The following is a 54,359-nucleotide window of genomic DNA, read 5'->3' on the forward strand; positions in this document are numbered from 1 at the left end:
TCGACATCGGCCGGCGTAAGCTTTGCCCGGTTCAACGCCGCCGTCATGCAACGGAAAGCGCCATCGCCATCTTCAGCCGGTGCGGTGATGTGATAGGCATCGCCGGTCAGGCCGTAGCCGGTCACCTCGGCATAGATCTTGGCGCCGCGCGCCTTGGCATGCTCAAGCTCCTCCAGCACGAGGACGCCGGCGCCCTCGCCCATAACGAAGCCGTCACGGTCGCGGTCATAGGGCCGCGAGGCCGTTTGCGGGGTATCGTTGCGCTCGGTCGACAGCGCCCGGCATGCGGCGAAGCCGGCGAGCGACAGCCGGGTCACCGGCGATTCGGCGCCGCCAGCCAGCATGATGTCGGCATCGCCGAAGATGATCAGCCGGGCGGCGTCGCCAATGGCGTGCGCGCCGGTCGAGCAAGCGGTGACGACAGCGTGGTTGGGGCCTTTCAACCCGTGCCGGATCGAAACCTGGCCCGACACGAGATTGATGATGTTTCCGGGAATGAAGAACGGGCTGATGCGACGCGGGCCGCGTTCCTTGAGGATGATCGCGTTCTCGGCGATGCCCTCAAGACCGCCGATACCGGAGCCGATCAGCACACCGGTGGCGCAACGCTCCTCCTCGGTTGATGGCTGCCAGCCGGAATCCTTCAGCGCTTCATCGGCGGCCGCGATCCCGTACAGGATGAAGTCGCCGATCTTGCGGAGTTCCTTCGGCTCAAGAATGGCTTCGGGATTGAGCGTGCCGTTGGAGCCGTCGCCGCGCGGAATGACGTGGGCGATCTTGCAGGCAAGATCGTCCACCTCGAACTCGGTGACGCGCTTGGCAGCGCTGCGGCCGGTCAGCAGTTCCTTCCAGCCGTGCTCGAAGCCCATACCGAACGGCGAAACCAGGCCAAGGCCCGTGACGACGACACGCCTCATCGCAGGTCCTCCCCGGTGACGACTGCGAAAAGCGTCAGGCCGAAGCCTTGTCGATGTACTTCACCGCATCGCCGACCGTCAGGATGGTCTCGGCCGCGTCATCGGGGATCTCGACGCCGAATTCTTCTTCAAACGCCATGACGAGTTCAACCGTGTCGAGGCTGTCAGCGCCCAGATCATCGATGAAGCTCGCCTGCTCCGTCACTTTGTCGGCATCGACGCCAAGGTGCTCGATGACGATCTTCTTGACGCGCTCTGCGGTGTCACTCATTTGGGGCATCCTCGTCTATTGTTTGTCTGTCTTCGTTAGCGGGCGGAATGCCGCTAATCAAGCTGAAAGATGGTCCTGCCGGAAACGCAACGGCCACGGACCGGTTTTTGCCCGAACCGCCGGGTTGCGGGCCGCATTACACGAAAAATAGCCGAGGTCCAAGCCGAAATGGTGGGTTTTCACAGCCCGTCGGCGTTGCTGTCGGACCTCGCTCAGATCATCGCCATACCGCCATTCACATGTATGGTCTGCCCGGTTACGTAGGCGGCCTCGTTCGAAGCCAGATAAGCAACGGCGGACGCCACTTCGGCACTGGTGCCCATGCGCTTGGTGGGGATCGCCGCCATGATCGCCTCTTTCTGCTTGTCATTGAGCTTGTCGGTCATCGCCGATTCGATGAAGCCCGGCGCGACGCAGTTGACGGTGATGTTGCGGGTGGCGATCTCCTGCGCCAGCGATTTGGACAAGCCGATCATGCCGGCCTTGGAGGCGCAGTAATTCGCCTGGCCGGGATTGCCGGTCACCCCGACCACCGAAGTGATGTTGATGATGCGGCCATGGCGGCGGCGCATCATTGGGTGAGTGAGTTCACGGGTCAGCCGGAAAACGGCGGTGAGATTGACCTCCATCACCGTATCCCAGTCGGCGTCCGACATGCGCACGAACAGGCCGTCCTTGGTGATGCCGGCATTGTTGACCAGGATGTCCACGCCTTCGAGATCGGCCTCCGCCTTCTGGCCGAGTGCCTTGACCTCGTCACGGTTCGACAGGTTGGCCGGGAACAGCTTGACCCGGTCGCCCAATTCGGAGGCCAGCGTCTCCAGTTTCTCAACGCGCGTGCCGTGCAGGCCGACGGTCGCGCCTTGCGCATGCAACACCCTGGCGATCGCCTCGCCGATGCCCCCCGATGCGCCGGTGACAAGCGCCTTGCGGCCGGTCAGTTCGAACATCTCTTGTCCTCTTCTCAAATCGTACGGACGGTTATCAATAGACATCACCCCGATGGCCAATCGTTACCACCAGAATGACCAGACGCTTGTCCTTTACATCGCAGATTACGCGGTAATCCGATATCTCCAAAAACTCGTCAAAGAAGATGTCGGCGGCGAAGAATTCAAGTCACAGCGCAGCCACAGCCGCCTCGACCTCGGCTGCGGAACCCACGGAGGCGGTGGCGATGTCGCGGTTGATGCGACGAGCCAGTCCTGAAAGCACCTTGCCGGCACCGATCTCGTAAAGCGTGGTGACGCCGTTGGCGCCGAACCACTCCACCGTTTCGCGCCAGCGGACGCGACCGGTCACCTGCTCGACCAGCCGCCCGGCGATCCCGTCGGGATCGGTCGACGGCTGCACCGATACGTTGGACACCACGGGAACGATTGGCGCGGTCTTTGTCACGCCGGCAAGTGCCTCGCGCATGACATTGGCGGCCGGCGTCATCAGCGCGGAATGGAAGGGCGCCGAAACCTGCAGCATCAGCGCCCGTTTGGCGCCTTTTTCGGTGCACAGTTTCGCTGCCAGTTCAACCGCCGCCTTCGCCCCTGATATGACCAGTTGGCCGCCGCCATTGTCGTTCGCCACCTGGCAGACGGCCCCCTTGCCGGCCCCAAGAGCGGCCTCAGCACAGGCGGCTTCGACATCGGCCTGCTCCAACCCGATGATCGCCGCCATGGCGCCCTCGCCGGCCGGCACCGCTGCCTGCATGGCGTTGCCGCGGATGCGCAGCAGGCGGGCGGCATCGGCAACGGAAACGAAGCCGGCGGCGGCGAGTGCCGAATATTCGCCCAGCGAATGGCCGGCGACATAAGCGACCTTGTCCTTCAGCGAGAAGCCGCGCGATTCCAGCGCCTTGATGGCGGCAAGCGACACCGCCATCAGCGCCGGCTGCGCGTTGGCCGTCAGCGTCAGCGTCTCTTCGGGACCTTCCCAGATCAGCTTCGACAGGTTTTCGCCGAGCGCGTCATCGACTTCCTGGAAAATCCTGCGTGCCTCGGGAAAGGCATCGGCAAGATCCTTGCCCATGCCGACAGCCTGGCTACCCTGTCCCGGAAAGGTGAATGCAACGGCCATGCGAGGGCTCCCCTGACTGGTTTTGCTTGCCTGATACTACGAATTTTCCCTGCCTGTGACGCAAGGCAGGCCGCCAAGTCAAGCCACTTCAGCCCATGCCAATGGGCCTATCCCCGCGCGAGTGCCTGTTCCGAAAGGCTTTTTGGCGATCACACCTGATGAAAACCGCTCACGAATCGTTCGCTGGCTCTTCTTATTTCCGCCACAGGCGCTAGCTTTGCGTGACAATTATATGACAATCGAATGACGTGGGTTGTCTTTGGGCGGGAAGTTGAAGTGGCAAAGAGTTTCAAACGTGCCGGCAACGCGGCGCCGCAGTTCCTGGAAGACGATCCGTCCACCGGCTATCTGCCGGGCCGTAGATGGCCTGTTGTCCGCTACGGGCTGATCAGCCTGGCGATCTCGGCCGTCTTGGTGTTCGCCATCGAACTGATCGTGCGCGGTGATGTCGCCGGCACCGTTTCCTTCTTCCTGCAGCCGTTCAAGCCGGGCTGGACAACCATCGTCGTCTTCGCGCTGGTCCTGATCGGTCTCGACGCGGTGCTCGGCCGCAGCCATCAGAGCCTGATGATCGTCGCGCCGCTGACCTTGTCGCTGGCCTTTGTCGGCCACCAGAAGTCGCATTATCTCGGCGATCCGCTCTACCCGACGGATTTCCTCTACGCCCGCCAGATCTTCGCCCTGCTGCCGCTCTTGGTGCGCGAGCGGCCAATGACAGCGCTGGCCATGGTCGCGGGCATCGTCGCCGGCCTGTCCCTGCTCGTCTACGGCTGGCGGCTATGGCGCCGCAAGGTTCCGGCCCTCAGCCGCAAGGGCCGCCTTGCCCGGCTGACGCTGGCGGTGCCGCTGCTCGCCTTCTTCGTCTCGATCATGGATTACGCCACCTTCTCGTGGACCAGGGACCGGCTGCAGATCATCCCGATCATGTGGGACCAGAAGGAAAACTACGCCTCCAACGGCTTCGCGCTCGCCTTCGCGCTCAACGTGCCGATGGCGCATGTCTCGGCACCGCCGGGCTATTCCGACAAGGCGATCGCGGCGATCGAGCGGCCCGAGGTGACCGCCTCGGTGCCGGCCCAGAAGCCGGACATCATCATCGTCATGAGCGAATCCTTCTGGGATCCAACCAAGCTGCCCGGAGTCACCATCACTCCCGATCCGATGCCCAATGTGCGGGCGCTCCGCTCGGGCTCGATGTTCTCGCCCGAATTCGGCGGCATGACCGCCAACATCGAGTTCGAAGCGCTGACCGGCTTTTCCAATGCTTTCCTGCCGGCCGGCAGCATCCCCTACCAGCAATATGTCCGGACCCCGACGCCGTCGATGGCGACCTTCCTGAAGAGCGAAGGCTATAGGGCACGCGCCATCCATCCAGGCACGAACTGGTTCTGGAACCGCGGCGCGGTCTATGCCGATTTCGGTTTCAACGACTTCAAATCGGAAGAGACGCTGCCGCCCATGGAAAAGCGCGGACCGCTGGCATCCGACGCGGCGATGACCGACGAGATTATTCGCGAAGCGGACGCCAGCGAGGACCCGGTGTTCTTCTTCGCCGTCAGTCTGCAGAACCACGGCCCCTATGAACCGAACCGTTATTCGAATCCGACCCATTCGGTGCAAGCGCCGATCAGCCAGTGGGCGCGCGACTCGCTGCTCTCCTACGCCGAAGGTTCAGCCGACGCGGACCGCGGCCTTGAACGGCTGATCGAATGGGCCAAGAGGCGCGAGCGGCCCACGATTGTCGCCTTTTTCGGTGACCACCTGCCGCCGCTCGGACCGGTCTATGTCGAGACCGGCTTCCTGAAGGACAACGTCGCGCCGCGCAAGGAACCGACGCCGGAAGCCGCCCTCGAACATCACGCGACACCGCTGATCATCTGGTCGAACCGCTCCGGCCCGGTCGAGAATCTGGGCACGGTCAGCCCCGCGTTCCTGCCCTATCATATCCTCACCGCCGCCGGCATCACCCACCCTTACTACACCGGTTTCCTGGGCGAGATGCGGGAGCGCTATCGCGTCGTCGACCGCAACCTGCTGCTCACGCCGGCCGGGGCGGCCACGCCAGACTGGTCGCGTCAGAAAGAGATTGACCCGGCGATCCGCGACTTCCGGCTGATCCAGTACGACATGATGTTCGGCAAGCGCCATGCCGCGCCCGACTTCTTCCCCGAAACGGTCGACAAGATCGTCGCCCATACGAGTTGAGCCGATCGGCGGGCGCTTAATTTCCCCTGCCGCCCGCCTTCGGAGCAGCCGCTCAGTTCGTCAATTGCAGCTTCGAAAATTTGTTGGCGATCTGCAGAAACACGTTCGGCAGCTTGGCCGGATCATTGATGGCATAATAGTCGCTGGGATTCGAGGCGGAGGCGCTGTAATGGGTGCGGTTGGCGACCGTTGACGGCATGGCTCAACCCTGTGCGACCTGACATTGCGGTTAAGGGCCGGTTGCCGGGAAAATCGCCGGCCTTGCCGGGCGCTGCCACGTGGGTTCCTGCGGCCTGCGACATCAGGGATGCCGCTTGGCCTTGCTTTATCAGCGGATTGCTTTATAGACGCCGCCAATCTGCCGGTCCCAGCTGGGGGCTGAACGGAGGGCCGGAGGTTTTTTCGAGAACCTTCGTGTGAAGCCAGAAGCGTTTCCGCCTCCCGTGTCTCCGCTCTCGACCGTCTCGTCATGCTCCTTTCTTCCCCGCGCCTTTCGAGGCACATGCGGGTCAGAGAAGTTGCAGAGGCTTTTGCCGCCGGGAACCGGGAGAGAAACGAAGAAAGGCACCAAGACATAATGGCTCTTTACGAACATGTGTTTCTTGCCCGGCAGGACCTCTCGCAGCAGCAGGTCGATGCGCTTGTCGAACAGTACAAGGGCGTCATCTCAGCGAATGGCGGGTCTGTCGGCCGGGTCGAGAACTGGGGACTGAAGTCCCTCACCTACCGGGTCAACAAGAACCGGAAGGCATACTACACGCTGATGGACCTCACCTGCCCGCCGGCAGCGCTCAACGAGATGGAGCGCCAGATGGGTCTGTCCGAGGACGTGCTGCGCTTCCTGACCATCAAGGTCGAGGCGCATGAGGAAGGCCCTTCGGCCATGATGCAGAAGCGCGAAGAGCGCTCCGAGCGCGGTGGCTTCGGCGATCGCGACCGTGGCGATCGGCCGGCCCGCAGCTTCGGCGACCGCGGCGATCGTGGCCCGCGTTCGTTCGGCGATCGCGAAGGCGGCGACCGTGGTCCGCGCCGTCCGCGCGAAGGTTTTGAAGGGGGTGCAGAATAATGGTCGACATCAACCAGATCCCGACCCGGCGCCCTTTCCATCGCCGCCGCAAGACCTGCCCGTTCTCCGGCGCCAACGCCCCGAAGATCGACTACAAGGACGTGCGTCTCTTGCAGCGCTACATTTCCGAGCGCGGCAAGATCGTGCCGTCGCGCATCACCGCCGTCAGCCAGAAGAAGCAGCGCGAGCTCGCCAAGGCGATCAAGCGCGCCCGTTTCCTCGGCCTGCTGCCCTACGTGGTTCGCTAATTCTTCCGAACGGGCGGTTCGCCGCCCGTTCCTGTCACCGGCCATGACGGGCATGACCGGTTAGCGTCAAATCCCGAGTTGAGGTCAAAACCTCTAACTGCCGCGACAGGCAGGACAGCGACACCGGCGGCAACGCCCTTTTGCTTCCTGACCTGTTCCAAAGAATTCGGCGTCGGCCTTGTGGACGGACGCCCAACCAAAAGGAACATAATCATGGACGTCATCCTTCTCGAACGCGTCTCCCGCCTCGGCCAGATGGGTGATACCGTCAAGGTCAAGGACGGTTTTGCCCGCAACTTCCTGCTGCCGCAGGGCAAGGCGTTGCGCGCCAACGAAGCCAATAAGAAGAAGTTCGAAGGCCAGCGCGCCCAGCTCGAAGCCCGCAACCTCGAGCGCAAGTCGGAAGCCGCAGAGGTTGCCGAAAAGCTGGACGGCAAGAGCTTCATCGCCGTTCGCTCGGCCGGTGAGACCGGTCAGCTCTACGGTTCGGTGTCGACGCGCGATATCGCCGACCTGCTGACCGCGGAAGGCTTCACGGTCAACCGCAACCAGATCCAGCTCAACCAGCCAATCAAGACCATCGGCGTCACCAATGTGGCGATCGCGCTGCATCCGGAAGTCGAAGTCACCATCACGCTCAACATCGCCCGCACGGCTGACGAAGCCGAGCGCCAGGCCAAGGGCGAGACGCTGACCACCGCCGAAGCCATTTATGGCGACGACATCAACGACAATGCGCGGCCGGAAAACTTCTTCGATCCGAATGCCGAGTTCGAAGGCGGCGAAGAAAACGCCTGATCACATACGCTCCGAGCGCCGGACCGGCGCTCCGATCGTGCTGTCGATTTCCAGTCATTTCTGGACCAATGCCCGGGCCTCTCGCCCGGGCATTTTTGTGCCAAAAGGAACTTTTCGAAACCCTATATATTGATGCAGAGTAGGACAGCCTGTCTGACCGTGAGGGGACACCGGACCATGAATATTCTGTTGAAGCGCGTTCTCGACCGCCTGGTGCGCACGGGCAGCCTCAAGGTAACCGGGCCGAAGGGCACGACGTTCATCTTCGGCGACGGCAGCGGCGAGCCGGTGCACATGCACATCAAGACCAGGCATGCCGAGCGCGCCATCACCTTCGATCCGATGCTGGCGGTGCCTGAATCCTACATGGACGGCGAGCTGGACATTCTCGAAGGCGGCGTTCTCGGACTGATGCGCATTGCCTTCCAGAACATGGGCAGCGGCGGCATCGACGCGACGTGGTCGAAAGCCATCGAGGGCCTGCGCCACGCCTTCCGCCGCCTGCAGCAGATCAACACCACCTCGCGCTCGCGCCGCAACGTGCAGCGCCACTACGATCTGTCGGGCGAGCTTTACCGGCTCTTCCTCGATGAGGACATGCAGTATTCCTGTGCCTATTTCGAGCAGCCGGACATGACGCTCGACGAGGCGCAGGCCGCCAAGAAACGTCACATCGCCGCCAAGCTCAGGCTGAAGGCCGGCCAGACAGTGCTCGACATCGGCTCCGGCTGGGGCGGGCTCGGCCTCTATCTGGCCAAGGCCTTCGATGTCGACGTGCAAGGCGTGACGCTGTCGACGGAACAGCATGGCGTCGCCACCGACCGGGCTCATGCGCAAGGGCTGGAAAACCACGTCCATTTCGAACTGAAGGACTATCGCGAGCTCAACGAACGCTTCGACCGCATTGTCTCGGTCGGCATGTTCGAGCATGTCGGGGTCAACCATTACCGCACCTTCTTCGACAAGGCGGCAACATTGCTGAAGCCTGATGGCGTCATGCTTTTGCACACGATCGGCCGCTCCGGCGTGCCGTGGGCGACCAGCGCCTTCATCCGCAAGTATATTTTCCCGGGCGGCTACATCCCGGCAATGTCCGAGGTGCTGCCGGCGATCGAGAAGTCCGGCCTCGTGGTCACCGACGTCGAAATCCTGCGGCTCCATTATGCCGACACGCTGAAGCATTGGGGCCAGCGCTTCGCAGCCAACCGCGACAAGGCAAAGGCGATCTATGACGAACGCTTCTGCCGCATGTGGGAGTTCTATCTGGCCGCCTCGGAAGCTGCCTTCCGTTGGCAGGACTTGGTGATTTTCCAGTTCCAGATCGCCAAGAAGAACGACACGCTGCCGATGACGCGCGACTATATGGCCAAATGCGAGAAGGCGCTGGAGTTGCGCGACATGGGCCGCCGCGAGGCGGCTCCTGTCGAGAAGTCCGCCAAGCCCGCCCGCCGACGCAAGGTGGCGGAATAGGGACAGCGCTGACGGGACGCATTATTGGCGCTTGCCATTATAGGCTCCTGCCCCGAAAAAGGCCTCGTGATCGTCGCGAGGCCTTTTTTCATGACCTATCTCCTCTACACAGCCGCGGCGCTTGCCGAGATCGCCGGCTGCTTTTCGGTGTGGGCGTGGTGGCGGCTGGAGAAATCGCCGCTCTGGCTGCTGCCTGGCTTTGCCTCTCTGATTGTGTTCGCCTGGCTTCTGGCGTTGGTCGACACCAATGCAGCCGGCCGCGCCTATGCCGCGTATGGCGGTATCTACATCGCTGCCTCGCTCGCCTGGTTGTGGCTGGCCGATGGCGTGCGGCCCGATCGCTGGGACCTTGCCGGCGCGGCGCTCTGCATGGCCGGCGCCTCGATTATCCTGCTTGCACCCAGGGGGGCATAGGCCATGGAGCTGCCGGCCGCTCTTCGACAGGGCGTCGATCGCCTTTTGGAAAAGGTGGCGCTGCCGGACCTGAAGCAGGCGGCGAAAACCCTGTCCGACCGCTACCGCGCCGAATTGCGCGACGGTCGGCTGCATATGGCGCAGGACATGGCGGTCAAGGCCTATCTGGCGACGCGCATGCCGGCGACCTACGCCGCGGTCCGCGCCAGCCTCGATGCGCTCGCCGAAGCCCGGCCGGATTTCACACCCGCGACCTTGCTCGACGTCGGCGCCGGCCCCGGCACCGTGCTTTGGGCCACCAGCGATCTCTGGCCTGACCTGGAACTGGCCACGCTGCTTGAGGCGAGTGCCGCGGTGCGCAAGGTCGGTGAGACGCTTGCCGCCAATGCGATCACGGCCCAGACCGTCTGGCGGGCCGGCGATGTCACGACCGACATTGCCGACCTCCAGTCCGCCGACCTCGTCACATGTGCCTATGTGCTGGACGAGATCGCGCCGACGTCCCTGCCCAAAATGGTCGACCGGCTATGGCAACTCACCAAGGACACGCTGTTGATCGTCGAGCCGGGCACGCCGGCGGGCTGGCTGCGCATTCTAGCTGTACGCGCACAATTGATCGCGGCCGGCGCGCATGTGCTGGCGCCCTGTCCGCACGAGGCGCCCTGCCCGCTCAACCCGCCGGACTGGTGCCACTTTTCCCGCCGCGTCGCCCGCTCGCGCCTGCACCGCCTGGCCAAAGAGGCGGAAGTACCGTGGGAAGATGAGAAATTCATCTATGTAGCCGCTTCGCGCCAGCCGGCTGCCTTCCGCGCCGCGCGGGTCGTCGCGCCGCCGAAATCCGGTTCCGGCAAGGTCGTGCTCAAGCTTTGCGAGGCAAATGGCAGCGCCGGCGAAAGGCTCTTCACCAAGCGCGACGGTGACGCGTTCAAGGTGGCGCGGCGGGCGGATTGGGGCGATGCACTGGCATGAGGATGAAAGAGACACGACAGCCTCGCAATCCGGTGTCGCCAGCGCTCACCTTCCTGTTTTGTTCTCCTGCGAAAAACGCTAAGTTGCCAACTCTCGATTCGAGTCAATTGCGATTCTTTCCACGGAAAAATTTTGGCTGTGAATCGCGAGTACCAAAGCCGCTTCTTCACGGGCTGTTGCAGATAAGTCAGCACTGACTTGTCCAGTTCTGATATCGACAGACGGGGATCGAAATCGGGGACATCATGGCAGAGGCAGCACGAAAATTCGGCGTGGCGGAGCAACCGCTCTATCGCGAATCGCCCAACAACATCGAGGCCGAGCAGGCGCTGCTTGGCGCTATACTTGTCAATAACGATGCCTTCTACCGGGTGTCCGACTTCCTGAAGTCCGGCCATTTCTACGAACCCCTGCACCGCAAGATCTTCGATGTCGCGGCCGAACTGATCCGCATGGGTAAGGCGGCGACGCCGATCACGCTGAAGACCTTCCTGCCCGCCGACGAAAAGGTCGGCGACATGACGGTGGCGCAGTATGTGGTGCGGCTGGCGGTGGAAGCCGTCACCGTCGTAAACGCCACCGACTACGGCCGCGCCATTTATGATCTGGCGACGCGCCGGGCGTTGATCACCGTCGGCGAGGACATGGTCAACATCGCTTATGACGCCCCTGTCGACATGTCGCCTTCCGAACAGATCGAGGACGCGGAGCGCCGCCTGTTCGAGCTGGCCGAGACCGGGCGCTATGACGGCGGCTTCGAGAGCTTCACCGACGCGGTCAAGACCGCGGTCGACATGGCCAACGCCGCCTATATGCGTGACGGCGGTCTGTCGGGCCTCGCCACCGGCATGCGCGATCTCGACCGCCGCATGGGCGGCCTGCAGTCGTCCGATCTGATCATCATCGCCGGCCGTCCGGGCATGGGCAAGACATCGCTCGCCACCAACATCGCCTTCAACATTGCCGAGATGTATGAGCCGGCGCAGCAGGCCGATGGCTCATTCAAGGCGGCCAATGGCGGCGTGGTCGGTTTTTTCTCGCTCGAAATGTCGTCCGAACAGCTCGCAACCCGCATCATTTCCGAACAGACGGAAATTTCGTCCTCCAAGATCCGCCGTGGCGAAATCAGCGAAATGGACTTCGAAAAGCTGGTCGCCTGTTCGCAGACCATGCAGAAGATCCCGCTGTTCATCGACCAGACCGGCGGTATTTCCATTGCCCAGTTGTCTGCCCGCGCGCGTCGTCTGAAGCGCCAGCGCGGCCTGGACCTGATCGTCATCGACTATATTCAGCTGATGCAGGGCTCATCCGCCAAGTCTTCGCAGAACCGCGTGCAGGAAATCACCGAGATCACCACGGGCCTGAAGGCGCTGGCCAAGGAACTGGCCGTGCCGATCATCGCGCTGTCGCAGCTGTCGCGTCAGGTCGAAAGCCGCGACGACAAGCGTCCGCAGCTCTCCGACCTGCGCGAATCCGGTTCGATCGAGCAGGACGCCGACGTCGTCATCTTCGTCTATCGCGAGGAATATTACCTCAAGAACCGCGAGCCGAAGCTCGGCACCGAGGAATACGTCAAGTGGGAAAACGAGATGAACGAGATGCGCGGCAAGGCCGAGGTGATCGTGGCCAAGCAGCGCCATGGGCCGACGGGCTCTGTCACGCTTGCCTTCCACGGCGAATTCACCCGCTTCTCCGATCTCGCGGAAGAGCACCATATCGCGGAAAGGTTTGAGTAGCCTCTTGCCAGCGATCTCACCAATAGCAACGGGTCTCTGCGCTCTGCGCCGCCCTCTGTCCTGCCGGACATCTCCCCCGCACGGGGGGAGATTGGCTGTCGCGTGCGGCGCCCGCCAGAGGGCGGGAAGGTAAAGCGTGGTCAAATCCCGCGTCCAGTTCATCTGCCAGAATTGCGGTTCGGTGCATCAGCGCTGGGCCGGCAAATGCGATGCCTGCGGCGAGTGGAACACGCTGGTCGAGGAAGGCACATCTGGCGGCATCGGCTCGGGTCCTGCCAACACGCGCAACGCCCGCAAGGGCCGCGCGGTGGTGCTGACCACACTTTCAGGCGATATCGAGGACGCGCCGCGCATCATCTCGGGTATCGGCGAACTCGACCGCGCCACCGGTGGCGGTTTCGTTCGGGGCTCTGCACTTCTGGTCGGCGGCGATCCCGGTATCGGCAAATCGACACTGCTCACCCAGGCCGCGGCCGCACTTGCCTCCAAGGGCCATCGCATCGTCTATGTCTCGGGCGAAGAGGCAGTTGCCCAGATAAGGCTGCGTGCGCAGAGGCTCGGCGTCGCCTCGGCGCCGGTGGAACTCGCGGCCGAAACCAATGTCGAGGATATCCTTGCCACGATCGCCGACGGCAAGCGGCCCGATCTGGTCATCCTCGATTCGATCCAGACACTGTGGACCGACTTGGCCGATTCGGCGCCAGGCACCGTCACACAAGTGCGCGCCGCGGCGCAGGCGATGATCCGCTACGCGAAATCCACGGGTGCCGCGATCGTGCTGGTCGGCCATGTCACCAAGGAAGGCCAGATCGCCGGTCCGCGCGTGGTCGAGCACATGGTCGACGGCGTGCTCTATTTCGAGGGCGAAGGCGGCCACCACTTCCGTATCCTGCGCACGGTGAAGAACCGCTTCGGACCGACCGACGAGATCGGGGTCTTCGAAATGTCGGACAAAGGTCTGCGCGAGGTCTCCAATCCATCCGAGCTTTTCCTTGGCGAACGGCACGCGAAATCACCGGGAGCAGCGGTTTTCGCCGGCATGGAAGGCACCAGGCCGGTTCTGGTCGAAATCCAGGCGCTGGTCGCGGCCTCCTCGCTCGGCACGCCGCGCCGGGCGGTGGTCGGCTGGGACGGCGCGCGGCTGTCGATGATCCTGGCAGTGCTGGAGGCGCATTGCGGTGTGCGTTTCGGGCAGCATGACGTTTACCTCAACGTCGCCGGCGGCTACCGCATCAGCGAGCCGGCGGCCGATCTCGCGGTCGCAGCCGCACTGGTTTCCTCGCTCACTGGTCTTGCCCTCCCCGCCGATTGCGTCTATTTCGGCGAAATCAGCCTTTCGGGCGCGGTGAGGCCGGTTGCGCATGCGCAGCAGCGTCTCAAGGAAGCCGAAAAACTGGGTTTTGGTAGCGCGGTTCTGCCCTTGGGCAGCGAGGAACTTGCTGGGGGGATTGGGGCCGGCGCTTTCCAGCCCACCGAGCTTGCCGACCTCGTGGCGCGCATAGCCGGCTCACGGCGCAGCCGTGCCGACGATGAAGAATGACGCGGCTCGTCGAGTCGTGAACAAGAGATCGGAGTGGGGCCAAAGACATGCCGATTACGCTGCTTGACGGAATTCTCGTCGGCTTCACCCTGGTCTCGGCGATGCTCGCCATGGTTCGCGGCTTTTCGCGCGAGGTGCTTTCGGTCGTCTCCTGGGCGGCGGCGGCGGCGGCGGCCTTCTTCTTCTACAAACCGGTCCTGCCCTACCTGAAGCCCTATATCGACAATGAGAAGATCGCCATGGCGGCGGCCGCAGGCGTGGTCTTCATCATCGCGCTGATCGTCGTCTCGGTCATCACCATGAAGCTTGCCGACTGGATCATCGATTCGCGCATCGGCGCCCTCGACCGCACGCTCGGCTTCCTTTACGGCGCCGCGCGCGGCGTCCTGGTCGTCGCTGTCGCGCTGCTGTTCTTCAACTGGCTGGCCGGCGCCAAGGCCCCGGCCTGGGTCACGGAAGCCAAGTCGCGGCCGCTGCTTGAACAGATCGGCGCCAAGCTCGAGAGCCTGCTTCCAGAGGACCCGGAAAACGCCATCCTCAAGAAGCTCAATCCGAATCAGCCGGCCACCGAGACGCCCGTCGCGCCCGACGCACCGGCGGCGGATGCACCAGCCGGTGGCGACGACGCCAATGCGCCGGCGCCTGACGACAACGACGCCGGTCCTGCCGACAACACCGCCAAGCCGGCGCCAGCGCCGGCGAACTGAGGTCCGAACGGGGCGTCTGGCGATCGATCCATGTGAACGATCGCATGCAGTGCGTTGCTTTCGACGTGCGACCGCCTTATATGGCGATTTTAGCGGAGCTTAAGATGGCAGACGCAGACGACGTGCTTTCCGCCGAGGCTGACGATCATTTCCATGACGAGTGCGGCGTGTTCGGCATCTTTGGCCGGCAGGACGCGGCGGCCATCGTCACACTCGGTCTGCATGCGCTGCAGCATCGAGGTCAGGAAGCGGCCGGCATCGTCTCCTATGACGGCACCCAGTTCCATGTCGAACGCCATGTCGGCCTGATCGGCGACACCTTCACCAAGCAGCGCGTCATCGACAGCCTGCAAGGCAACCGCGCCATCGGCCACACGCGCTACGCGACCACCGGCGGCGCCGGCATGCGCAACATCCAACCCTTCTTCGCCGAATTGGCCGATGGCGGCTTTGCCGTCGCCCATAACGGCAACCTCACCAACGCCATGACGGTGCAGCGCGCGCTGCAGAAGCAAGGCGCGATCTTCTCCTCCACCTCCGACACCGAGACGCTTTTGCATCTGGTCGCGACCAGCAAGGAGCGCGACCTCAATTCGCGCTTCATCGACGCGGTGCGCCAGGTCGAGGGCGCCTTCTCGCTGGTGGCGATGACGGCCAAGAAGATGATCGGCTGCCGCGATCCGCTCGGCATCCGCCCGCTGGTGCTGGGCGATCTCGACGGCGCCTGGATCCTGGCCTCCGAGACCTGTGCGCTCGACATCATCGGCGCGCGTTTCGTGCGCGACCTGAAGCCCGGCGAGATGGTCGTCGTCACCTCCAAGGGCATTGAGAGCCTGTTCCCGTTCGAACCGCAGAAGACCCGCTTCTGCATCTTCGAATATGTCTATTTCGCCCGACCCGACTCCTCGGTCGAGGGCCGTAACGTCTATGAGGTACGCAAGCGCATCGGCGCGGAACTGGCGCAGGAAAATCCGGTCGACGCCGATATCGTCGTACCGGTGCCGGATTCCGGCACGCCGGCGGCAATCGGCTTCAGCCAGGCGGCGGGCATTCCCTTCGAACTCGGCATCATCCGCAACCACTATGTCGGCCGCACCTTCATCCAGCCTGGCGATTCGATCCGCCATATGGGCGTCAAGCTCAAGCACAACGCCAATCGCCGCATGATCGAGGGCAAGCGCGTGGTGCTGGTCGACGACAGCATCGTGCGCGGCACCACCAGCCAGAAGATCGTGCAGATGGTGCGCGATGCCGGCGCCAAGGAAGTGCACATGCGCATCGCCTCGCCGCCGACCAGCGCATCGTGCTTCTATGGCGTCGACACGCCGGAGAAGTCGAAGCTGCTGGCTTCGCGCATGTCGGTGGAAGAGATGGCCGAGTTCATCCGGGTCGATTCGCTCGGTTTCCTCAGTATCAACGGTCTCTACCGCGCCGTCGGCGAGGCCAGCCGCGACGACGAGCAGCCGCAGTTCTGCGATGCATGCTTCACCGGCCAGTACCCGACCCGCCTGCTCGACTTCGAAGGCCACGACAATGTGCGCACGCTGTCGCTGCTGGCGACAAGCGGGTCGTAGAATTGGCGGATCCTCATCAGCCTTAGCCAGAGTTCCGGAAGCCATCGCATGACCCTCGACCTTACCGGCCGCGTCGCGGTCGTCACCGGCGCCTCGCGCGGCATCGGCTATTTCATCGCCAGGGAATTGGCTGCGGCCGGCGCGCATGTCATCGCGGTTGCCCGCACCGTCGGCGGGCTGGAAGAACTCGACGACCAGATCAAGGCGGCCGGCGGCCAGGCGACATTGGTGCCGCTCGATCTCGCCGACATGGCCGGTATCGACCGGCTGGGCGGCGCCATCCACGAGCGCTGGGGCAAGCTCGACATCCTCGTCGCCAATGCCGGCGTGCTTGGCGTCATCTCGCCGATCGGCCATGTCGAGGCCAAGACCTTCGAAAAGGTGATGACCATCAACGTCACCTCGACCTGGCGGCTGATCCGCTCGGTCGACCCGCTGCTGCGGCTTTCGGATGCCGGCCGGGCGATTATCCTGTCGTCCAACGCGGCGCATTCGGCGCGCGCCTTCTGGGCGCCTTACGCGGCATCGAAGGCGGCGGTGGAGACCATGATGCGCTCCTGGGCGCATGAGACGCAAAGTCTGCCGCTGCGCGTCAATGCAGCCGACCCCGGCGCCACCCGCACCGCGATGCGCGCACAAGCCGTGCCCGGTGAGGATCCCGAGACATTGCCGCACCCCTCCGAGATCGCCAAACGCATCGTGCCGCTGGCCAGCCCGGATCTCAAAGAGACCGGCCTGATCTTCCAGGCCAAGCACAACCGCTTCGTCGCCTACCGGCAACCGGAATAAAACGCGGGTTCGAAACGGATTAAAACAGCCTTCGGCTACGTTCTTCTGACGTAGGACATTCGAAACCGGAGGACCGACATGCCAAGACTCGCCACCGTTGCCGCCACCGCCCTTGCCGCCGCTCTTGGAGCTACGGTCGGCGTGGCCGTTTCCCAAGATACCAAGATGAGTTTCTTCGTCACCAGCGTCGGCTCCGGCAAGGGGGGCGATCTCGGCGGCCTGAAGGGCGCGGATGCCCATTGCGCGTCGCTGGCGGAAGCCGCCGGCGTCACCGGCAAGACCTGGCACGCATATCTCTCGACCAGCGCGGAGGATGCGCGCGATCGCATCGGCAAGGGTCCCTGGTTCAACGCCAAGGGCGCCAAGATCGCCGATGATGTCGCCTCGCTGCACAGCGACGCCAACGGCATCACCAAGCAGACCGCGCTGAACGAGAAGGGTGAGACGGTCAACGGCCGCGGCGATACGCCCAACCGACACGACATGCTGACCGGCTCCAAGCCCGACGGCACCAGGATCGCCGACCAGACCTGCGGCGACTGGACGATGAGCGGCTCCGAAGGGGCGGCGATGATGGGCCATCACGACCGCACCGGTCTCGACGATTCGGCGGCGGCGAAGTCGTGGAATTCTTCGCATGCCTCGCGTGGCGGCTGCAGCCAGGAGGCGCTGAAAGGCACAGGCGGCGACGGCCTGTTCTATTGCTTTGCGACCGACTGAACCACGGCGGAGGGCAATACCGCAGCTAGGAACCCGACGGATCATCACGCGGCTGTGATCTGAGGGGAGAAGCCGCTGGGCGGTCATGCTTTCGTCATTTCCGAGGAGTTGTTAGGATCGAGCGAATCCCGCAACGAGAGCCCGATCTGGGCAGAACAAGGAAAACTCCATGGCTACGACCGCAGCATTGGTCTGGTATCTGGTAATCGCCGGCCCGCAGGGCGGCATGGTCGTGCTGCCCAGCACCTTCGACAAGCGCGAACAGTGCACCGCCGCCATCACCGAGTATCAGAAGCAGCCGACACCCGCCGGCTGGTCCGTGCAGTGCGTGCCGAGCGCCTCGCCCTTCACCGACGAAGGCGACGCCGAAGAGCCGGCAGCTCAGTAAGCATCAGATATCACAAGGCCCGCGACCGCTGCCGCGGGCCTTGTGATTCATCACCGCGCGCTCACCGTCAGTTCCGGCTTCTGGTTGATGGTCTGGAACACCACGCAATAGCGCTCGGTCAGCTTCAGCAGCGAATCAATGCGCTCCGGAGGCTCCGCCGTGTCGAGATTGAAATTGAGCCGAATGGCGCGAAAGCCGACCGGCGCATCCTTGGCGATACCAAGCGTGCCGCGAAAATCAAGGTCGCCTTCGGCTTCAACGGTAGCGGCGCCGAGCTTGAATTCGAGCGCCGTCGCGACCGCCTTCAGCGTCACCCCGGCGCACGCCACCAGCGCCTCGAGCAGCATGTCGCCGGAGCACAGTTCGAGCCCCGAGCCGCCTGTTGCCGGATGAAGGCCGGCGATTGCCAACGCCCTGCCCGTCTCCACCTTGCAGGCCACCGACTGTTCGTCGATCGAGCCCTTTGCCCTTAGAGTGATCAGTGCTTGCGTGGCGTCGTCGCGGTAGGCCTGCTTCAGCGGCGCCTGCATGGCCTTCAGCTCGGTTGCGTCCATTTTCGTTCCTCCGACAGGCTTTCTGCCTTGATAGCATGGTCCTGCGAGACGTGTGAGGCAATCCAAACATGACGACCCAAGCTGTCAGGAACTGGTTTCGGCGGAAACAACAGCAGTGGGCGCGCCATCGTCTGATCCCTTTGACTTCATCCGCCTCGGCCATAGCTATGCGGGAGTCTTTTCCGCGGAGGTCTCATGCGTTCCAAGCTGAAACTCGTCTCCCTTGTCCTCTTCATGCTTGCCGGTTTCGCGCAGCCTCTCCTGGCCGAAACGGCGGAGCGGCCGGCACCCGCGGGCGGCGTGCTTTCACTGCTGCCGTCACCTGAGATCACCGACCATTCGATCACCATTGGCGGACGCAGCCTGCGGTATCAGGCAAAGGCCGGCACGCTTCCGCTGCTCTCCGGCAAGGGCGAGATCACGGCGGAGATCTTCTATGTTGCCTATACGCTGAAGCCGCGGGAGAGCGTGGCGACGGAAGCACCGCGGCCAATCACCTTCGTGTTCAACGGCGGCCCGGGCGCCGCTTCAGCCTATCTGCATCTCGGCGCGCTCGGACCGCGCGTCGTGGCGACCGGAGCCGGCGGGGAATTCCTCCCCTCGCCGCAAAAGCTCATCGACAATCCCGACAGTTGGCTCGACATGACCGACCTCGTCTTCGTCGACCCGGTGGGAACCGGCTACAGCCGCGAGGCGCCCGGCCAGGATACGCACGACTTCTGGGGCGTCAGCCAGGATGCCAGTTCGATCGGCGCCTTCATCAGGCTCTATCTCGCCCAAAACAGCCGCATGGGATCTCCGCTGTTCCTCGCCGGTGAGAGCTATGGCGGGTTCCGCGCGGCACTGCTTGCCAGGACGCTGCAGGAAGATGTCGGCATCAGCCCGAGCGGCATCGTGCTGATCTCGCCGGCGCTGGAATTCACCCTGGTGCAGCCCGACGAATTCGAGCCGCTGCATTGGGCTCTCGAACTACCCTCCCTCGCCGCGGTTCGCCTGCGCAGTGAAGGTGTCAACGGCGACACATTGCGGAAAAAGCTCGCCGAGGTCGAGCATTATGCACTTGGCGAGTACCTCAGTGCGCTCACCAGTGGGCTGGAGCAAGGCGGACGGCTGGCGGGCGACCGCGTGGCCGAGATCACCGGCCTGCCGCTCGACCTCGTTCACCGCAACTTCGCCCGCGTCCCGACCTCGCTCTTCGCAAGGGAGTTTGGCCGGGCCATGGGTAAGGTGCTCAGCCCCTATGACGGCATGATCGCGACGGCGGACATCGCTCCCCAGAGCGCCCGTATCGCTGGCCCCGATCCGGTGCTGGACCGTAGCGTGCCGGCGCTGACCTCGGCCTTTGTCGCTTACGCGCGCGACGAGCTGAACTTTCGCACGGATGTCAGCTACCGCTTGCTGAACGGCGATATCAGCCACAACTGGGACTATGGGACGAGCGCCTCGCGCCAGGGCTATGCCGGCGTGATGGATGACCTGCAACGGGCGCGGTCCTTGAATCCCGCGCTGGGCGTCGTCATCGTCAACGGCTACACCGATCTCGTCACTCCCTATCTGGCGTCGCGTTATCTGGTCAGCCAGATCCCGTCGCTCGCCGGCGCCAGGCAGATCCGCCTCGACGTCGTTGAAGGTGGGCACATGATGTATCTCGAACCGGACGGACGGCGCGCGCTGAAGCAGGCCGCTTCAGAGGTTTACCAGGCAACCCAGTAGACAACGGGACATCGAGTCTCCGGGCAACCAAGGCCCGGCGCCGATGCAGGACCGGTGGCCGGTGCAGTGATCAAGCTGTCCCAAATGGGACATTGACGGACAAGGTCCCAAAACCGTCTGATCGGGCGAGGTTTCGTCATTCCATTTCCCGGTGGTCCCACAATGTCACATACGCTCTCGACCACACCGAGGCAGGATGGGTTTCGCGCCCCTGGCGAATTCGAGCCCAAATCGGGCTGTTGGCTGATCTGGCCAGAACGGCCGGACACCTGGCGGCTGGGCGCCAAGCCCGCGCAGAGGCTGTTCGCCAATGTCGCTGCGGCGATCGCGCAAAGCGAGCCGGTGACGGTGGCGGCGTCCAGCCGCCAGTGGCAGAACGCAAGAGCGCGATTGCCCAGCCATGTGCGCGTCGTGGAAATGTCCACCAATGATTCCTGGCTGCGCGACAGTGGCCCCAATTTCGTCGTCAATGATCGAGGCGAAGTGCGCGGCGTCGATTGGATCTTCAACGCTTATGGCGGTTTCGACGGCGGCCTCTACTCGCCTTGGGATCTCGACGACCTCGTGGCGCAAAAGGTCCTCGAGATCGAGAGGATGGACCGTTATCGCGCACCGCTGATCGCCGAGGGCGGCGGGCTGCAATGCGACGGCCAAGGCACGCTCATCACAACCGAGCAGTGCCTGCTCAATCGCAACCGTAATGCCCATCTCGGAAAGGCGAAGGTGGAACAACAGCTTGGCGACTATCTCAGCGTCGACAAAATCATCTGGCTGCCGCGCGGTTTTGCTTTCGACGAGACGGATGGCCATGTCGACGACCTCTGCTGCTTCGTTCGTCCGGGCGTCGTGGCGCTGAGCTGGACCGACGAGCGGGACGATCCGCAATATGAGATCGTACGCGAAGCCGAAGAGGTGCTGCGCTCGGCCCGCGACGCGCGTGGCCGTCGCCTGGAGGTTCATCGGCTGCACCATCCCCTGCCGATCGAGATGACGATGGAAGAAAGCGAGAGCGTGGACCGGGTCGATTCGACCTGGGCACGGCCGACCGGCAACCGGATCGCGGCGAGTTACATCAACTATTATCCGGGCAACAGCGTCGTGGTCGTGCCGGAATTCGGCAGCGATCTCGACGGGAAGGCAAAGCAACAGCTGGCCACGCTGTTTCCCGATCACAAGCTCGTCGGCATCGAGAACTCCCGCGAAATTCTGCTCGGAGGCGGCAATGTCGCCTGTATCACGTTACCCGTTTATGCGCCCCACCGGCGTTGAGCGGCAAGCGTGCCGAAGTGAAATCAGAACGGTGCGCCGCGTCGGCCCGCCAGGCAAAAGGAGATACCCATGCGCGCTCTGCTCTTCCCAATCCTGACCGCCGCGCTTGCCTGCGGCATCAGTTTCGGCGTCGCCCGGGCGGACGATGAGAAGGTGGTCAACGTCTACAACTGGTCCGACTACATCGCCCCGGACACGGCTGAGAAATTCGAGAAGGAGACGGGCATCAAGGTCCGCTACGATGTCTATGACGGCAACGAGGTCCTTGAGACGAAACTGCTCACCGGCGGCTCGGGATATGACGTGGTCTATCCCTCGGCCTTTCCGTTCCTGAAGAACCAGGTGAAGGCAGGCGCTTTCCTGCGGCTCGACAGATCGAAGCTTTCAAACCACTCGAAAATCGATCCGCAAGCCTTGTCGCTGATCGCGGGCGCGGATCCGCAGAACCTGTACGCCGTGCCTTATATGGCCGTCACAGACGGGATCGGCTACAATGTCGCTGCCGTCAAGCAACGGATGCCGGATGCGCCGACAGGTTCCTTCGCCATGGTCTTCGACGTCGACGTCGTCAAGAAATTCTCCGATTGCGGCGTCGCCATGATCGATGCTCCGGCGGAGATCATTCCTATGGCTATGAACTATCTCCACATCGATCCCAGGTCGACCAGTCCGGACGACCTCGCCAAGGTCGAAGAGCTGATGGGCAAGGTGCGTCCCTATATCCGTTACTTCCACTCGTCGAAATACATCAACGACCTGGCGAATGGCGACATCTGTGTCGTGCTGGGCTGGTCGGGCGACATATTGCAGGCCAAGACCCGTGCGGCGGAATCCGCGAAGAAGCTGGAGATTGCATATTCCATTCCAAGGGAAGGCACGCTGATAAACTTCGATACGATGGCCGTGCCGAAGGATGCGCCGCATCCGGAGAATGCCCAGGCCTGGATCGATTTCAACTTGCGGCCCGATATCGCAGCGGCCAATTCCAGTTATGTTTCCTATGCCAATGCGATCCCGGAATCCCTGCCGCTGATGGATCAGGCCGTCGCAAAGGATCCCGGCGTTTTCCCATCCGACGATGTAAAGGCCAAGCTGTTCGTGGTCGAAAACAACGACGCAAAGCTGCTGCGACTGCAAAACCGCATGTGGACACGCGTCGTGACGGGACAGTGAAGCTGGCGAACCGTCAGTTGGGCGCGGCCTTCCAGCCTATGGCCAACAACTCGACCTGGGAGTGCACACCGAGCTTGCGGTAGACCTGCTTGATGTGGTTGCGCACGGTGCCGGGTGAAATCGACAGGTTTCGCGAAATCGTCTTGGCGCTGCCGCCCTCGATCAGGAGCCGCGCGATCTGCCTTTCCCGGGCGCTGAGTTGCGACCCCGCGGCTTCGATTGCGGAACCCTTGTCGCGAAGACGGCACAAATGAAGCAGCCTTTGCAGAATGAGCTTTGTCGCGCTGCTCGCCGCGCCGGCCACAGCCAGATCATGCTCGCCAAAACGCGGCGCGCCGTCGCGGCGCAGAAAAGTTACATAGCCGGCGGTCAATCCGTCGAGGTTGAACACGCCGGTTATTTCATCGAAGCTGCCGGAGGGCCCGTAGAATTCGCGATAATACGGCGTGCGCTGGAAATCGCCTTGGCTGAGAGCCGACAACGGCAGCAGGAAATCCTGTCTGGTGCTGGCGAACCTCTGGAAGAACGGATCCTGGCGATAGACGCGCGCGTCATAGTCGCGGTTCCAGCGATCGGGTCCGGCGTCGTCTATGGTCAGGGATGTTATGTCGCGACGATAGAAGCCAACATAGACACGATCCGAGCCAAGCAGCACCCTTGCCGCCGCGCTGAAGCGGGCCGACAAGTCTTCGGGCGTTGCCGCCAGGGCCGCGGCGGCCACGCCACCACTCCAGCGTTCAAGCCGGTCGAGAGAAAAATTCGACTGCATCCGCGCCCAGAGTAAAGCAAGCCCCGCCAACTTCAAGCTGGCGGGGAACCGCGAGGTCGCCGGTGAGATCAGTCCCGCGGCTGCTTCCGCAGCTCATCGCACCATCGACTGGTTGGACTCACGCCTTGGCCTGCGACCTCACATGGGCGATGTAGCCGCGCACGTCGCCGGCCGGACCAGCATAGGCCTTGCCGAGCTTCTTCTCCATCGCAGCCATGTATTCCTTCGCCCATTTGGGCAGGGCGTAGTCGATGACGGCGAGGAATTCGAGCGTCGCCGCAAGACGGATGTCGGCGATCGACGGGCTCTTGCCGCCGATGAACGGCTTGCCGTCGCGGAAGAAGGAGTGGAAGACCTCGAGCGGCTCGGCAATGGCGGCGACCGCGGCCTTCTGTGCCTCCGATTTCCTGTCCGGGTGGGCGTCGCTGTGACCGACTTCGCCGGCATATTGCGGGAAGCCGAGCGCCGGATAGGTGGCGCGCGCGACATAGGGATAGAGCGTGCCGATCAGATAGAACATGGCGCTGTCTATCATCGCCCGCTTGGCTGGCGCCTTCGGGTAGAATTTCTCCAGCCCATGCTTGTTGGAAAGATATTGCATGATGGCGCAGCTCTGCCACAGCACGCCGCGCGGCAGGCCCTTGTCCTCGATCATCGGCGTCAGGTGGGCCGGATTACGCGCCATGTATTCGGGCGAGCGCGTCTGCCCCCACGCATCGGTCTCCGCATGGTCGAGCCCGGCGGCGCGGGCAAAGACGCGAACGGTCATGTTGTTGACGCTCGGCTTCAGCATGCTGATGGTCAGTGCCGATTTCCTTGCCGGTTTCGCCTTGGCCTTGGCCGCCGTCTTGCCGGCGGCCTTTGGCGCCGTCTTGGTCGCAGCTTTTGCTGCCGCTTTTGCCGCTGGTTTGGCGGCCGGTTTCCCTGCGCTTTTCGCCACTGCTTTTGCCACGTGTTCCTCCCTTGCCTGTTCAGCCTTCAGTATGGATTTTTGGGCGCCCGGTCCGCCGACAATGTCGCGCGCGCGCGTTCCACCAGCGCCTGGATCGCATCAGCCAGATGCACCTCGGCGATGTTGTAGTCGCCACGCGTGACGCGAAGCTTATGCGCCTCCATCAGCACATCGGCATGGGTGAAGCCTGCAGGCGGTTCGAAACGATAAGAGGCAAGCTCGATCAGAAGGCCGAGCGGATCCTCGAAATAGATTGAATCCATGAAGCCGCGATCCTTGACGCCACTGTGTTTGATGGCGCGCTCGTCGAGCCGGGCGACCGCCTGCAGGAAAGTGACGCGGGACACCGAAAAGGCGATGTGATGCACGCAGCCCGGGTCGGTCGGGGTGCGGCGCTGCACAGCCGTGCGGGTCTCGTCGGTGAAGATGGTGATCAGCCGGCCGTCGCCCGGATCGAAATAAAGATGGCTTTCGCTCGGCTTGTCGAGATTGGGCTGCTCGAAGATGAAAGGCATGCCCAGCACCCCTTCCCAGAAATCGATCGAGGTCTGGCGACCGGCACCGACCAGCGTGATGTGATGGACGCCTTGCGACTGCAGTTTCTGCATCGGCCTTCTCCCCGCAATATCCGCTCTGGCAGAGGCGGCCCGTCACGCCGCGCCCGCACATGCTACATCTGGCATGAGCTGAGCGCCAATTCGCTGTCCGTCCCCCGGCGTTCTGCGCGCCTGCCTTCGTCTCCGGCTTTATGAGATGATGCTAAACCAATCGGCCGTGCCGCGCCAGAAGCCGCAGCCGGGACAGGCTGCATTTCGCGCCACTGCCGCCTGCCCCAAAAGCAAGCGCGGTGCTGGAGCAGCGCCGTGCGGGATTTCGCCCGTATAGCTGGCTGGTGCGGAGCCGACAGGGGCTGGGGCCGCCTTCACTCAAGCAGGCGCACGCCTTATGGCCGATATCGCCATTCTCGATACACGCGAAAGGGTCTTCGCCGGAATCCTGCTGACGGGCGCCGCCTATTTGCTGTTTTCGACGCAGGACGCCTCGATCAAACTGCTGGTCACCAGCATGACCGTCTGGCAGATCATGTTCTTCCGCAGCATCACCATTCTTGGCGCCTGCGCGGTGATCGGCGGGCGGCCGCTGTTCGCCGACACGGTGCGCTCGCCGATCGTGCGGCCGATGCTGGTGCGCAGCGCCTTCACGCTCGCCGCCTGGCTCTGTTACTACAACGCCGCCCGCAGCCTGCAACTCGCCGAACTGACCACCGTCTATTACGCGGCTCCGATCATCGTCACCGTGCTATCGGTGGTCCTGCTCGGCGAAACGGTGCCTGTTGTGCGCTGGCTGGCGGTTCTGATCGGCTTTGCCGGCGTCTTTGTCGCCTGCGATCCCGCCCATCTTGGCCTGTCCGTGCCCGTGTTGCTGGTGCTGACGGCGGCCTGCCTTTGGGGCATCGCCATCGTGCTTCTGCGCAAGACGGCGCTTACCGAGCGCTCGACGATCCAGCTCCTCCTCAACAATTTCTATTTCCTGGTTTTTTCGGCGGTGCCGGCGCTGTCGTGGTGGCATACGCCGGACCCGGCACAATTGCTGCTTCTTGCCAGCGTCGGTGCGCTCGGCGGCCTGGCGCAATACCTTCTCTTCGAGGGCATGAAGCGCACGCCGGCATCGGTCCTGGCGCCGCTCGAATACACCTCGCTGTTGTGGGCGTTCGCCCTCGGCTTCGCGATCTGGGGAGACGTACCACGCCGCGAAGTGTTCCTGGGTGCCGCCCTTATCGTCGCCGCCGGCCTGCTGATCGTCGGCGGCGAACATTTCCGCAAGCGGCTTTGACGTGGATGGCCATTACTCCCGACACGACGATGTCAGGACGAGGCAAGGTAAGCTACCGGCATGACTGAGATCACGGCCACCGCGGAAACCACCGAACGCACGCTGGGTATCCTGCTGGTCTCATCCTCGGCGGCGGTATTCGGGCTGACCGGCGTTCTCACCAAGTCGATCCATGCCGATCCGCTGACGATCACCTGCTGGCGCGGCTTTGTCGGCGCGATCCTGATCAGCCTCTACGTATTGTGGCGCCGCCGCCGTGCCGGCAAGCGTGAACCGCTGCGGCTTGGCTGGCGCGGCTGGCTGCTGGCCATCGAAGGCGCACTGGCCAGCATCGCCTTCATTTCCGCTTTCAAGTTCACTTTCGTCGCCAATGTCGCGGTCATCTACGCGACGTCGCCCTTCATTGCCGCCGTACTGGCTTGGATGCTGGTGCGCGAGCCTTTCCGGCTGCAGACGATGGTGGCGGCGGCGGTGTCGCTGTGCGGGGTCGCCATCATGGTGTGGTCGGGTTTTGCCACCGGCAATTTGTTCGGCGACGGGCTGGCGCTGCTGATGACGGCCGGCAGTGCGCTGTACATGATCATGGTTCGCGCGTTCCGTGATACGCCCGTGGTGTGGGCCGGCGCGGTTTCGGCCTTCCTGCTGTTCATACTCGGATGGTTCGTCACCGATCCCCTGGCGGTCTCATCAAGGGACGCTATCCTGCTTGCCACCTTCGGCGCGTCCTTTGCGCTGGCTTCCATTCTGTGGACGGAAGGCTCGCGGCTGATCCCGGCGCCTGAATCGGGCCTGCTCGGTTCGGCGGAAGTGCCGTTCGCGATCCTGTTTGCATTTCTGTTCCTGGCCGAAATCCCGCCGCTGGCCAGCATGGTCGGCGGTGCCATCGTGCTCGGCGCCGTCTTTGCCCATGCCGGCCGTGACTGGCTGAAGGCACGCTCGCGACAGGCGTCTTCAGATATTTCTTAAAAAATTTTTGGAAGTCACGGAACAATCACCGTGCCCGGGCATTATTAGTGCGACGGGCCACCCCCCAAGTCCCCCCAAACCCCTCGGCCCGTCCTACTCCAGCCGACCGCAAGGTCGGCTTTTTCTTTGCAACAGCTTTTTCTTTGCAGCAGACGGGCCGACCGCAAGTCGGCTTTCCATGCCGATAGACCGACGACGAAACTTCGCGCCTCGTCAAATCAACCAGGCGGTCCGGACAAAGCGAGGCTACCGCCGAGCAGCGTCGCCAGATCGCCTGCGGGCGCATCGGCACCGGCGCGCAGCCGGATCGCGAACTCTGCCATCGGAACCTGCGGCAAGCCAAGTTCGCGGGGCGCTTCGACAATGCCGGAATGGGCAAAGCGCGGGGTTCGCAAGGTCAGCGCAACACCGGCATTTACCGCAGTGCGCAGCCCGGCCAGGCTGGCGCTGCCGGCAGCGATGCGATAGCGGCGGCCGGCCGCGTCGAGGGCGGCGAGCGCCGCCTCGCGAAATCCGCAATAGGGGTCGAGCAGCGCCAGCGGCAATTCTTCCTGCCGCGAGGCCAGTCCCTTGTTCGAACACAGCCATGTCATCGGCTCGCGCAGCACGCCGACCTCGTCCGGCACGGCAGCCTGGCGCATGACGATCGCCAGATCGAGGCTGCCAGCTTGTAACGCCTGCGCCAGTTCGGCGGAGCGGCCGACACGCAGTTCGATCCTGACGCGGGGATGGCTGGAGGCGAAGGCACGCAGCAGGTCCGGCAGGCCGCTATCGGCGAAATCCTGTGTCGTACCGATGGCGACGCGCCCGGCAGCGCGTGCGCCCTTCAGCGCCAGCCAAGCCTCGCGATGCACGGCAAGAATGCGCCTGGCGTGCCCGACAAGATCCTCGCCTGCCGGCGTCAGGCCGCGCCCCCTGCCCTGCGGCGCCAGAAGTGGCTCACCGACGATCTCTTCCAAGCGCTGCATCTGCGCCGTCACCGCCGAGGGTGAGCGGCCGACATTGGCCGCCGCCTGCGCCAGCGAACCGCTGTCGACGAAAGCAAGGAAGGTTCTGAGCAGGTCGGGATCGAGCGTTTCCATAATTCGATTTTATCAAATCATCAGTTGCAAACAATTCAGTTTTTTCGATCAAAAGATGATGGCATGGTCTTTCAACGGCGCCCACGCCGCTAAAAACCAAGGAGAAAAAAATGCCCATCATCAATGTCAGCGTCACCGGCAAGCCTGACGCCACCCTGTCGGCCAGCATCGCCAGGGAAATAACCGAGATCACCGCCACGCATCTGCGCAAGGATCCGACGATCACCGCAGTTGCCGTGTCCTATCTCGATCCGCAGCACTGGTTCGCCGGCGGCAAGTCGCTCGCCGAGCACGGCACCAACACATTCTGGCTCGACATCAAGGTGGTCGACGGCACCAACACAAAGCTCGAACTGGAGGCCTATCTCAAGGCGATCTTCGATGCCTTTGGCCGCCTGCTAGGCGGCGCGCACCAGGAGAGCTATGCTTTCGTGCATGAGGTTCCGGCAGCGGCCTATGGCTACGGCGGCAAGACGCAGGAGTTCCGTTTCATCAGCGGGCGGCTGAACGCGGCGTGCGGGCGCCCCTTCCGCATTGACCTTGCCTCGACTTCCGCTAGGCTCTGCCCCGAAGCGGCCGCACAAGAGCCGCAATGACAAAATCGTTGGGAGAGACGCGGCATGATCCTGACACTGGCGCTGCTTGCGGGTCTGGTTGTGGCCTGGTTGCTGATCGGCGTGGTGGAAAAATTCCGCCTCGGCCTGCGCTTCACCCAAGCGCTGCTCTACGCACCGTTCAAGCTCGCCTACCGGATCAGCGACAATCGCATTAAGATCGCTCGCAAGGCGCAGGTGCCGGTCATCTATGTCATCTCGCACCAGTCGCGCTTCGAGCCGGCGCTGATGCTGTCGCTGCTGCCCGACGACACGCTGCATATACTCGACGAGGTCTCGGCGCGTTCGCCTTGGCTCGAACCGTGGCGCGAACTCGGCCGCACCATTGCCTTCAACGCCGAACATGTCTTCGTCAGCCGCCGGCTGGTGCGCGTGCTGAAGGGCAAGGGCCGGCTGGCCGTCTATCTGCCGGACGCGGTCGAGCCCGACGTCAAGACGTTTCGGCTGTTCCGCGCCGTCACCCGCATCGCCATGCAGGCCGACGCCCGCATCGTGCCGATCTTCGTCGCCGGCGCCCGCAACCTGCCGGTGTCGCTGACGCCGGCGGACAAGGCACCGCGTCACTGGTTTCCACGGCTGTCGGTCAGTGTCCTGGAGCCGATGACGATCGCCGAGCTGGTGGCGCGCAATCCGGACCAGGCTTCCAACACCAATGCGCTGTTCGACCGCGTCGCGGAGGCCCGGCTTTTTGGCACCGACCTCGACCGCGGCCTGTTCCTTGCCATGCGCGACGCCGCAACCAGGATCGGCGCTTCGCATGCGATCATCGAGGACGTCATTTCCGGGGCGCTGAGCTACCGCAAGATGTTCATCGGCGCGCGGGTGCTGGGCAGGCGCTTCGAGGCGGTGACGGCGCCGGGCGAAGCTGTGGGGGTGATGCTGCCCAACGCCAACGGCGTCGTGCTGTCGCTCGTCGGCCTGCTCTCGGCGGGCCGTGTGGCGGCGATGATCAACTACACGGCCGGGCCGGCAAGCGTCACCGCGGCTGTCCGCACCGCCGTCATCCGCACCGTTGTCTCTTCGCGTGCCTTCGTCGAGAAGGCCGATCTCGCCGATATCGTCGCCGCGGTTGAAAAGGGCGGCGCCAGGCTGCTGTGGCTGGAAGATGTACGCGAAAGCGTCACCACGCTGGACAAGCTTGCAGCCGCCTTGCTGTGGCGCCTGCCGCTGCAGCGACAGGACGCGGCAAAGCCCGGCGTGATCCTGTTCACCTCGGGCTCCGAAGGCACGCCGAAGGCCGTTGTTCTGTCGCAAAAGAATCTCCTCGCCAATGCCATGCAGGCCGAGGCGCGGATCACCATTTCGCCGGCGGACATCCTGCTCAACGTGTTGCCGGTGTTCCATTCGTTCGGCCTGACGGGCGGCACCATCCTGCCACTGGTCACCGGGGTAAAGCTGTTCCTCTATCCCTCGCCTCTCCACTACAAGCTCATCCCCGAGATCGCGCGCAAGGTGAAACCGACCATCATGTTCGGCACCGACACGTTCCTCGCCAACTATGCGCGCACCGCCAAGGACGGGGATTTCTCCAGTCTGCGCTTCGTCGTCGCCGGCGCCGAGGCGGTGAAGCCGGATACCCGCCGCGTTTATCGCGAACGCTTCCAGGCCGAGATCATCGAGGGCTTCGGACTGACCGAGGCGGCGCCCGTGGTTGCCGTCAACACCGCGATCCACGGCCGCGACGGCACGGTCGGCCGGCTTCTGCCGGCCATTCGCATGAAACTGGAGCCGGTCGAAGGCATCAACGATGCCGGCCAGTTGTGGCTCGACGGGCCGAACATGATGATGGGCTACATGACCGCGGACCGCCCCGGCGAGCTCCAGCCCCTGACCGGCTGGCACGACACGGGCGATATCGTCGCCGTCGACCGCGAAGGCTTCATCAGCATTCGCGGCCGCGCCAAGCGCTTCGCCAAGATCGCTGGCGAGATGGTGTCGCTGGGTGCGGTCGAGATGCTGGTGCAGTCGCTTTGGCCGGAAGAACGCCATGCGGCGGTGGCGGTGCCGGACAAGAGGCGGGGCGAGCGCATCGTGCTGGTCACCACCGCCGACGATGCCAGCGCCGAGGAGTTGCGTCAGTTCGGCAAAAAGGCCGGAGCGGCCGAACTGATGGTGCCGAACGACATCGTCAAGGTCGAGGAGATCCCGGTGCTCGGTTCCGGCAAGACCGACTATGTGTCGACGAGAAAGCTGGCGATCGACCGGCTCGGACTTGGCGTGGCGGCCTGAGTCGGACCAAGGACTTCGGCCGACTTTCTAACCTATGTCCGAAGGCGGCACCTTCTCGCCTTCCAGCTTGGCTCGCTTGGAATAGGCGCGCACGCTGAATGGGAGAAAGATCAGGTAGCCCGCGACCGATGCCGTCAGTGTGTACCAGGGATAGGTCATCAGCAAGAGAATGTAGAGGACGACGGCGAGGATGACCGGCAGCACCCTGTCGCCGGGGATCTTGATGCTCTTGCCTGAATAGACTGGCAAGCGGCTGACCAGCAGGAAGGCCACCAGGATGGTGAAGCCGGTGGCGACGAAGGCGGCCAGCCGGCTGGGCTCCACCCCAAGCCGCAGGAAATAGAGATAGAGCGGCAGCATCACCAGAACGGCGCCCGCCGGCGCCGGCACACCGACGAAATATTCGGTCTGCCATATCGGGCGGTCGGCCTTCTCGTCGTCGAGCACGTTGAAACGCGCCAGCCGCAGCCCGCAAGCGATCGCGAACAGCAGTGCCGCGATCCAGCCCGGCGAGCCGGCGCGGTCGAGCAGGAAGGCATAGAGCACCAGAGCCGGCGCAACGCCGAAATTGACGATGTCGGCCAGGGAATCCATCTGCGCGCCGAATTTGGAGGTCGCCTTCAGCATCCGCGCCAGGCGGCCGTCAATGCCGTCGAGAAAAGCGGCCAGCAGCACCATTACCACCGCCGGCTCGAAACGCCCCTCGAAGCCGAAGCGGATGCCGGACAGGCCGGCGCAGATGGCAAGCACGGTGACCAGATTGGGCAGCACCATGCGCATGGGGATCTCGCGGATGCGCGGACCGCCGCTGGCATGGGCCTCGAATTTTTTATATTGCGTGCCCACCGTCAGGAAATCCGCACGAGGGGCGTGCCGGCGACACCGCCGAATTCGGCGAGCACGGTTTCGCCGCCGACCGCCGTCTGGCCAACGGCGACGCGCGGCGTGGCGGTCAAGGGCAGGAACACGTCGACGCGCGAGCCGAAGCGGATCAGGCCGAAACGCTCGCCGGTGCCGATCGAAGCGCCGGCCTCGGTCCAGCAGACAATGCGGCGCGCCACCAGGCCGGCGATCTGGACTGCCGCCACCGTGCCGTTGGGGCTCTCGATGACGAGGCCGTTGCGCTCGTTTTCCGTGCTCGCCTTGTCCAGCTCGGCATTGAGGAATTTTCCCGGCCGATGTTCGATCCTGGCGATGCGGCCGCGCACCGGAGAGCGGTTCACGTGACAGGAAAAGACGTTCATGAACACGGAGATGCGGGTCATCTCGACATTGCCGAGGCCAAGCTCGCGCGGTGGCACGGCCGGCCCGACCGCCGAGACGATGCCATCGGCGGGGCTTACCACCAGGCGATCGTCAACAGGCGTGACGCGCTCGGGGTCACGGAAGAAATAGACGCACCAGGCGGTCAGGATCAGGCCGATCCAGAACAGGATCGAGGAGAAATAGCCGAGGAACAGCGTCGCCGCGCCAAACGCCGCGATGAAGGGATAGCCTTCGCGATGGATCGGTACGAACGCGTTCTTGACCGTGTCGACAAGGCTCATGGGCTGGGGGCGGTCCCTGTTTCAGGTCCGGCCTCAATAGCCGAAACACCCCCTGCCCGCAACGCGACAATCGCCGGCGCGGATGAACGGGCAAGTGCGGGCCTGTGACCGCGGATAGCCTGGCGCTCCGTGTGTCGTGAAATGGATACCGGGTCGCATGCCTGTCGTGCCGTCAAAAGCCATCCCTTGACTGCGCCAAGGCAGCCAGAATGGCCGAAAAACCTATCTGCGCCGACGCCGCCCTTGCGCAGACCGGCACCTGTGGCGTCAACGTCACACCGATGCGGCGTTCTTCCTGCGCGAAAATACAGCGGTCCCGCTGTCGGGAGACTCTCATCTCGCCCGTCCTTGGTGGGAAGCGCTTCATCGCAAGGGCCGATGACGCGCGCAACGGAGGCTCCTGATCATGCGAATATCGTCCGGCGACAAACCGCATATCGTCATGGAAGGTCTCGCCTTCGGGGAATCGCCACGCTGGCATGACGGACGCCTGTGGGTCTGCAATTGGGGCACCGGCGAGATCATCGCCGTCGATGCCGGCGGCAGCCGCAAGATCATGCTCACGATTCCGGCTGTCCTGCCCTACTCCATCGACTGGCTGCCGGACGGTCGTCTGCTGGTTGTCTCAGGCCGCGAGGGCCTGCTGTTGCGGCAGGAAGCCGATGGCTCGCTCGTCACCCACGCCGACCTGCGCGGCCTGTCGAAAAGCCCATGGAATGAGATCGTCGTCGACGGGCGCGGCAACATCTACGTCAATGGTGGCGGGCCGGCGCCGGCGGCCGGCCAGCATTTCGGTCCCGGCACCATCGTGCTGGTCACACCGGATGGCGCGGTCAGGCAAGTGGCGGACACTATCGCCTTTGCGAACGGCATGGCGGTGACCCCGGACAACAAGACGCTGATCATTGCCGAATCCCATGCCAACCGGCTGACCGCGTTTGACATTGCCGCCGACGGTTCCTTGTCCAACAGACGCACCTGGGCCGATCTCGACGGATATCCCGACGGCATCTGCCTCGATGCCGAAGGGGCGGTCTGGTATGCCGACGTTCCCAACAAGCATTGCGTGCGGGTGCGCGAAGGCGGTGACGTCTTGCAGACCATCACCGCCGATCGCGGCTGCTTTGCCTGCATGCTGGGCGCTGCGGACAGGAAAACGCTGTTCATCACCGCCGCCGAGTGGCGCGGCTTCGAACATATGACAAGCGACGCCCGCACCGGCAAGGTGCTCGGCATTGAAGCGCCGGCACCGGGTGTGGGGTGGCCTGGCTAGAGTCCCGGCACGCGCTGATAATTGGCGATATCAGCTCGCACTCCGAGCCGGGCGATCGTCTCCTGCGGGTTGAAGGCGATGCGCTCGTGAGCAGCCTTGACGATCGGTACCACATTGTCGACGGCAGCCTGGCTTTCCCATTCGACGATGGTGACCAGGTTGAATTCGCCCGGTCCGGAGAATTGCTCGAGCAGAAAGTCCTGGACGAAGCCTTGCTGCAGACGCAGCAACTCATGCGTCATCTTCACCTTTGCGAGGATTTCATCGCGGGCATTGGCGGGCACCACGAACTTGTCGACCCTGAACACGCTGCCGCCGTTAACATCCTGATCCGTAAAGCTCATATCCATTTGATTCCGTCCTCGACGATGCTGTTTTGCGGCTCTCGGGCGACGGTCTACAATCTCAACCTAAGTTGAGGTCAAGAGCTTTTTTGAGCTACGACATCTCCGATGTGCGCCGGCGTACGACGACACCCAGTTCGTCGCTTTCGCGGGCAATGCGCAGCCGCTCCTCGGCTTCGGTCGCCTCGCGCTGGCGGTCCCACATCGAGGCATAGAGGCCGTGCTTTCGCATCAGCTCGACATGAGTGCCGCGCTCGGCGATCTGGCCGTCCTTCAGCACGATGATCTCGTCGGCGGCAATCACCGTCGACAGGCGGTGGGCGATGACGATGGTGGTGCGGCCCTTGCTGACGAGGTCGAGCGCGGCCTGGATCTCCTGTTCTGTATGACTGTCCAGTGCGGAGGTCGCTTCGTCGAGCATCAGGATCGGCGGTGCCTTCAGGATGGTGCGGGCGATCGCCACGCGCTGCTTCTCGCCGCCGGAAAGTTTCAGCCCGCGCTCGCCAACCATCGACTTATAGCCGTCAGGCAGCTTCTCGATGAACGGCCCGATCTGGGCGAGTTCGGCGGCCTTGCGCACCTCCTCCTCGCCGGCGCCGACACGGCCGTAGCGGATGTTGTAGGCGATGGTGTCGTTGAACAGCACCGTGTCCTGCGGCACCATGCCGAGCACCGCGCGCAGGCTGTCCTGTGTGACATCCCTCACGTCCTGGCCGTCGATCAGAACCTGGCCACCCTGCACGTCGTAGAAGCGGAACAGCAACCGCGAGATGGTCGACTTGCCCGCGCCCGACGGCCCGACAATGGCAACGGTCTTGCCGGCCGGCACCTCGAAGGAGACGCCCTTCAGGATCTTGCGGTTCGGATCATAGGAAAAGTGGACGTCGCGGAACTCGACCTTGCCGGCGCTGACGGCCAACGGCTTGGCGTTGGGCTTGTCGACGATCTCCTGCGGCACGTCGAGGAGGTCGAACATGTGCTCGATGTCGGTGAGGCCCTGGCGGATTTCGCGATAGATGAAGCCGATAAAGTTGAGCGGCACGGAGAGCTGTACCAGCATGGCATTGATGAAAACGAAATCGCCGACGCTCTGGGTGCCGGCCTGCACCTCCAGCGCCGACATGCACATGACGACGACCGTGCCGACGCCGAAGATGAAGCCCTGACCGAAGTTTAGCCAGCCGAGCGAGGTCCATGTCTTGGTTGCGGCGATCTCGTAACGCGCCATCGAGCGGTCGAAGCGCTCGGCCTCCATGCGCTCATTGGTGAAATACTTGACCGTCTCGAAGTTGAGGAGCGAGTCGATCGCCTTGGTGTTGGCGTCGGTGTCGCTGTCGTTCATGTCGCGGCGGATCGAGATGCGCCAGTCGCTGGCCTTGACCGTGAACCAGACGTAGAGGCAGACGGTGACCGCCACCACGGCCACATATTTCCAGCCATAGGTGAAACCGAATATGCCCGCGGTCAGCGCGAATTCGAGGATCGTCGGCGCGGTGTTGAGCATGATGAAGCGGACGATCGTTTCGATGCCCTTGGTGCCGCGCTCGATGATGCGCGACAGGCCGCCGGTGCGGCGCTCCAGGTGGAAGCGCAGCGACAGCTGATGCATGTGCACGAAGGTGCGGAAGGCAAGCTGGCGAACCGCATGCTGGCCGACCCGGGCAAACAGCGCATCGCGCAGCTGGTTGAAGCCGAGCTGGACGAGCCTCAGCACATTGTAGGCAATGACCAGCATCACCGGGGCAAGCATGAACGATGGCAGCGGCGGTGGCGTTTTGAAGCCGCCCGCCAGCGCATCGGTCGCCCATTTGAAGAAATAGGGACCGGCGACCAGCGTCACCTTGGCGACGACCAGCAGCAGCGTCGCCCAGGTCACCCGCGCCCTGAGATCGGCGCGGTCGGCCGGCCACATATAGGGCCAGAGATTGCGCAGTGTCGTGAGTGTCGAGGTGTCGGAGGAGACGGTTTTTTCGGCCACTTTTCTTGCCTTTTGGGTGAGAGGGTCAGCGGCCGGAGCAGCAGGAATTGATGAGCGCGCCCAGCGATGCCGATACGTCGGCAAGTGCCGCGCGATCGACCGCATAGCGCGATCGCTGACGGTCGGGCTCAAACCGGACGAGGCCCGCCTCGACCAATATTTTCAGATGCTGGGAGATCGTCGACTGGGCCAGAGCGAAACGGTCGACGACCTCACGGCAGCAGCAGGAATTGCTGGCCGACAGATGCCTCAGTATCTCGATCCGCGCCGGATGCGAAAGTGCTGCGAACCGCGCCGCGACAGCGCGGCTGTCCGGCATGCAGCCAGGCAGTGCCGAGGCGGCATGATCTGGTAAGGGAACGCATTCTGTCATCGTTCATCGGCGATAGACGATGAACGATGACAGGGCAAGCTAGGCCGATGGGTAGATCGCCGGAATTGCCGGTCTATCCCTATTCCGTCTTCATCGGTGCGGTCGTCGCCTGCTCGCCCATTGCCTTGAGGTCGGCGGCTTCGCCTTCCTTCGACTTTTCCGGAACCTTGAACACCTGCCCCGGCCAGATGCGGTTCGGATTCCTGATCTGGTCCTGGTTGGCGAGGTATATGGTGGAGTAGCGCACGCCGTGACCATAGACGCGCCGTGAGATCCGCCACAGTGTGTCGTTGCGCCGAATGATGACCGCGCTGTCGGCATGTTCGAGCTTGGGCGACACGATTTCGGGCACGTCGCTTGGCGGCGTGGCTGCTGCGACGTTAGCCGGAGCCTCGGTGGCTGGCGCGGCGGGAGCCGGCGCGGTCTCGCCCGGAGCAGCGGCGGCAACAGCGGGCGCCGCGGGCTTGGCCTCGGCGGGCTTGGTCTCGGTGGGCTTGGTCTCGGCGGGGGCAACGGCGGCGACCGCCTCGCCCGGTTCGCGCTCGAAGGGCACCGCGGCGCGGGCCACCACCTTCACGCCATCGGCATCGAGGCCGTCGACATGGATGGTATAGCTGCCGACCGGAATATCGCGCGTCGCCTCGACCAGGAAATGGCCGTCCGACGAGGTCTGCGCGTCGCCGAGCAGGATGTCGTTGGCGTAGGCGCGCACCTTGCGGCCCGGATCGGCGAGGCCGGCGACAAAGATCTTGTTGCCGTCGATCTCAACTGCCTCGACCACGATCTTTGGTTCGGCCACGGCTGCCGCGGGCGCGGCCGGTGCCGCCGGAGTGGGTTTTGCTTCAACCACGGCTGGCGTGGCCGTCGCCGGCGCGGCGGGCGCTTCAGCAGCAGGAGCGGCAGCCTGGTCGCCGGTTGCCGGCGCCGGCTTTGGCTCAGATGCCGGAACCGTCAGCAGTTCGGCCGGCTTGCCCGGCTCCTCGACCATGGCCAGCACCTGGCCAGCCGCATTCGTGGGCACCGAGACGACTGCGGTCTGCGCCGAGGCGGTCACGACCGCGCCAACCGTCGAACGCAGGGCGATCGTATAGTCGCCGGGCTTCAGCGGGTCTTCGAGCACGATGACAAAGGCGCCATCGGGACCAGCAACCGTGGAGCCGATCACCGTCGCGCCGTTGAGAATTTCGACCTTCGAGTTGGGCGCCGCGTTGCCGGCAACGACGATCGAGCCGTTGCTCTCGACCCGTACGACATCGAAAGTCGGCGCGATCGGATCCGCCGTCGCGGGCGCCGCAGGCGCCGCAGCGTCGGTTGCAGGTGCTGCCGGGGCCGTCGCCTGAGGTGCCGCGCCCGGCGCGGCCGGCATCGCCGGAGCCGGCAGGCGCCCTTCCGTGCCAGGATCGGCCGGCTTCGGCGCCGCGGGCGGCGTCAACGCCGCGACTTCCGCCGGCGGTGTGCGATGAAGATACGGGTCGAGTGCGCCCGACACATAGGCGGTTCCCGCGGCCGCGACGGTCCCACCCGCCGCGAACAAGAACGCCTTCAATGGATTGATTGCCATGTATTTCCCTGCCCCTTAGCCACCTAACGCCGGTCTAGCGTGTTTTGCCATGACCGACAAGAAAAAGCCCGGCCTTCTCAACCCTAGGGCTTGACCGCGCTTTCAGACCCAATCACCAATCATCGGCATGAACACGATTCGATCCGTTTGCGTCTATTGCGGCTCATCTCCGGGCCGCGATGAAATCTATGTCAAGGCCGGCCACCTGCTTGGACGCTCAATTGCAAAGGCAGGCCTGCGGCTGGTCTATGGCGGCGGCACCAAAGGCATTATGGGCGCCGTCGCCGAAGGCGCGCTCAAGGCCGGCGGCAAGGTGACGGGCATCATTCCGCGCTTCCTGATCAACAAGGAAGCAACCGAAACCGCGCTTGACCGGCTCGACGAGTTGTCGATCACCGACAACATGCACGAGCGCAAACACAAGATGTTCGAGAAATCCGACGCCTTTGTGGCGCTGCCTGGTGGCATCGGCACAGTCGAGGAGATCGTCGAGATCATGACCTGGGCGCAGCTTGGCCATCACCGCAAACCGATCGTCTTCGGCAACGTCAACGGATTCTGGGATCCGATGACGGCGTTGCTTGATCACATGGCGGCGGAAGGCTTCATTCATACCGCGCAGCGTGTGAAGCCGCTGGTCGTCAACGACCCCGAGGCCATCGTCGCCGCTATCATGGTCGCGGGCTCCTCGGTCGACGCACCGACCGAGGGCGTCCAGTCGGTGATCGACAAGATGTAAGGTTACGGGAGTAGAGCAGTAGGTTTGCAGTGTCGGAGCGTACACTTCCCCCTACTGCCTGCTCCCTACTCCCTCCGAGCAGCTTGCCCCAGATCGGCGACATTCCCGGCAGCGGCATGATGTTCGAAGTCGGCAGCGATGCCGATGTGCGCGGCCATCTGGCCACCTTGCCACTGGTCAAGGCTGGCATGATGGACATTGCCGCGATCGTGCCACTCAACCCCTATCCGGGGTTTGGGCCGAAGCGCTGAGGCCGGACGGCCGCGACAATCGAGGTCGTCAGCCAGACCGCCAGGCCGACAAGCGCCCTTGCATCTCATCAAGCCAAGCGGCACGCTGGCGCTGCCGCTTGCCAAGGGCCGAACGAGCCTTCGACTGACGGGCGACAAATCGCAACCGATGAAGGTGCAAATTGCATTCTACCGACTATCTCGGCCAACTGTTCGGCCTCGAAGGCAAGCATGCCTTCATCACCGGCGCCAGCCGTGGCCTGGGCCTCGCCTTCGCGGAGGCGCTTGCTAGCGCCGGCGCGCGCGTCACGATCGGCGGCCGCAAGGCCGACGATCTGAAAGCGGCCGCGGACAAGTTGCGCGCCGCGGGCCATTCGATCACGGAAGCGGTGATCGACGTGACCGACACCCAGTCGGTCGACCAGGCAATTGCGGCGGCGGAAACCGGCACCGCACCGATCGACATCCTGGTCAACAATGCCGGCATCCAGCGACGGGCGCCGTTGGAGACCTTCAGCGACGCCGACTGGGACGCGCTGATGGCCACCAACCTGGACGGCGTGTTCAAGGTGAGCCGGGCCGTCGTAAAGGGCATGATCGCGCGCCAAAGGGGGGCGATCATCAATGTCTCCTCAGTGCAGAGCGTGCTCGCCCGCCCCTCGATCGCGCCCTACGCGGCGAGCAAGGGCGCCATCACCATGCTGACCAAGTCGATGGCCGGCGAATGGGGCCAGCACGGCGTGCGTATCAACGCCATCGCGCCGGGCTATTTCAAGACCGAGCTCAACGCCGCGCTGGTCGCCGACGAGACATTCTCCGCCTGGCTGACCGCTCGCACGCCGATGCGGCGCTGGGGCGAAGTGAGGGAACTCGCGGGCGCTGCCGTGTTCCTGGCGTCCGACGCCGCCAGTTTCGTGAACGGACAGACGCTGCTGGTGGATGGCGGGATCACCAGCGTCCTGTAAGGGGGCACGCCGTCACGAAACAGTCACACGAAATCGGGGATGCCATGCTAGAAATCGCGCTTGGCCGCCCCCGCGACCCCGACCGCATCAGAGACCGGCGAAGCCGCCATGAACATCGCCATCCCCTCCGAAGGCACTGACCTGTCGCCTTACCTGCCCGATGAGCACGGTCTGTTCTTCATCTACCACTTTACCACCGAGGGGGTGCGGACCAGGGATACCGCCGCAGCGCATTGGACATGGCGCAGCTACCAGCTTTCCGACATGCGCGCCCGCCACGAGATCGGCGCCGATCAGGCCTTGCCGGCACCGGTGCGCGAAGCCTTCCTGACCGCCAGTCATGGCTGCCACATCGACCTCGAGGATGACTGGCTCTATGGCGATCTGCCGGACCTGCGCCATGATTATTCGGCGGAAGCCGGCGGGCTTGGTCATTTCCGCTTCGCCCTCAACGACAGGATGCTGGTCGGCGCTCGCAAACAGCCGCTGCAATCGGTCGACAACATCCGCAAGGCGATCGAGAACGGATCGCGCAAGTTCCGCTCTCCGGCCGAGCTGATCGAGGCTGTCGTCGGCCAGTCGTTCGACGGGATGGCGACGGAACTCGCGGCACTCAGCGACAGTCTCGACGGCATTGAGGACCGCATCGTCTGCGACGCATGGCACAATGAGCGGCAGGCGCTGGTCGATGCACGCCGGCACCTGGTGGTCATCCACCGGCAGATGGCGACGCTGACCAACCTGTTTCGCCATCTCGACCATTCGCACCGCAACGACCTGCCGGATTCGATCAACGACATGGCGGCGCGGCTTTCGCACCGCGCACAGACACTGCACTATGACGGCGAGCAGTTGCAGGCGCGCACGCGGCTGCTGCAGGACGAGCTGATGGCCAAGCTGACGACGCAGTCGAACCGGCTGCTTTACGTGCTCTCGGTGATGACGGCGGTGCTGTTGCCGATGACCATCATCTCAGGCCTGTTCGGCATGAATGTCGGCGGTTTGCCGCTGGTCAACACCCCGTTGGGTTTTTGGGTGATCACGGGCGCGTCGCTGCTGATCGCGGGCGTGACCTATCTTTTCGTCAGGCGGCTCGGACAGCTGTAGCCCGGCGCGCCGTCGCCAGCATGGACCAGGAATAGACCGCAAGGGCCGCCCAGATCAGGGCAAAGGCGATGGCTTGCGTGGTGCCGAACGGCTCGTCGAAGATCAGCACGGCAATCAGAAACACCATGGTCGGCGCTATGTACTGCATGATGCCGATGGTCGAGAGGCGCAGCAGCTTGGCGCCAAAGGCGAACAGCAGCAGCGGCACGGCCGTCACCGGCCCGCAGCCGATGAGCAGCGCGGTGTCGGTGCCATTGCTGGAGACGAAATGGTCCTGTCCGGTGGCGATAAGGAAGACGATGTAGCCCAGCGCCGGCACCGACAGCAAAAGCACTTCGAGCAGGAAGCCCTGGCTGGGACCGATCGGCAGCGTCTTGCGGAAGAAGCCGTAGGCGGCGAAGGAAAACGCCAATGCCAGCGACACCCAGGGCAGTTTGCCGCCGTCGATTGTCAGCACGGCGACGGCGACCGCCGCAAGCACCACCGCCGCGATCTGCAACCGGTCGAGCCGCTCGCCGAGCAGCAGTGCGCCGACCACGACGTTCACCAGTGGGTTGATGTAATAGCCCAATGCCGTCTCGACGGTGCGGTCGACCGCGATCGCCCAGACATAGATGCCCCAGTTGACCGAGATCAGCGCCGCCGTCAGCCCCGCCATGGCGATGGTGCGAGGCGAGCGGATCGCCACCTTGAAGTCGGCCGTGCGGCCGGCCCAGACCAGGACCGCCGCGGCAATCGGCACCGACCAGACGATGCGGTGTGCAATCACCTCGGCAAGCGGCAGATGCGCCACCGCCTTCATGTAGAAGGGCAGCAACCCCCACAAGAGATAGGCACCCAGCGCCAGCAAGAAGCCGCGGCGGGCTTTCGATTCTGCATCGGGAGTAATTGCTTCAGCGGCCATGGCCCAACGCTATGGCCCAGTAATCTTGGCAAGACCATCGCAAAGTTCTGATGGATCAATGGACTTTCGCTGATGGTTCAAACTTACTCCGCCGCCACCAGCCCCGCCATCTCGCGATTCTTCATCAGCTTGTAGACGATCGAATCCATTAGCGCCTGAAACGACGCGTCGATGATGTTTTCCGAGACCCCGACCGTCCACCAGCGCGCGCCGGTACCGTCATGCGATTCGATGAGCACGCGGGTGATGGCCTCGGTGCCGCCATTGAGGATCCGCACCTTGAAGTCGGCAAGCTCGAGATCCGCGATCTCGTTCTGGTATCTGCCGAGATCCTTGCGCAGCGCAATGTCGAGCGCGTTGACGGGGCCATGGCCCTCGGCCACCGACATCTTCTCCTCGCCCTCGACCAGCACCTTGACCACTGCTTCCGACACCGTCTTCAACTGGCCATTGGCATCGAAGCGGCGTTCAATCATGCAGCGGAACGAAGTGACGTGGAAGAATTCGGGCAGGCCATGCAGCATCTTGCGCGCCAGGAGTTCGAATGAGGCGTCGGCGCCCTCATAGGCGTAGCCCGAGGCCTCACGCTCCTTGACCACCGATATCAGGGCGTCGAGCCGATGGTCGTCCTTCGGCACATCGATGCCGCGCCGCTTCAACTCTGCGAGGAAATTGGCCTTGCCGCCTTGGTCGGAGACCATGACGCGGCGGCGGTTGCCCACGGCTTGCGGCTCCACATGCTCATAGGTCGCCGGCTCCTTGGCCAGCGCCGAAGCGTGGATACCCGCCTTGGTGGCAAAGGCGGACGAGCCGACATAGGGCGCCTGCGCTTCCGGAGCGCGGTTCAACAATTCGTCGAAGGCGCGCGACAGGCGCGAAATGCCGGTCAGCGCTCCGGCTGAGATTCCCGTCTCGAAGCGGTCGGCGAAAGCCGGCTTCAGCGCCAGTGTCGGCACGATCGAAATCAGATTGGCGTTGCCGCAACGTTCGCCGATGCCATTCAGCGTGCCCTGGATCTGGCGCACGCCGGCCTCGACGGCGGCAAGGGAATTGGCCACCGCCTGGCCGGTGTCGTCATGGGCATGGATGCCGAGATGCTCTCCCGGAATGCCCGCGGCGATAACCTTCTCGACGATTGCCCGCACTTCCGAGGGCTGCGTGCCGCCATTCGTGTCGCATAGCACCACCCAGCGCGCACCAGCGTTATAGGCCGTCTTTGCGCAGGCCAGCGCATAGTCCGGATTGGCCTTGAAGCCATCGAAGAAATGCTCGCAATCGACCATCGCTTCCTTGTCCGAAGCGACCGATGCCTCGACGGACACTTTTATGGAGTCGAGGTTCTCCTCGTTGGTGCAACCCAGCGCCACGCGAACATGGTAGTCCCAGCTCTTGGCGACGAAGCAGATGGCGTCCGATTTCGATTGGACAAGCGCCGCCAGCCCCGGATCGTTAGAGGCTGAGACCCCAGCCCGCTTGGTCATTCCGAACGCAACGAATTTTGCGCGTGCCGTGCGCTTCTGCTGGAAGAATGCAGTGTCGGTCGGATTGGCGCCGGGATAACCACCTTCAACATAGTCGAAGCCGAACTCGTCGAGCAGTTTGGCAATCGCGATTTTGTCCTCGACCGAAAAGTCGATGCCCGGCGTCTGCTGGCCGTCGCGGAGCGTGGTGTCGAAGAGATAGAGGCGCTCGCGGCTCATCGTCATTTGCCCGCAAACTTGTCCGTCGTGCGGATCAGCCGGTCGAGGATGCCGGGCTCCGAATAGGCATGGCCGGCGCCTTCGATCAGATGAAAGTCCGCCTTCGGCCAGGCCTTGTGCAGCGCCCAGGCGTATCGCGCCGGGCACGGCATGTCGTAGCGGCCGTGGACGATGGTGCCGGGGATGTCCTTGAGCTTCCCGGCATCGCGCAGCAACTGTCCCTCCTCGAGCCAGCCGGCATGGACGAAATAGTGGTTTTCGATGCGGGCGAAGGCGACGGCATAGTCGTCCTCGCCAAACGGACCGCTGGTTTCGAGTTCAGGAAGCAGCGTGATCGTCTCGCCTTCCCACAGGCTCCAGGCGCGGGCGGCCTCGATCTGCACCTTTCGGTCGGACCCGACCAGCCGCTTGCGGTAGGCTGCCATCATGTCGCCGCGCTCGGCCTGTGGGATCGGCGCCAGGAAACGCTCCCATTTGTCGGGGAACATCTCCGAGACGCCGAATTGATAGTACCATTCGAGCTCGGCGCGGGTCAGCGTGTAGATGCCGCGCACCACCAGTTCGCTGACGCGATCAGGGTGTGTCTCGGCATAGGCGAGCGCCAGCGTCGAGCCCCAGGAACCGCCGAACACCAGCCAATTATCGAAGCCGGCCATTTCGCGCAGTCGCTCGATGTCGGCAACGAGATGCCATGTCGTGTTGGCCTCCAGCGAGGCGTTTGGCGTCGATTTTCCGCAGCCGCGCTGATCGAAAAGGATGACGTCGTAGAGCTTGGGGTCGAACAGCCGCCGGTGTTTTGGCGAAATGGTGCCGCCCGGCCCACCATGCAGGAACACGGCCGGCTTGGCGCCCTCAGTGCCCGACCGCTCCCAATAGACCATATGGCCGTCGCCGACATCGAGCATCCCCGAGTCGAACGGTTCGATTTCCGGGTAGAGGGTGCGCAAGCTCATATTTTCAGGCCCTGTTGCGGCCAGTTGGCCGTTTCGTAATCGGGGTGTTGGAAGGAGATGATCTGCTCCTGCCGCGCGTAATAATCGGGATCCTGGTGGACAGGCTGGTCGAAGATCGTCTCGACCCAAGGCAGCCGTGCCGCATAGTTGACCTGGATCCGCGGCGCCAGATCCGAGCGGTCGTCGAAGGCGCCGATGGCGATCTCGAGCCCGCCGGGCTGCCGGTAGGTCAGCGGCGTGCCGCAACGGGCGCAGAAGCCGCGATCGATGTTGACCGAAGACTGGAAATAACTTGGTTCTTCATGGGTCCATTCGACGCCATCCTTGGGTACCGTCACCAGCGCGCCGAAGAAGGAGCCGAACTGTTTCTGGCACATGCGGCAATGGCAGATGGACGCACGTCCCAGCGCCCCCTTGATGCGGAAGCGCACGGCGCCGCATTGGCAGCCGCCGGTTCGGACAGTTTCGGTCATGGTCTTTCCTCCGGCGGCCATTGGTCGGTGTCGTGGTCGGGATGCTGATAGGAGACGAGCTCGGCGAGATAAGGAGCCGAGCCGATATCCGCCATCGTGTCCTCGCCCGGCAATCGCGGAATGGAATCCACATAGGGCAGTTTTGCTTCCGTGCCCCACTGGATGGTCGGCGCGATACCAGCCGGATCGTCGAAGGCGGCGATCGCCAGAGCCATGCCGTCGGGCGCCTCGAAGGTCAGCGGCGTGCCGCATTCGGCGCAGAAACCGCGCCATACGACATTGGAGGAACTGAACCGCTTGGGTTCGCCGCGCGTCCAGTCGACCTTGGCGCCGCGCACCGAGACCAGCGGCAGATAGAAATTGCCGCTGGCCTTCTGGCACATGCGGCAGTGGCAGACCGAGGCGTCGCCGAGCGCGCCTTCGACGCGGAAGCGCACCGCACCGCACTGGCAGCCGCCTGTGTAGACAGGCCGGTTGTCGAGGCTCATTGGTTTTCACTCCGGATCATGGCAGACCGCCTCGACATTGTTGCCGTCGGGATCGAGGACGAAGGCGCCGTAATAGTTGGGGTGATAGTGCGGACGCAGGCCCGGTCCGCCATTGTCCTTGCCGCCGGCTGCAAGGGCGGCGGCGTGAAAGGCGTCGACCTCGGCGCGGCTGCGCGCGGTGAAGGCGACGTGCTGATGATCTCGGGGCTTTTCCCTGGCCGCGCTCAACCAGAACACCGGCCGGTCGCGGCCATAGCCGCCGACCTTGGCGCCACCAGTGTATTCCTGCGGCACCATATAAAGCAGCGAGCCACCCAGCGGCGCCATCGCCTTGTCGTAGAAGGCCTTGGAGGCATCGAAATCGGAAACGGTGATGCCGAGATGGTCGATCATGAAACGAGCTCCTCCGTTGCTGGCTCCGGCACTTCGGCGCCGGCCAGACCGGCCGCGATAACGATGTGCTGGCAGACATTGTCGATATTGCGGATCACGTCGTCATTCCAGAAGCGCAGGATAGTCCAGCCGCTGGCGCTCAGATAAGCGCTTCTTGCCTGATCACGTCTTGAATGTTCCGCGCCGGCATGCTGGCTGCCGTCAACTTCAACTATCAAACGATGGGCCGAGCAAGCAGAGTCAACGATATAAGGCCCAATCAGCACCTGCCGCCGAAAGCTCATTCCCATCAGCCGGTGAGCACGCAACTCATTCCAAAGCTTCAGCTCGGCATCGGTCATCACGCGCCGCATGGATTTTGCGTTTTTGCGCTGACGGGACGGAACGAGATCGTGCCCCATCAAACACCCCTTCGCCGGCAATTAGCGAAATCGGCGACGAGAGCTGATCTCCCCCCTTGCGGGGGAGATGCCCGGCAGGGCAGAGGGGGGTGTCCCGCCGACCTATCAGCTTGCGACCACTGCCTTCTCAATAAATGTTTGCAGCGAGGGTGAACAAACGGAAACGCCGGTGTTCCGTCACACCCCCCTCTGTCCTGCCGGACATCTCCCCCGCAAGGGGGGAGATCGGCTGTCACCGGCGCCCCCGCCAAAACCGCAAAGGTGCCTGGCGCCACCCTCACCGCTTCACCTCCCACGTCGTCACGCGCTCGCCGGTGACCGGATCCTTGCCATCCTTCAACTGCACGCCTTGCGCCAGGAGTTCATCGCGGATGCGGTCGGCCTCGGCCCAGTTCTTGGCAGCGATGAACTGCAGGCGCCTGGCGATGGTTTCCGCAATCGCGGCCTCGTCGACCTTGGCCGCGCCGACGTCGAAACCGAGGAACGCGAGCGAGGTTTTCAAGGAAGCCGCGGCGCCATTCTCGCCAGCGCCGCTGAAGTCGGTCGCCTCGCCGGCAAGCTGGGTCAGTTGCTGGAAGGCCGCGTAGGTCGCAAGATCATCCGACAGCGCCTCCACGACTTCCGCCGGCACCTGGCTTCCCGCAGCCGGCGCCAGGTCCGACGCGCGTTTCCATTTGCGGAGCGTGTTCTCCGCCTCCTCAAGCTTGCGCACGGAAAAGTCGATCGGCTCCCGGTAGTGCGTCATCAGCATCGCCAGCCGCAGCACCTCGCCAGGCCATTTGCGGCCGCCGAAGGTCTCGGTCTCGAGCAATTCTTGGATCGAATAGAAATTGCCGAGGCTCTTCGACATCTTCTGGCCCTCGACCTGCAGGAAACCATTGTGCATCCACACATTGGCCATGACATCGGTGCCGTGGGCGCAGCGCGACTGGGCGATCTCGTTCTCATGATGCGGGAAGATCAGATCGAGGCCGCCGCCATGGATGTCGAAGACCTCGCCGAGATAGGCGGCCGACATGGCCGAGCATTCGATATGCCAGCCGGGCCGGCCCCTGCCCCATGGACTTTGCCAGCCGGGCTCTTCCGGCGATGACAGTTTCCACAGCACGAAATCGCCGGGGTTCTTCTTGTGGGCGTCGACGGCGATGCGGGCGCCGGCCTGCTGCTCGTCGAGATTGCGCTTCGACAATTGACCGTAGTCGGGCATCGAGGCCGTATCGAACAGAACTTCGCCTGCCGCGACATAGGCATGGCCGCGTTCGATCAGGCGCTTAATCAAGGTGATCATATCAGCCTTGCCGTCGGCGCGCGGTTCGACGAATTCGGTGGCGCGCGGTTCGACCGTCGGCTCCAGGCAGCCAAGCGTCGCGACATCCCTGTGGAACTGGTCGGCCGTTTTTTCGGTCACCCGTCGGATCGCTTCGTTGAGCGAAAGGGTTCCCGAAGCGATCTCGCCGCCGAAATCGCGCAGCGCCCGCGCGTTGATCTTGTCGTCGACGTCGGTGATGTTGCGCACATAGGTCACGTGCGTCTCGCCGTAGAGGTGGCGCAATAAGCGGAACAGCACGTCGAACACGATCACCGGCCTGGCGTTGCCGATATGGGCGAAGTCGTAAACGGTCGGGCCGCAGACATACATGCGCACGTCAAGCGGATCGATCGGCACGAAGCCCTCTTTCGTGCGCGTCAGCGTGTTGTAGAGGCGCAGGCCCTTTGATGCGTCAGACATTCGATGCTTCCCGTTCAGAACTTCTTGTCTGGATGGAGCCAGCCCAGCGCCGAGGCGCAAATCAGGTTCCAGCCTGCTGGCCGGGGCGTTTGTCCACTCTGGGGAAGATGAGGCGAAAACGTCCGGACCAGCGCGAGGCTAGCCAATAATGCAAATGCCACAAATGGCGAAAGACGTTTTCATCGGCGGCTTTATCGCCCTGACCAGTGTTGCCGTCAAGTCGCGGATCCCGGGAAAAAGGTAGCGAGGGCTGGCAAACGCATCGCCCGGTCACGCGGAATCAGTCAGTGAAACATTTTATTAAACATGTCGGCACAGTCATGAAACATTCGCCGGCTAGATCACCACGCGTCACGATTTGGTCGGAATCAACCAGCAAACGCAGACACGGAAATGTTACCAGGGAAGAGAAACATGCCTCGAAGCAAGCAGGAAGCCAACCGCGCCAAGCAACCGGCGCTGGCCAACCACTATCGCGCAATCGGCCCGGCCGCCATCGTCGCCGCCCTTCTTCACACCGCCAAGAAGAAGAAGCCGGCGCAGAAGATCGTGTCGCCTCGCGCTGCCTGAGATGACGCGGCTGGCGCAATCGCCGGCGATGAGGGCGAGAACAGGCGTCCTGAACTTAGACTTCGACCGGCTTCGCTAGAACAGCCTCATCTGACTGTCGTCCGCGCCAGGTTTCTGGCGCCTGACCTTCTCGGGTTCCGGCCCGATTTCGCCCCTCTCTTGAATCTCCGGTCCAGTGTTGGCAACCTTGTTGACGAGGTCGGAGACAGGGATCGCCTCGAAGAAATCGGGCTGCGCCGGCCGCAGCAAATCGACGACATCGCGTGGTTCGAGCGTGCGGCAATCCAGCCAACGGGCAAAGTCAGAAATATCGACCACCACCGGCATGCGGTCATGGATATGGGCAATATCGGCGTTGGCGTTGACGGTCAGGATAGCGCCGGTGTCCATCTCCGAGCCACCGGGCTCGGCATAGGTTTCGATCAGACCTGCAAAGGCGATCAACCCGCCATGCCTGGGCCGGATCCAATAGGGTTGCCCCTTCTTGCCTCCGGTCTGCCGCCATTCGTAGAAACCGGACGCCGGCACCAGCGCGCGGCGATGGCGCATGGCGGCCTTGAACGAGGCCTTCTCGATCGCACCTTCGGAGCGCGCGTTGAACAGCAGCGGAAACTCCCTGGTGTCCTTCACCCAAGCTGGGATCAGGCCCCAGCGCACCAGCATCGGCTGTCGGTCCGGCAGATTGGAGCCTGGGGCTCGCGGCACGCCAGCGGTCACCATCAGGACCGGCTGTGTCGGTGCGATGTTGTAGCGGGCCGGGAAATCCTCCAGCTCCGCAAGGCCCAGCAAGGCAGCGGTCTGGTCCGGCGTGGCGGTCAAGGCAAAACGTCCGCACATGATCGATTGTGTCTTTCGAATAGTTCGGTGTTGAAAGTGGCGATCGAACCGGCGTTGCGCAACCGCTAAAGCTTGCCCATGCTGTCGGTCCACAAAAGACCTGTCTCTCAAATGAGTTGATCAAGGATCGATGGACACAGCACGCAAGGTACTTCCGGCCGTTTCCGTAGCCGTCGTGCGCGGCGACACCGCACTCTTGGTCAAGCGGGCGCGTTCGCCCTCGCAAGGGCTCTACGCCTTTCCCGGCGGTAAGGTCGAAGCCGGCGAGACGCTGGAGGACGCGGCACGGCGTGAACTGATGGAAGAGACCGGCTTGCGCGCCGCCGGCTTTCGCCCGCTTCGGGAAATCCACATCGACGGCAGGCAAGACAGCCACCCGGTCGATTATCTCCTCACGGTCTTCGGCGCCATCTATGCCGGTGGCGAGGCCGAGGCCCGCGACGACGCCGAGACAGCTGCCTTCTACACACTCAAGGAGATGACCCTGCTGCCGCTCGCCGGCTCGGTGTTCGCGGTCGCCGAGGAACTCCTCGGTCCCGTTCAAGCCCGCTGACGCGGCACTGAAAAACTGCCTTGCAGGCGACAAATTGTTTCGTCACAAGGCTTATGTTGTCTCGCCAGCCACGACGTCTCAGGCCATCAGGCAGACCACAAGGCCTAAGCCGTCAGGCAGAGGAGGTTTATGAATCGTCCGTCAATGCTCGTTGCCATTTGCCTTGCCGTCAGCGCGGTCGTCCCGGTGCGGCCTGCCTTCAGTGCCGAGTCGCCGTTCGAGCCGGGGCTGATGCGATTGGCAGAAGTTCTTGGGTCGCTGCATTTCCTGCGCAATCTGTGCGGGGAGAAGGGCGACCAGTGGCGTGGCGAGATGGAAAAACTGCTCGATTCGGAAAACCCGGACCCAGAGCGCCGCGCCCGCTTCATCGCCAGCTTCAATCGCGGCTACCGTTCCTTCGGCGGCACTTACACCCAGTGCACCGCTTCGGCCACTGAAGCCATCAGCCGTTACATGAAAGAAGGCGAGACGCTGTCGCGCGATATCGCCTCCCGGTATGGCAACTGAGCATTCATCAACAGATATCAGGCCCGCCGCCAGGGATCTCGATATATCCGGCTTGTCGCCGCCCACATCTTGGTGCAATTCTGATGTTGCACTTCTGCAACAGCGTTAATCAAACGTTATCACGCGAAGGCGCAATTAACTCAAACTGAAGGTTTTCGCCCCGCAGGCCAGGCTAATCGGCTAAGTTTGATCCGGGTTGAAACGCAGCTTCGCCAAACACAGTTGGCCCCTGTAAATGACGATCAAAAAAATGTCGTATTTACAGATACTTACTTGAAGCTGCCTATGAATGGAACAGATCAAGCCTGATCCACACTGATGGGTTGCCGCTTGGAAGGGTGGACATCGCTTATGGAACATGCTGCCAACGACATCGACGCGCTGGTCAGGGAAGAGAAGCGCCTGACGGCGGTTGAGAGCCACAGCGAAGCCTGGGCGGAAGGCCTCTCGGCCGGCATTGAGCCAGAAATCATCGCCGAGGCGGCCCTTGAGACGGCATTCGGTGAAATGTTGCGCGCCAACGGCGAAACCTCGGCCCTTGCCCTGCTCGACCGCATGCGCGAGAAGGTGATCGCAGGCGCCTTCGAACCTGAGCGGCTGCGGCACTGAACCGATATCAGGTTCTCTGACGATCGAATGCCGTTCGGGTGTCATGCCCGGAAGTAGGGAGATACGGGCAGTGAATTTTCCGATGTCAGGCAAGCCGAAGGGCTTGGGCCTCTACATCCGCCTCGCTGCTTGCTGTGCCGCGGTTGCCTTCACGGCTTGCCTGGCCAGCAGTCCGGCTCAAGCGCTGAGCGAGATCAAACGCGAAGAGCTCCCCGCGCCAGCCACACCGTCGGAGGACGATGTTTCGCCGCCCGGAAGCGCGATTCCCATGCCTGACCCGGTGGGAACGCCGCCTTCGACAAGCCAGCCGGCCGCTCCCGACGCCGCTGAGCCGGACGGCCCATCGGATGGCGGCAGCAACAGGCCGCGTGTCGATCCCGAGGCACCTCTGCCGGAAGTCGTCTATGATCTCGGCAAGCTGCCCGAGCCCGTGCGGCGCATGCATGACTTGATCATCGAGGCCTGCAAGAGCGGCGACATCGAGAAGCTCAGGCCTTTGATCGGCAAGGGCGACAGCATGACCCAGCTGTCGCTGACCGACATCGACGGCGACGCCATCACCTTCCTCAAGGGGCTGTCCGGCGACCCTGACGGCCAGGAGATCCTGGCCATTCTGGAGGAGGTGCTTTCCGCAGGCTACGTCCATGTCGATGCAGGCACGCCACAGGACCTCTATGTCTGGCCGTATTTCTTCGCGCTGCCGCTGGACAAGCTCGACGCCAAGCAACGGGTCGAGCTGTTCAAGATCGTCACCGCCGGCGATTTCGACGACATGAAGCAGTTCGGAGCCTACATCTTCTATCGCGTCGGCATTACGCCAGCCGGGCAATGGACCTTCTTCGTCGCCGGCGACTGAAGGCCCCCTGGTTGCGCCAGGATGCGAACAGCATCGTGGACGATGTTGCTATTTGAGCGGGCCGGCAGGTTTTGCACTGACGTCGGCATCCGGGCAAATGCGAATGCTTTCGTTTCGAAGAATCGAAATAGCACCGCTAGCGCACGCGACGTGTCCGGATTGATGTTGCAGATACGATGCAAAAAACAGCCCGGGAGGACAATTCAGCCGGCAGTCAGAAGGATACCTGACCGAATTCCCTGGCGAGATTCTGGATAAGCAATTTCTCGCGCGTCGTAAGCCGTGTCTGATCGACAAAGCGCCAATTGCGCCCGTACAACGCAAATGCTTCGTTGGCCGGGATCAGTCGCGCGACATCGCGATTCCACAAGAGCGCTTGCAGCTCTGGAAACTCGGCGGGGTCAATCATAGGCGCGACATGTGTCCGAATGATGCCTTGAACATAATGCGGAATGCTTAAAAATCAAAGACGTGACGCACAGCCACAGGTGGCTAACCCGGCAGCGCCTCGGAAAACTCCACCGCCGTGCCCTGGCCTGGCGTTACGATTTCGCCGTCCCACATAATGCGCTGACCGCGAATGACCGTGCCGACCGGCCATCCCGTGACCTGCTTGCCGTCATAGGGGGTCCAGCCGGCTTTCGTGCCGGCCTGCGCGTTGGTGATGGTCTCGCGCCGCTTCATGTCGACAATGGTGAAGTCGGCGTCATAGCCGGCGGCGATGCGGCCTTTTCTGGCCATGCCGAAGATGCGCTGCGGGCCATGGCTGGAGAGATCGACGAAGCGCTGCAGGCTCAGCCGGCCGGCGTTGACATGGTCGAGCATGATCGGCACCAGCGTCTGCACGCCGGTCATGCCCGACGGCGAGGCCGGATAGGGTTTTGCCTTCTCGGCCAGCGTGTGCGGCGCGTGGTCGGAGCCGAGCACGTCGACGATGCCTTGCGCTATGCCAAGCCAGACGCCGTCGCGATGGCGTTTGTCCCGCACCGGCGGGTTCATCTGGATCAGCGTGCCAAGCCGCGCATAGTCGTCGGCGCTCAGCGTCAGATGGTGCGGCGTGGCTTCACAGGTCGCAACATCCTTGTGCTGTTCGAGGAACAGGATCTCCTCGGCGGTCGAGATGTGCAGGACATGGATGCGGGCACGAACGGCGCGCGCGATGCGCACCAGCCGCTCGGTGCAGCGCAAGGCGGCGATCTCGTCACGCCAGACCGGATGCGATGACGGATCGCCCTCGACGCGCTCGTCCAGGCGCTCGCGCAGCCGGAACTCGTCTTCCGAATGAAAAGCGGCGCGACGGCGGGTATTCCTCAGGATCGAGGCGACGCCTTCATCGTTCTCGACCAGCAGGTCACCGGTGGACGATCCCATGAAGACCTTTATTCCCGCAGCCCCCGGCAAACGTTCGAGCTCGCCGACGTCCCTGGCATTGTCGCGAGTACCGCCAACCCAGAAAGCAAAATCGCAATGCATGCGGCCGCTGCCGCGCCGGACCTTGTCGGCAAGCGTTGCCTCGCTGGTGGTCAGCGGATTGGTGTTGGGCATTTCGAACACGGCGGTGACGCCGCCCAGCACCGCGGCCCGCGAACCCGTTTCCAGGTCTTCCTTGTGTTCCAGTCCCGGCTCACGGAAATGCACCTGGCTGTCGACGACACCGGGCAGGATATGCAGGCCCCGGCAGTCGATCGTCTCGCCAGCCGATGCCTGGCGCAGATCGCCGATCGCGGCGATGCGCCCGCCCTTCACGCCGATGTCGCGTGGCCCCTCGCCGTCATGATTGACCACTATGCCGCCTGTCAGGATGAGGTCGTAGGTCATGGTGATGCTCTCTTGCGGGGGGAGTGTCAGCGGCTTACGTAATGGCCAACCGTTTTGCAAGATCAGGCTTTTAATCCGCCCCATGCCCTTTGCCCTGCTGAAAGACCGCGCGCTCATCACCGTCTCCGGCCCGGATGCCGAGCATTTTCTGCAGAACATCCTGACCACCGATCTCGATACGCTTGGCAATGGCGAGGCAAAGCCGGGCGCGCTTTTGACGCCGCAAGGCAAGATCCTGTTCGACTTCCTGATCTCACGGGCAGGCGAAAACGCCTTCCGCATCGAATGCCGTGCCGATATTTCAGACGATTTCATTCGCCGGCTGATGCTCTACAAGCTTCGCGCCAAGGTCGAGATTGCGAAGTCGGGACAGGCACTTGTCACTGTCGCCTGGGGAAAAGAGTCAATCGCCTCA

At 63.4% G+C, this 54,359-nt stretch carries 59 protein-coding genes and 1 pseudogene (2 of these 60 only partly in view); 32 read left to right on the plus strand and 28 right to left on the minus strand.

What is annotated here, in order from left to right; translation table 11 throughout:
* The 5 genes from fabF to fabD form a co-directional block, all read right to left on the minus strand.
* A protein-coding gene (gene fabF, locus LB524_RS09780; RefSeq protein WP_023773396.1) for a beta-ketoacyl-ACP synthase II crosses the window boundary here: on the minus strand, positions 1-917 show its 5' portion. Its footprint begins 346 nt before the window's first position; only the first 917 of its 1,263 coding nucleotides appear in the window; the start codon lies at positions 915-917; its stop codon lies beyond the left edge, outside the window.
* A gap of 34 nt (positions 918-951) precedes the next feature.
* Positions 952-1,188 carry an acyl carrier protein gene (locus tag LB524_RS09785; protein ID WP_006203723.1) on the minus strand — a complete coding sequence of 79 codons (237 nt, stop codon included), beginning with the start codon at positions 1,186-1,188 and terminating at the stop codon, positions 952-954.
* A 212-nt stretch (positions 1,189-1,400) separates the two neighbouring features.
* Positions 1,401-2,138 carry a 3-oxoacyl-[acyl-carrier-protein] reductase gene (gene fabG / locus LB524_RS09790; RefSeq protein WP_140617222.1) on the minus strand — a complete coding sequence of 246 codons (738 nt, stop codon included), beginning with the start codon at positions 2,136-2,138 and terminating at the stop codon, positions 1,401-1,403.
* Between the two features lie 34 nt (positions 2,139-2,172).
* Positions 2,173-2,268: a type II toxin-antitoxin system RelE family toxin gene (locus LB524_RS29070; protein WP_411909906.1), complete on the minus strand. Its 96-nt coding sequence runs from the start codon at positions 2,266-2,268 to the stop codon at positions 2,173-2,175.
* A 39-nt stretch (positions 2,269-2,307) separates the two neighbouring features.
* Positions 2,308-3,258: an ACP S-malonyltransferase gene (gene fabD / locus LB524_RS09795; protein ID WP_140717941.1), complete on the minus strand. Its 951-nt coding sequence runs from the start codon at positions 3,256-3,258 to the stop codon at positions 2,308-2,310.
* A 243-nt stretch (positions 3,259-3,501) separates the two neighbouring features.
* On the opposite strand from fabD, the gene LB524_RS09800 reads away from it, so the two are divergent.
* Positions 3,502-5,463 (plus strand): LTA synthase family protein, encoded by a 1,962-nt coding sequence (locus tag LB524_RS09800; protein ID WP_224525639.1) that lies wholly within the window; start codon positions 3,502-3,504, stop codon positions 5,461-5,463.
* Between the two features lie 52 nt (positions 5,464-5,515).
* On the opposite strand, the gene LB524_RS09805 is transcribed toward LB524_RS09800, so the two are convergent.
* Positions 5,516-5,662 carry a hypothetical protein gene (locus LB524_RS09805; RefSeq protein ID WP_181171408.1) on the minus strand — a complete coding sequence of 49 codons (147 nt, stop codon included), beginning with the start codon at positions 5,660-5,662 and terminating at the stop codon, positions 5,516-5,518.
* Positions 5,663-6,040: 378 nt separating this feature from the next.
* Between LB524_RS09805 and rpsF the strand changes: the two genes are divergently transcribed.
* The 13 genes from rpsF to LB524_RS09870 all read left to right on the plus strand — a co-directional run bounded on the left by rpsF (position 6,041) and on the right by LB524_RS09870 (position 17,882).
* Entirely contained in the window at positions 6,041-6,529 is a 489-nt protein-coding gene (gene rpsF, locus LB524_RS09810) for a 30S ribosomal protein S6 (RefSeq protein WP_015318508.1), read from the plus strand.
* Positions 6,529-6,777 carry a 30S ribosomal protein S18 gene (rpsR, locus tag LB524_RS09815; protein WP_006203718.1) on the plus strand — a complete coding sequence of 83 codons (249 nt, stop codon included), beginning with the start codon at positions 6,529-6,531 and terminating at the stop codon, positions 6,775-6,777. The genes rpsF and rpsR overlap by 1 nt, the downstream gene beginning before the upstream one ends.
* Positions 6,778-6,990: 213 nt before the next feature.
* Positions 6,991-7,575 carry a 50S ribosomal protein L9 gene (gene rplI, locus LB524_RS09820; protein WP_015318509.1) on the plus strand — a complete coding sequence of 195 codons (585 nt, stop codon included), beginning with the start codon at positions 6,991-6,993 and terminating at the stop codon, positions 7,573-7,575.
* A 177-nt stretch (positions 7,576-7,752) separates the two neighbouring features.
* Complete coding sequence (locus LB524_RS09825; RefSeq protein ID WP_140617226.1) at positions 7,753-9,045, plus strand: SAM-dependent methyltransferase; 1,293 nt, start codon at positions 7,753-7,755, stop codon at positions 9,043-9,045.
* Between the two features lie 90 nt (positions 9,046-9,135).
* On the plus strand, positions 9,136-9,459 hold the full coding sequence (locus LB524_RS09830) for a YnfA family protein (RefSeq protein ID WP_015318511.1): 324 nt from the start codon (positions 9,136-9,138) through the stop codon (positions 9,457-9,459).
* 3 nt (positions 9,460-9,462) lie between these two features.
* The gene (locus LB524_RS09835) at positions 9,463-10,428 is read left to right on the plus strand and encodes a small ribosomal subunit Rsm22 family protein (RefSeq protein WP_224525641.1); all 966 of its coding nucleotides are present in this window, start codon (positions 9,463-9,465) and stop codon (positions 10,426-10,428) included.
* Positions 10,429-10,673: 245 nt separating this feature from the next.
* Positions 10,674-12,164 carry a replicative DNA helicase gene (locus LB524_RS09840; RefSeq protein ID WP_015318513.1) on the plus strand — a complete coding sequence of 497 codons (1,491 nt, stop codon included), beginning with the start codon at positions 10,674-10,676 and terminating at the stop codon, positions 12,162-12,164.
* 136 nt (positions 12,165-12,300) lie between these two features.
* Positions 12,301-13,704, plus strand: a complete 1,404-nt coding sequence (radA, locus tag LB524_RS09845) for a DNA repair protein RadA (RefSeq protein ID WP_140617228.1) — start codon at positions 12,301-12,303, stop codon at positions 13,702-13,704.
* Positions 13,705-13,751: 47 nt separating this feature from the next.
* Positions 13,752-14,411 (plus strand): CvpA family protein, encoded by a 660-nt coding sequence (locus LB524_RS09850; RefSeq protein ID WP_140717951.1) that lies wholly within the window; start codon positions 13,752-13,754, stop codon positions 14,409-14,411.
* 104 nt (positions 14,412-14,515) lie between these two features.
* On the plus strand, positions 14,516-15,985 hold the full coding sequence (gene purF, locus LB524_RS09855) for an amidophosphoribosyltransferase (RefSeq protein WP_015318516.1): 1,470 nt from the start codon (positions 14,516-14,518) through the stop codon (positions 15,983-15,985).
* A gap of 48 nt (positions 15,986-16,033) precedes the next feature.
* Positions 16,034-16,774 (plus strand): SDR family NAD(P)-dependent oxidoreductase, encoded by a 741-nt coding sequence (locus LB524_RS09860; RefSeq protein WP_015318517.1) that lies wholly within the window; start codon positions 16,034-16,036, stop codon positions 16,772-16,774.
* Positions 16,775-16,852: 78 nt separating this feature from the next.
* The gene (locus LB524_RS09865) at positions 16,853-17,494 is read left to right on the plus strand and encodes a hypothetical protein (protein ID WP_181173075.1); all 642 of its coding nucleotides are present in this window, start codon (positions 16,853-16,855) and stop codon (positions 17,492-17,494) included.
* A 169-nt stretch (positions 17,495-17,663) separates the two neighbouring features.
* Complete coding sequence (locus tag LB524_RS09870) at positions 17,664-17,882, plus strand: hypothetical protein (RefSeq protein WP_015318519.1); 219 nt, start codon at positions 17,664-17,666, stop codon at positions 17,880-17,882.
* Positions 17,883-17,932: 50 nt separating this feature from the next.
* Here the strand turns inward: LB524_RS09870 and LB524_RS09875 are convergent, their stop codons facing one another.
* Positions 17,933-18,436 carry an OsmC family protein gene (locus tag LB524_RS09875; RefSeq protein WP_224525642.1) on the minus strand — a complete coding sequence of 168 codons (504 nt, stop codon included), beginning with the start codon at positions 18,434-18,436 and terminating at the stop codon, positions 17,933-17,935.
* 195 nt (positions 18,437-18,631) lie between these two features.
* Between LB524_RS09875 and LB524_RS09880 the strand changes: the two genes are divergently transcribed.
* From LB524_RS09880 to LB524_RS09890, 3 genes are all read left to right on the plus strand, one after another.
* Positions 18,632-20,149, plus strand: coding sequence for a S10 family peptidase (locus LB524_RS09880; RefSeq protein ID WP_224525645.1), 1,518 nt, complete (start codon positions 18,632-18,634; stop codon positions 20,147-20,149).
* Between the two features lie 162 nt (positions 20,150-20,311).
* Positions 20,312-21,418: an agmatine deiminase gene (gene aguA / locus LB524_RS09885; protein WP_224525649.1), complete on the plus strand. Its 1,107-nt coding sequence runs from the start codon at positions 20,312-20,314 to the stop codon at positions 21,416-21,418.
* A 69-nt stretch (positions 21,419-21,487) separates the two neighbouring features.
* Complete coding sequence (locus LB524_RS09890; RefSeq protein WP_140726384.1) at positions 21,488-22,591, plus strand: polyamine ABC transporter substrate-binding protein; 1,104 nt, start codon at positions 21,488-21,490, stop codon at positions 22,589-22,591.
* 13 nt (positions 22,592-22,604) lie between these two features.
* Here LB524_RS09890 and LB524_RS09895 read toward each other — a convergent pair whose 3' ends face one another.
* The 3 genes from LB524_RS09895 to LB524_RS09905 form a co-directional block, all read right to left on the minus strand.
* Positions 22,605-23,312, minus strand: a complete 708-nt coding sequence (locus LB524_RS09895; protein WP_224525651.1) for a response regulator transcription factor — start codon at positions 23,310-23,312, stop codon at positions 22,605-22,607.
* Positions 23,313-23,478: 166 nt separating this feature from the next.
* A complete protein-coding gene (locus LB524_RS09900; RefSeq protein WP_224525653.1) occupies positions 23,479-24,312 on the minus strand; it encodes a glutathione S-transferase family protein in 834 nt (277 codons plus the stop codon).
* Positions 24,313-24,338: 26 nt separating this feature from the next.
* A complete protein-coding gene (locus LB524_RS09905) occupies positions 24,339-24,920 on the minus strand; it encodes a VOC family protein (protein ID WP_015318526.1) in 582 nt (193 codons plus the stop codon).
* A 337-nt stretch (positions 24,921-25,257) separates the two neighbouring features.
* Here LB524_RS09905 and LB524_RS09910 point away from each other — a divergent pair, with 337 nt between their 5' ends.
* Both LB524_RS09910 and LB524_RS09915 read left to right on the plus strand, forming a co-directional pair.
* Positions 25,258-26,145 carry a DMT family transporter gene (locus tag LB524_RS09910; RefSeq protein WP_224525657.1) on the plus strand — a complete coding sequence of 296 codons (888 nt, stop codon included), beginning with the start codon at positions 25,258-25,260 and terminating at the stop codon, positions 26,143-26,145.
* A 60-nt stretch (positions 26,146-26,205) separates the two neighbouring features.
* Positions 26,206-27,111, plus strand: coding sequence for a DMT family transporter (locus LB524_RS09915; RefSeq protein WP_224525660.1), 906 nt, complete (start codon positions 26,206-26,208; stop codon positions 27,109-27,111).
* A 218-nt stretch (positions 27,112-27,329) separates the two neighbouring features.
* On the opposite strand, the gene LB524_RS09920 is transcribed toward LB524_RS09915, so the two are convergent.
* Positions 27,330-28,193, minus strand: coding sequence for a LysR substrate-binding domain-containing protein (locus LB524_RS09920; RefSeq protein WP_224525662.1), 864 nt, complete (start codon positions 28,191-28,193; stop codon positions 27,330-27,332).
* 110 nt (positions 28,194-28,303) lie between these two features.
* Between LB524_RS09920 and LB524_RS09925 the strand changes: the two are divergent.
* Positions 28,304-28,708 (plus strand): annotated as a pseudogene (locus tag LB524_RS09925) (tautomerase family protein); the annotation flags it as partial.
* A 105-nt stretch (positions 28,709-28,813) separates the two neighbouring features.
* A complete protein-coding gene (locus LB524_RS09930; protein ID WP_140718276.1) occupies positions 28,814-31,036 on the plus strand; it encodes an AMP-binding protein in 2,223 nt (740 codons plus the stop codon).
* A gap of 27 nt (positions 31,037-31,063) precedes the next feature.
* On the opposite strand, the gene LB524_RS09935 is transcribed toward LB524_RS09930, so the two are convergent.
* Both LB524_RS09935 and LB524_RS09940 read right to left on the minus strand, forming a co-directional pair.
* Positions 31,064-31,882 (minus strand): CDP-alcohol phosphatidyltransferase family protein, encoded by an 819-nt coding sequence (locus LB524_RS09935; RefSeq protein WP_224525666.1) that lies wholly within the window; start codon positions 31,880-31,882, stop codon positions 31,064-31,066.
* 2 nt (positions 31,883-31,884) lie between these two features.
* Positions 31,885-32,583, minus strand: a complete 699-nt coding sequence (locus tag LB524_RS09940) for a phosphatidylserine decarboxylase (protein ID WP_015318533.1) — start codon at positions 32,581-32,583, stop codon at positions 31,885-31,887.
* A gap of 406 nt (positions 32,584-32,989) precedes the next feature.
* Between LB524_RS09940 and LB524_RS09945 the strand changes: the two genes are divergently transcribed.
* Positions 32,990-33,856, plus strand: a complete 867-nt coding sequence (locus LB524_RS09945; RefSeq protein WP_224525668.1) for an SMP-30/gluconolactonase/LRE family protein — start codon at positions 32,990-32,992, stop codon at positions 33,854-33,856.
* Here LB524_RS09945 and LB524_RS09950 read toward each other — a convergent pair.
* The 4 genes from LB524_RS09950 to LB524_RS09965 form a co-directional block, all read right to left on the minus strand.
* Positions 33,853-34,200: an antibiotic biosynthesis monooxygenase gene (locus tag LB524_RS09950; RefSeq protein ID WP_140618448.1), complete on the minus strand. Its 348-nt coding sequence runs from the start codon at positions 34,198-34,200 to the stop codon at positions 33,853-33,855. The two genes, LB524_RS09945 and LB524_RS09950, sit on opposite strands and share 4 nt — an antisense overlap.
* 94 nt (positions 34,201-34,294) lie before the next feature.
* Positions 34,295-36,178: an ABCB family ABC transporter ATP-binding protein/permease gene (locus LB524_RS09955; protein ID WP_015318536.1), complete on the minus strand. Its 1,884-nt coding sequence runs from the start codon at positions 36,176-36,178 to the stop codon at positions 34,295-34,297.
* A 25-nt stretch (positions 36,179-36,203) separates the two neighbouring features.
* A complete protein-coding gene (locus LB524_RS09960) occupies positions 36,204-36,551 on the minus strand; it encodes an ArsR/SmtB family transcription factor (RefSeq protein ID WP_015318537.1) in 348 nt (115 codons plus the stop codon).
* A 79-nt stretch (positions 36,552-36,630) separates the two neighbouring features.
* Positions 36,631-38,112, minus strand: coding sequence for a LysM peptidoglycan-binding domain-containing protein (locus LB524_RS09965; RefSeq protein ID WP_224525671.1), 1,482 nt, complete (start codon positions 38,110-38,112; stop codon positions 36,631-36,633).
* Between the two features lie 127 nt (positions 38,113-38,239).
* Between LB524_RS09965 and LB524_RS09970 the strand changes: the two genes are divergently transcribed.
* The 4 genes from LB524_RS09970 to LB524_RS09985 all read left to right on the plus strand — a co-directional run bounded on the left by LB524_RS09970 (position 38,240) and on the right by LB524_RS09985 (position 41,153).
* Positions 38,240-38,851 (plus strand): TIGR00730 family Rossman fold protein, encoded by a 612-nt coding sequence (locus tag LB524_RS09970; protein WP_015318539.1) that lies wholly within the window; start codon positions 38,240-38,242, stop codon positions 38,849-38,851.
* 83 nt (positions 38,852-38,934) lie between these two features.
* Positions 38,935-39,102, plus strand: a complete 168-nt coding sequence (locus LB524_RS09975) for a hypothetical protein (protein WP_224525674.1) — start codon at positions 38,935-38,937, stop codon at positions 39,100-39,102.
* A 161-nt stretch (positions 39,103-39,263) separates the two neighbouring features.
* A complete protein-coding gene (locus LB524_RS09980; RefSeq protein WP_224525676.1) occupies positions 39,264-40,046 on the plus strand; it encodes a glucose 1-dehydrogenase in 783 nt (260 codons plus the stop codon).
* Between the two features lie 108 nt (positions 40,047-40,154).
* Complete coding sequence (locus LB524_RS09985; protein ID WP_224526087.1) at positions 40,155-41,153, plus strand: transporter; 999 nt, start codon at positions 40,155-40,157, stop codon at positions 41,151-41,153.
* Here LB524_RS09985 and rarD read toward each other — a convergent pair.
* The 8 genes from rarD to cysS all read right to left on the minus strand — a co-directional run bounded on the left by rarD (position 41,131) and on the right by cysS (position 48,194).
* Positions 41,131-42,057, minus strand: a complete 927-nt coding sequence (rarD, locus tag LB524_RS09990) for an EamA family transporter RarD (RefSeq protein ID WP_015318543.1) — start codon at positions 42,055-42,057, stop codon at positions 41,131-41,133. The two genes, LB524_RS09985 and rarD, sit on opposite strands and share 23 nt — an antisense overlap.
* An 83-nt stretch (positions 42,058-42,140) precedes the next feature.
* Positions 42,141-43,763, minus strand: coding sequence for a citramalate synthase (gene cimA, locus LB524_RS09995; RefSeq protein WP_224525680.1), 1,623 nt, complete (start codon positions 43,761-43,763; stop codon positions 42,141-42,143).
* Positions 43,760-44,710 carry a prolyl aminopeptidase gene (pip, locus tag LB524_RS10000; RefSeq protein ID WP_224525683.1) on the minus strand — a complete coding sequence of 317 codons (951 nt, stop codon included), beginning with the start codon at positions 44,708-44,710 and terminating at the stop codon, positions 43,760-43,762. The genes cimA and pip overlap by 4 nt, the downstream gene beginning before the upstream one ends.
* Complete coding sequence (locus LB524_RS10005; RefSeq protein WP_015318546.1) at positions 44,707-45,183, minus strand: GFA family protein; 477 nt, start codon at positions 45,181-45,183, stop codon at positions 44,707-44,709. The genes pip and LB524_RS10005 overlap by 4 nt, the downstream gene beginning before the upstream one ends.
* Entirely contained in the window at positions 45,180-45,671 is a 492-nt protein-coding gene (locus LB524_RS10010; RefSeq protein WP_224525687.1) for a GFA family protein, read from the minus strand. The genes LB524_RS10005 and LB524_RS10010 overlap by 4 nt, the downstream gene beginning before the upstream one ends.
* 6 nt (positions 45,672-45,677) lie before the next feature.
* Positions 45,678-46,064: a VOC family protein gene (locus tag LB524_RS10015; protein ID WP_015318548.1), complete on the minus strand. Its 387-nt coding sequence runs from the start codon at positions 46,062-46,064 to the stop codon at positions 45,678-45,680.
* The gene (locus LB524_RS10020; RefSeq protein ID WP_224525696.1) at positions 46,061-46,465 is read right to left on the minus strand and encodes an endonuclease domain-containing protein; all 405 of its coding nucleotides are present in this window, start codon (positions 46,463-46,465) and stop codon (positions 46,061-46,063) included. Before LB524_RS10020 ends, LB524_RS10015 begins: the two co-directional genes overlap by 4 nt.
* A 277-nt stretch (positions 46,466-46,742) precedes the next feature.
* Positions 46,743-48,194, minus strand: coding sequence for a cysteine--tRNA ligase (gene cysS, locus LB524_RS10025; protein ID WP_224525698.1), 1,452 nt, complete (start codon positions 48,192-48,194; stop codon positions 46,743-46,745).
* A 414-nt stretch (positions 48,195-48,608) separates the two neighbouring features.
* Here cysS and LB524_RS10030 point away from each other — a divergent pair, with 414 nt between their 5' ends.
* Positions 48,609-48,764 carry a hypothetical protein gene (locus tag LB524_RS10030; protein ID WP_015318552.1) on the plus strand — a complete coding sequence of 52 codons (156 nt, stop codon included), beginning with the start codon at positions 48,609-48,611 and terminating at the stop codon, positions 48,762-48,764.
* Positions 48,765-48,839: 75 nt separating this feature from the next.
* Here the strand turns inward: LB524_RS10030 and LB524_RS10035 are convergent, their stop codons facing one another.
* The gene (locus LB524_RS10035; RefSeq protein ID WP_224525701.1) at positions 48,840-49,601 is read right to left on the minus strand and encodes an SOS response-associated peptidase; all 762 of its coding nucleotides are present in this window, start codon (positions 49,599-49,601) and stop codon (positions 48,840-48,842) included.
* A 130-nt stretch (positions 49,602-49,731) separates the two neighbouring features.
* On the opposite strand from LB524_RS10035, the gene LB524_RS10040 reads away from it, so the two are divergent.
* From LB524_RS10040 to LB524_RS10055, 4 genes are all read left to right on the plus strand, one after another.
* On the plus strand, positions 49,732-50,154 hold the full coding sequence (locus tag LB524_RS10040) for an NUDIX hydrolase (RefSeq protein WP_224525703.1): 423 nt from the start codon (positions 49,732-49,734) through the stop codon (positions 50,152-50,154).
* A gap of 129 nt (positions 50,155-50,283) precedes the next feature.
* Positions 50,284-50,661 (plus strand): TIGR02301 family protein, encoded by a 378-nt coding sequence (locus LB524_RS10045; protein WP_224525705.1) that lies wholly within the window; start codon positions 50,284-50,286, stop codon positions 50,659-50,661.
* 351 nt (positions 50,662-51,012) lie between these two features.
* A complete protein-coding gene (locus LB524_RS10050) occupies positions 51,013-51,270 on the plus strand; it encodes a hypothetical protein (protein WP_015318556.1) in 258 nt (85 codons plus the stop codon).
* Positions 51,271-51,340: 70 nt separating this feature from the next.
* Complete coding sequence (locus LB524_RS10055) at positions 51,341-52,126, plus strand: alanine and proline-rich secreted protein Apa (RefSeq protein WP_224525706.1); 786 nt, start codon at positions 51,341-51,343, stop codon at positions 52,124-52,126.
* A gap of 214 nt (positions 52,127-52,340) precedes the next feature.
* On the opposite strand, the gene LB524_RS10060 is transcribed toward LB524_RS10055, so the two are convergent.
* Both LB524_RS10060 and LB524_RS10065 read right to left on the minus strand, forming a co-directional pair.
* The gene (locus LB524_RS10060; RefSeq protein ID WP_224525708.1) at positions 52,341-52,535 is read right to left on the minus strand and encodes a hypothetical protein; all 195 of its coding nucleotides are present in this window, start codon (positions 52,533-52,535) and stop codon (positions 52,341-52,343) included.
* Positions 52,536-52,618: 83 nt separating this feature from the next.
* On the minus strand, positions 52,619-53,944 hold the full coding sequence (locus LB524_RS10065) for a dihydroorotase (protein WP_263486560.1): 1,326 nt from the start codon (positions 53,942-53,944) through the stop codon (positions 52,619-52,621).
* Positions 53,945-54,026: 82 nt separating this feature from the next.
* Between LB524_RS10065 and LB524_RS10070 the strand changes: the two genes are divergently transcribed.
* Positions 54,027-54,359, plus strand: partial view of a YgfZ/GcvT domain-containing protein gene (locus LB524_RS10070; protein WP_224525710.1) — the beginning only. 528 nt of this gene lie beyond the right edge of the window; the window shows 333 of its 861 coding nt (coding positions 1-333); its start codon is at positions 54,027-54,029; its stop codon lies off the right edge, out of view.

It is taken from the genome of Mesorhizobium sp. ESP6-5 (assembly GCF_020164695.1).
Taxonomy (GTDB): Bacteria; Pseudomonadota; Alphaproteobacteria; order Rhizobiales; family Rhizobiaceae; genus Mesorhizobium; species Mesorhizobium australicum.

What these genes read in the sequence shown, in the direction of transcription:
- LB524_RS09785 (WP_006203723.1), bottom strand. Translation starts at nt 1,188, where the DNA reads ATGAGTGACACCGCAGAGCGCGTCAAGAAGATCGTCATCGAGCACCTT.
- fabG (WP_140617222.1), bottom strand. Translation starts at nt 2,138, where the DNA reads ATGTTCGAACTGACCGGCCGCAAGGCGCTTGTCACCGGCGCATCGGGG.
- fabD (WP_140717941.1), bottom strand. Translation starts at nt 3,258, where the DNA reads ATGGCCGTTGCATTCACCTTTCCGGGACAGGGTAGCCAGGCTGTCGGC.
- LB524_RS09800 (WP_224525639.1), top strand. Translation starts at nt 3,502, where the DNA reads ATGACGTGGGTTGTCTTTGGGCGGGAAGTTGAAGTGGCAAAGAGTTTC.
- LB524_RS09805 (WP_181171408.1), bottom strand. Translation starts at nt 5,662, where the DNA reads ATGCCGTCAACGGTCGCCAACCGCACCCATTACAGCGCCTCCGCCTCG.
- rpsF (WP_015318508.1), top strand. Translation starts at nt 6,041, where the DNA reads ATGGCTCTTTACGAACATGTGTTTCTTGCCCGGCAGGACCTCTCGCAG.
- rpsR (WP_006203718.1), top strand. Translation starts at nt 6,529, where the DNA reads ATGGTCGACATCAACCAGATCCCGACCCGGCGCCCTTTCCATCGCCGC.
- rplI (WP_015318509.1), top strand. Translation starts at nt 6,991, where the DNA reads ATGGACGTCATCCTTCTCGAACGCGTCTCCCGCCTCGGCCAGATGGGT.
- LB524_RS09825 (WP_140617226.1), top strand. Translation starts at nt 7,753, where the DNA reads ATGAATATTCTGTTGAAGCGCGTTCTCGACCGCCTGGTGCGCACGGGC.
- LB524_RS09830 (WP_015318511.1), top strand. Translation starts at nt 9,136, where the DNA reads ATGACCTATCTCCTCTACACAGCCGCGGCGCTTGCCGAGATCGCCGGC.
- LB524_RS09835 (WP_224525641.1), top strand. Translation starts at nt 9,463, where the DNA reads ATGGAGCTGCCGGCCGCTCTTCGACAGGGCGTCGATCGCCTTTTGGAA.
- LB524_RS09840 (WP_015318513.1), top strand. Translation starts at nt 10,674, where the DNA reads ATGGCAGAGGCAGCACGAAAATTCGGCGTGGCGGAGCAACCGCTCTAT.
- LB524_RS09850 (WP_140717951.1), top strand. Translation starts at nt 13,752, where the DNA reads ATGCCGATTACGCTGCTTGACGGAATTCTCGTCGGCTTCACCCTGGTC.
- purF (WP_015318516.1), top strand. Translation starts at nt 14,516, where the DNA reads ATGGCAGACGCAGACGACGTGCTTTCCGCCGAGGCTGACGATCATTTC.
- LB524_RS09860 (WP_015318517.1), top strand. Translation starts at nt 16,034, where the DNA reads ATGACCCTCGACCTTACCGGCCGCGTCGCGGTCGTCACCGGCGCCTCG.
- LB524_RS09865 (WP_181173075.1), top strand. Translation starts at nt 16,853, where the DNA reads ATGCCAAGACTCGCCACCGTTGCCGCCACCGCCCTTGCCGCCGCTCTT.
- LB524_RS09870 (WP_015318519.1), top strand. Translation starts at nt 17,664, where the DNA reads ATGGCTACGACCGCAGCATTGGTCTGGTATCTGGTAATCGCCGGCCCG.
- LB524_RS09875 (WP_224525642.1), bottom strand. Translation starts at nt 18,436, where the DNA reads ATGGACGCAACCGAGCTGAAGGCCATGCAGGCGCCGCTGAAGCAGGCC.
- LB524_RS09880 (WP_224525645.1), top strand. Translation starts at nt 18,632, where the DNA reads ATGCGTTCCAAGCTGAAACTCGTCTCCCTTGTCCTCTTCATGCTTGCC.
- aguA (WP_224525649.1), top strand. Translation starts at nt 20,312, where the DNA reads ATGTCACATACGCTCTCGACCACACCGAGGCAGGATGGGTTTCGCGCC.
- LB524_RS09890 (WP_140726384.1), top strand. Translation starts at nt 21,488, where the DNA reads ATGCGCGCTCTGCTCTTCCCAATCCTGACCGCCGCGCTTGCCTGCGGC.
- LB524_RS09905 (WP_015318526.1), bottom strand. Translation starts at nt 24,920, where the DNA reads ATGCAGAAACTGCAGTCGCAAGGCGTCCATCACATCACGCTGGTCGGT.
- LB524_RS09910 (WP_224525657.1), top strand. Translation starts at nt 25,258, where the DNA reads ATGGCCGATATCGCCATTCTCGATACACGCGAAAGGGTCTTCGCCGGA.
- LB524_RS09915 (WP_224525660.1), top strand. Translation starts at nt 26,206, where the DNA reads ATGACTGAGATCACGGCCACCGCGGAAACCACCGAACGCACGCTGGGT.
- LB524_RS09920 (WP_224525662.1), bottom strand. Translation starts at nt 28,193, where the DNA reads ATGGAAACGCTCGATCCCGACCTGCTCAGAACCTTCCTTGCTTTCGTC.
- LB524_RS09930 (WP_140718276.1), top strand. Translation starts at nt 28,814, where the DNA reads ATGATCCTGACACTGGCGCTGCTTGCGGGTCTGGTTGTGGCCTGGTTG.
- LB524_RS09940 (WP_015318533.1), bottom strand. Translation starts at nt 32,583, where the DNA reads ATGAGCCTTGTCGACACGGTCAAGAACGCGTTCGTACCGATCCATCGC.
- LB524_RS09945 (WP_224525668.1), top strand. Translation starts at nt 32,990, where the DNA reads ATGCGAATATCGTCCGGCGACAAACCGCATATCGTCATGGAAGGTCTC.
- LB524_RS09950 (WP_140618448.1), bottom strand. Translation starts at nt 34,200, where the DNA reads ATGAGCTTTACGGATCAGGATGTTAACGGCGGCAGCGTGTTCAGGGTC.
- LB524_RS09960 (WP_015318537.1), bottom strand. Translation starts at nt 36,551, where the DNA reads ATGACAGAATGCGTTCCCTTACCAGATCATGCCGCCTCGGCACTGCCT.
- LB524_RS09965 (WP_224525671.1), bottom strand. Translation starts at nt 38,112, where the DNA reads ATGGCAATCAATCCATTGAAGGCGTTCTTGTTCGCGGCGGGTGGGACC.
- LB524_RS09970 (WP_015318539.1), top strand. Translation starts at nt 38,240, where the DNA reads ATGAACACGATTCGATCCGTTTGCGTCTATTGCGGCTCATCTCCGGGC.
- LB524_RS09985 (WP_224526087.1), top strand. Translation starts at nt 40,155, where the DNA reads ATGAACATCGCCATCCCCTCCGAAGGCACTGACCTGTCGCCTTACCTG.
- rarD (WP_015318543.1), bottom strand. Translation starts at nt 42,057, where the DNA reads ATGGCCGCTGAAGCAATTACTCCCGATGCAGAATCGAAAGCCCGCCGC.
- cimA (WP_224525680.1), bottom strand. Translation starts at nt 43,763, where the DNA reads ATGACGATGAGCCGCGAGCGCCTCTATCTCTTCGACACCACGCTCCGC.
- pip (WP_224525683.1), bottom strand. Translation starts at nt 44,710, where the DNA reads ATGAGCTTGCGCACCCTCTACCCGGAAATCGAACCGTTCGACTCGGGG.
- LB524_RS10005 (WP_015318546.1), bottom strand. Translation starts at nt 45,183, where the DNA reads ATGACCGAAACTGTCCGAACCGGCGGCTGCCAATGCGGCGCCGTGCGC.
- LB524_RS10010 (WP_224525687.1), bottom strand. Translation starts at nt 45,671, where the DNA reads ATGAGCCTCGACAACCGGCCTGTCTACACAGGCGGCTGCCAGTGCGGT.
- LB524_RS10015 (WP_015318548.1), bottom strand. Translation starts at nt 46,064, where the DNA reads ATGATCGACCATCTCGGCATCACCGTTTCCGATTTCGATGCCTCCAAG.
- LB524_RS10020 (WP_224525696.1), bottom strand. Translation starts at nt 46,465, where the DNA reads ATGGGGCACGATCTCGTTCCGTCCCGTCAGCGCAAAAACGCAAAATCC.
- cysS (WP_224525698.1), bottom strand. Translation starts at nt 48,194, where the DNA reads ATGTCTGACGCATCAAAGGGCCTGCGCCTCTACAACACGCTGACGCGC.
- LB524_RS10030 (WP_015318552.1), top strand. Translation starts at nt 48,609, where the DNA reads ATGCCTCGAAGCAAGCAGGAAGCCAACCGCGCCAAGCAACCGGCGCTG.
- LB524_RS10035 (WP_224525701.1), bottom strand. Translation starts at nt 49,601, where the DNA reads ATGTGCGGACGTTTTGCCTTGACCGCCACGCCGGACCAGACCGCTGCC.
- LB524_RS10040 (WP_224525703.1), top strand. Translation starts at nt 49,732, where the DNA reads ATGGACACAGCACGCAAGGTACTTCCGGCCGTTTCCGTAGCCGTCGTG.
- LB524_RS10045 (WP_224525705.1), top strand. Translation starts at nt 50,284, where the DNA reads ATGAATCGTCCGTCAATGCTCGTTGCCATTTGCCTTGCCGTCAGCGCG.
- LB524_RS10050 (WP_015318556.1), top strand. Translation starts at nt 51,013, where the DNA reads ATGGAACATGCTGCCAACGACATCGACGCGCTGGTCAGGGAAGAGAAG.
- LB524_RS10060 (WP_224525708.1), bottom strand. Translation starts at nt 52,535, where the DNA reads ATGATTGACCCCGCCGAGTTTCCAGAGCTGCAAGCGCTCTTGTGGAAT.
- LB524_RS10065 (WP_263486560.1), bottom strand. Translation starts at nt 53,944, where the DNA reads ATGACCTACGACCTCATCCTGACAGGCGGCATAGTGGTCAATCATGAC.